Source organism: Undibacterium sp. JH2W (assembly GCF_049340425.1).
Taxonomy (GTDB): Bacteria; Pseudomonadota; Gammaproteobacteria; order Burkholderiales; family Burkholderiaceae_D; genus Undibacterium.
The window spans coordinates 56,492-113,780 of the sequence record NZ_JBMPOT010000011.1 but is presented as its reverse complement, the minus strand read 5'-3'; the positions used below and the strand labels follow the sequence as shown (position 1 = coordinate 113,780).

General features: G+C 51.4%; 51 protein-coding genes (2 of these 51 cut by a window edge). 24 read left to right on the top strand and 27 right to left on the bottom strand.

What is annotated here, in order from left to right; genetic code table 11:
- On the top strand, positions 1-522 hold the end of the coding sequence (locus ACO0LC_RS17850) for an O-acetylhomoserine aminocarboxypropyltransferase/cysteine synthase family protein (protein WP_423005490.1). 750 nt of this gene lie to the left of the window's left edge; only the last 522 of its 1,272 coding nucleotides appear in the window; the start codon falls outside the window, past its left edge; the stop codon is at positions 520-522.
- A gap of 248 nt (positions 523-770) precedes the next feature.
- Here ACO0LC_RS17850 and ACO0LC_RS17845 read toward each other — a convergent pair whose 3' ends face one another.
- The 3 genes from ACO0LC_RS17845 to ACO0LC_RS17835 form a co-directional block, all read right to left on the bottom strand.
- On the bottom strand, positions 771-1,877 hold the full coding sequence (locus ACO0LC_RS17845) for an ATP-binding protein (RefSeq protein WP_423005488.1): 1,107 nt from the start codon (positions 1,875-1,877) through the stop codon (positions 771-773).
- Positions 1,878-1,969: 92 nt separating this feature from the next.
- Positions 1,970-2,299 (bottom strand): hypothetical protein, encoded by a 330-nt coding sequence (locus ACO0LC_RS17840; RefSeq protein WP_423005486.1) that lies wholly within the window; start codon positions 2,297-2,299, stop codon positions 1,970-1,972.
- Between the two features lie 33 nt (positions 2,300-2,332).
- Positions 2,333-3,094, bottom strand: a complete 762-nt coding sequence (locus tag ACO0LC_RS17835) for a PDC sensor domain-containing protein (protein ID WP_423005484.1) — start codon at positions 3,092-3,094, stop codon at positions 2,333-2,335.
- A gap of 246 nt (positions 3,095-3,340) precedes the next feature.
- Here ACO0LC_RS17835 and ACO0LC_RS17830 point away from each other — a divergent pair, with 246 nt between their 5' ends.
- From ACO0LC_RS17830 to ACO0LC_RS17815, 4 genes are all read left to right on the top strand, one after another.
- Positions 3,341-3,817 (top strand): rhodanese-like domain-containing protein, encoded by a 477-nt coding sequence (locus tag ACO0LC_RS17830; protein WP_423005482.1) that lies wholly within the window; start codon positions 3,341-3,343, stop codon positions 3,815-3,817.
- A 31-nt stretch (positions 3,818-3,848) separates the two neighbouring features.
- Positions 3,849-4,805 (top strand): serine O-acetyltransferase EpsC, encoded by a 957-nt coding sequence (gene epsC / locus ACO0LC_RS17825; protein ID WP_423005480.1) that lies wholly within the window; start codon positions 3,849-3,851, stop codon positions 4,803-4,805.
- A 109-nt stretch (positions 4,806-4,914) separates the two neighbouring features.
- Positions 4,915-5,856 (top strand): family 2A encapsulin nanocompartment shell protein, encoded by a 942-nt coding sequence (locus ACO0LC_RS17820; protein WP_423005478.1) that lies wholly within the window; start codon positions 4,915-4,917, stop codon positions 5,854-5,856.
- On the top strand, positions 5,831-7,645 hold the full coding sequence (locus ACO0LC_RS17815) for a family 2A encapsulin nanocompartment cargo protein cysteine desulfurase (RefSeq protein ID WP_423005476.1): 1,815 nt from the start codon (positions 5,831-5,833) through the stop codon (positions 7,643-7,645). Before ACO0LC_RS17820 ends, ACO0LC_RS17815 begins: the two co-directional genes overlap by 26 nt.
- 88 nt (positions 7,646-7,733) lie before the next feature.
- Here the strand turns inward: ACO0LC_RS17815 and ACO0LC_RS17810 are convergent, their stop codons facing one another.
- Complete coding sequence (locus ACO0LC_RS17810; protein WP_423005474.1) at positions 7,734-8,315, bottom strand: TetR/AcrR family transcriptional regulator; 582 nt, start codon at positions 8,313-8,315, stop codon at positions 7,734-7,736.
- 134 nt (positions 8,316-8,449) lie between these two features.
- Here ACO0LC_RS17810 and ACO0LC_RS17805 point away from each other — a divergent pair, with 134 nt between their 5' ends.
- The 3 genes from ACO0LC_RS17805 to ACO0LC_RS17795 are packed head-to-tail and all read left to right on the top strand — an operon-like array spanning position 8,450 to position 11,688.
- Positions 8,450-9,301: an alpha/beta fold hydrolase gene (locus ACO0LC_RS17805; protein ID WP_423005472.1), complete on the top strand. Its 852-nt coding sequence runs from the start codon at positions 8,450-8,452 to the stop codon at positions 9,299-9,301.
- Positions 9,298-10,695: an MFS transporter gene (locus tag ACO0LC_RS17800; protein ID WP_423005470.1), complete on the top strand. Its 1,398-nt coding sequence runs from the start codon at positions 9,298-9,300 to the stop codon at positions 10,693-10,695. The genes ACO0LC_RS17805 and ACO0LC_RS17800 overlap by 4 nt, the downstream gene beginning before the upstream one ends.
- Before the next feature lie 60 nt (positions 10,696-10,755).
- Complete coding sequence (locus ACO0LC_RS17795; protein WP_423005468.1) at positions 10,756-11,688, top strand: LysR substrate-binding domain-containing protein; 933 nt, start codon at positions 10,756-10,758, stop codon at positions 11,686-11,688.
- A gap of 9 nt (positions 11,689-11,697) precedes the next feature.
- Here the strand turns inward: ACO0LC_RS17795 and ACO0LC_RS17790 are convergent, their stop codons facing one another.
- The 6 genes from ACO0LC_RS17790 to ACO0LC_RS17765 form a co-directional block, all read right to left on the bottom strand.
- Positions 11,698-12,318 (bottom strand): 2-hydroxychromene-2-carboxylate isomerase, encoded by a 621-nt coding sequence (locus ACO0LC_RS17790; protein WP_423005466.1) that lies wholly within the window; start codon positions 12,316-12,318, stop codon positions 11,698-11,700.
- Positions 12,319-12,331: 13 nt separating this feature from the next.
- Complete coding sequence (locus ACO0LC_RS17785; RefSeq protein ID WP_423005464.1) at positions 12,332-13,213, bottom strand: CmcJ/NvfI family oxidoreductase; 882 nt, start codon at positions 13,211-13,213, stop codon at positions 12,332-12,334.
- 153 nt (positions 13,214-13,366) lie between these two features.
- Complete coding sequence (locus ACO0LC_RS17780) at positions 13,367-13,960, bottom strand: DUF4291 domain-containing protein (RefSeq protein ID WP_423005462.1); 594 nt, start codon at positions 13,958-13,960, stop codon at positions 13,367-13,369.
- A gap of 2 nt (positions 13,961-13,962) precedes the next feature.
- Positions 13,963-14,517, bottom strand: coding sequence for an NADAR family protein (locus ACO0LC_RS17775; RefSeq protein ID WP_423005460.1), 555 nt, complete (start codon positions 14,515-14,517; stop codon positions 13,963-13,965).
- A complete protein-coding gene (locus ACO0LC_RS17770) occupies positions 14,514-15,056 on the bottom strand; it encodes a protein-tyrosine phosphatase family protein (protein ID WP_423005458.1) in 543 nt (180 codons plus the stop codon). Before ACO0LC_RS17770 ends, ACO0LC_RS17775 begins: the two co-directional genes overlap by 4 nt.
- Positions 15,046-15,606, bottom strand: coding sequence for an RNA 2'-phosphotransferase (locus ACO0LC_RS17765; RefSeq protein WP_423005456.1), 561 nt, complete (start codon positions 15,604-15,606; stop codon positions 15,046-15,048). Before ACO0LC_RS17765 ends, ACO0LC_RS17770 begins: the two co-directional genes overlap by 11 nt.
- A 437-nt stretch (positions 15,607-16,043) precedes the next feature.
- Here ACO0LC_RS17765 and ACO0LC_RS17760 point away from each other — a divergent pair, with 437 nt between their 5' ends.
- From ACO0LC_RS17760 to ACO0LC_RS17745, 4 genes are all read left to right on the top strand, one after another.
- Positions 16,044-16,907, top strand: a complete 864-nt coding sequence (locus tag ACO0LC_RS17760) for a cysteine hydrolase (RefSeq protein WP_423005454.1) — start codon at positions 16,044-16,046, stop codon at positions 16,905-16,907.
- A gap of 173 nt (positions 16,908-17,080) precedes the next feature.
- Complete coding sequence (gene pncB, locus ACO0LC_RS17755) at positions 17,081-18,271, top strand: nicotinate phosphoribosyltransferase (protein ID WP_423005452.1); 1,191 nt, start codon at positions 17,081-17,083, stop codon at positions 18,269-18,271.
- 26 nt (positions 18,272-18,297) lie between these two features.
- Entirely contained in the window at positions 18,298-20,001 is a 1,704-nt protein-coding gene (locus ACO0LC_RS17750; RefSeq protein WP_423005450.1) for an NAD+ synthase, read from the top strand.
- 33 nt (positions 20,002-20,034) lie between these two features.
- Positions 20,035-21,069, top strand: coding sequence for a bifunctional nicotinamide-nucleotide adenylyltransferase/Nudix hydroxylase (locus ACO0LC_RS17745; protein WP_423005448.1), 1,035 nt, complete (start codon positions 20,035-20,037; stop codon positions 21,067-21,069).
- Between the two features lie 36 nt (positions 21,070-21,105).
- Here ACO0LC_RS17745 and ACO0LC_RS17740 read toward each other — a convergent pair whose 3' ends face one another.
- Both ACO0LC_RS17740 and garD read right to left on the bottom strand, forming a co-directional pair.
- Positions 21,106-21,927, bottom strand: coding sequence for an NAD-dependent epimerase/dehydratase family protein (locus tag ACO0LC_RS17740; RefSeq protein ID WP_423005446.1), 822 nt, complete (start codon positions 21,925-21,927; stop codon positions 21,106-21,108).
- A gap of 79 nt (positions 21,928-22,006) precedes the next feature.
- Entirely contained in the window at positions 22,007-23,572 is a 1,566-nt protein-coding gene (gene garD / locus ACO0LC_RS17735; protein WP_423005444.1) for a galactarate dehydratase, read from the bottom strand.
- Between the two features lie 399 nt (positions 23,573-23,971).
- Between garD and ACO0LC_RS17730 the strand changes: the two genes are divergently transcribed.
- The 6 genes from ACO0LC_RS17730 to ACO0LC_RS17705 all read left to right on the top strand — a co-directional run bounded on the left by ACO0LC_RS17730 (position 23,972) and on the right by ACO0LC_RS17705 (position 35,078).
- On the top strand, positions 23,972-24,673 hold the full coding sequence (locus ACO0LC_RS17730; protein ID WP_423005442.1) for a FadR/GntR family transcriptional regulator: 702 nt from the start codon (positions 23,972-23,974) through the stop codon (positions 24,671-24,673).
- A gap of 233 nt (positions 24,674-24,906) precedes the next feature.
- On the top strand, positions 24,907-27,600 hold the full coding sequence (locus ACO0LC_RS17725; RefSeq protein WP_423005440.1) for a TonB-dependent receptor plug domain-containing protein: 2,694 nt from the start codon (positions 24,907-24,909) through the stop codon (positions 27,598-27,600).
- An 83-nt stretch (positions 27,601-27,683) separates the two neighbouring features.
- Positions 27,684-29,570 (top strand): glycosyl hydrolase family 28 protein, encoded by a 1,887-nt coding sequence (locus tag ACO0LC_RS17720; protein WP_423005738.1) that lies wholly within the window; start codon positions 27,684-27,686, stop codon positions 29,568-29,570.
- A 64-nt stretch (positions 29,571-29,634) separates the two neighbouring features.
- Positions 29,635-30,450 carry a rhamnogalacturonan acetylesterase gene (locus ACO0LC_RS17715; RefSeq protein WP_423005438.1) on the top strand — a complete coding sequence of 272 codons (816 nt, stop codon included), beginning with the start codon at positions 29,635-29,637 and terminating at the stop codon, positions 30,448-30,450.
- A complete protein-coding gene (locus tag ACO0LC_RS17710) occupies positions 30,450-33,176 on the top strand; it encodes a pectinesterase family protein (RefSeq protein WP_423005436.1) in 2,727 nt (908 codons plus the stop codon). The genes ACO0LC_RS17715 and ACO0LC_RS17710 overlap by 1 nt, the downstream gene beginning before the upstream one ends.
- 33 nt (positions 33,177-33,209) lie before the next feature.
- Complete coding sequence (locus tag ACO0LC_RS17705) at positions 33,210-35,078, top strand: glycoside hydrolase family 28 protein (protein ID WP_423005434.1); 1,869 nt, start codon at positions 33,210-33,212, stop codon at positions 35,076-35,078.
- Between the two features lie 73 nt (positions 35,079-35,151).
- Here the strand turns inward: ACO0LC_RS17705 and ACO0LC_RS17700 are convergent, their stop codons facing one another.
- From ACO0LC_RS17700 to ACO0LC_RS17675, 6 genes are all read right to left on the bottom strand, one after another.
- The gene (locus ACO0LC_RS17700; protein ID WP_423005432.1) at positions 35,152-36,054 is read right to left on the bottom strand and encodes an SMP-30/gluconolactonase/LRE family protein; all 903 of its coding nucleotides are present in this window, start codon (positions 36,052-36,054) and stop codon (positions 35,152-35,154) included.
- Between the two features lies 1 nt (position 36,055).
- Positions 36,056-37,426: an MFS transporter gene (locus ACO0LC_RS17695; RefSeq protein ID WP_423005430.1), complete on the bottom strand. Its 1,371-nt coding sequence runs from the start codon at positions 37,424-37,426 to the stop codon at positions 36,056-36,058.
- Between the two features lie 102 nt (positions 37,427-37,528).
- The gene (locus ACO0LC_RS17690; protein ID WP_423005428.1) at positions 37,529-39,106 is read right to left on the bottom strand and encodes an aldehyde dehydrogenase (NADP(+)); all 1,578 of its coding nucleotides are present in this window, start codon (positions 39,104-39,106) and stop codon (positions 37,529-37,531) included.
- A 24-nt stretch (positions 39,107-39,130) separates the two neighbouring features.
- A complete protein-coding gene (gene kdgD / locus ACO0LC_RS17685; RefSeq protein WP_423005426.1) occupies positions 39,131-40,042 on the bottom strand; it encodes a 5-dehydro-4-deoxyglucarate dehydratase in 912 nt (303 codons plus the stop codon).
- A gap of 362 nt (positions 40,043-40,404) precedes the next feature.
- Positions 40,405-41,169, bottom strand: a complete 765-nt coding sequence (locus ACO0LC_RS17680; protein WP_423005424.1) for a FadR/GntR family transcriptional regulator — start codon at positions 41,167-41,169, stop codon at positions 40,405-40,407.
- Between the two features lie 83 nt (positions 41,170-41,252).
- The gene (locus ACO0LC_RS17675; protein ID WP_423005422.1) at positions 41,253-42,554 is read right to left on the bottom strand and encodes a TolB family protein; all 1,302 of its coding nucleotides are present in this window, start codon (positions 42,552-42,554) and stop codon (positions 41,253-41,255) included.
- A gap of 214 nt (positions 42,555-42,768) precedes the next feature.
- Between ACO0LC_RS17675 and ACO0LC_RS17670 the strand changes: the two genes are divergently transcribed.
- Both ACO0LC_RS17670 and ACO0LC_RS17665 read left to right on the top strand, forming a co-directional pair.
- A complete protein-coding gene (locus ACO0LC_RS17670; RefSeq protein ID WP_423005420.1) occupies positions 42,769-43,347 on the top strand; it encodes a hypothetical protein in 579 nt (192 codons plus the stop codon).
- Positions 43,348-43,407: 60 nt separating this feature from the next.
- Complete coding sequence (locus ACO0LC_RS17665; protein ID WP_423005418.1) at positions 43,408-44,418, top strand: DUF2804 domain-containing protein; 1,011 nt, start codon at positions 43,408-43,410, stop codon at positions 44,416-44,418.
- Positions 44,419-44,429: 11 nt separating this feature from the next.
- Here the strand turns inward: ACO0LC_RS17665 and ACO0LC_RS17660 are convergent, their stop codons facing one another.
- On the bottom strand, positions 44,430-45,866 hold the full coding sequence (locus ACO0LC_RS17660; RefSeq protein ID WP_423005416.1) for a trypsin-like peptidase domain-containing protein: 1,437 nt from the start codon (positions 45,864-45,866) through the stop codon (positions 44,430-44,432).
- A 371-nt stretch (positions 45,867-46,237) separates the two neighbouring features.
- On the opposite strand from ACO0LC_RS17660, the gene ACO0LC_RS17655 reads away from it, so the two are divergent.
- Complete coding sequence (locus ACO0LC_RS17655) at positions 46,238-46,762, top strand: YHS domain-containing (seleno)protein (RefSeq protein ID WP_423005414.1); 525 nt, start codon at positions 46,238-46,240, stop codon at positions 46,760-46,762.
- Between the two features lie 71 nt (positions 46,763-46,833).
- On the opposite strand, the gene ACO0LC_RS17650 is transcribed toward ACO0LC_RS17655, so the two are convergent.
- Positions 46,834-48,078 (bottom strand): nitronate monooxygenase, encoded by a 1,245-nt coding sequence (locus tag ACO0LC_RS17650; RefSeq protein WP_423005412.1) that lies wholly within the window; start codon positions 48,076-48,078, stop codon positions 46,834-46,836.
- 170 nt (positions 48,079-48,248) lie between these two features.
- Complete coding sequence (gene rlmF, locus ACO0LC_RS17645) at positions 48,249-49,241, bottom strand: 23S rRNA (adenine(1618)-N(6))-methyltransferase RlmF (RefSeq protein WP_423005410.1); 993 nt, start codon at positions 49,239-49,241, stop codon at positions 48,249-48,251.
- 361 nt (positions 49,242-49,602) lie between these two features.
- Here rlmF and ACO0LC_RS17640 point away from each other — a divergent pair, with 361 nt between their 5' ends.
- Both ACO0LC_RS17640 and ACO0LC_RS17635 read left to right on the top strand, forming a co-directional pair.
- Complete coding sequence (locus ACO0LC_RS17640; RefSeq protein ID WP_423005408.1) at positions 49,603-50,175, top strand: DUF3455 domain-containing protein; 573 nt, start codon at positions 49,603-49,605, stop codon at positions 50,173-50,175.
- A gap of 79 nt (positions 50,176-50,254) precedes the next feature.
- Entirely contained in the window at positions 50,255-50,713 is a 459-nt protein-coding gene (locus tag ACO0LC_RS17635; RefSeq protein ID WP_423005406.1) for an Lrp/AsnC family transcriptional regulator, read from the top strand.
- On the opposite strand, the gene ACO0LC_RS17630 is transcribed toward ACO0LC_RS17635, so the two are convergent.
- The 5 genes from ACO0LC_RS17630 to ACO0LC_RS17610 all read right to left on the bottom strand — a co-directional run bounded on the left by ACO0LC_RS17630 (position 50,710) and on the right by ACO0LC_RS17610 (position 55,286).
- Positions 50,710-51,114: a carboxymuconolactone decarboxylase family protein gene (locus tag ACO0LC_RS17630; protein WP_423005404.1), complete on the bottom strand. Its 405-nt coding sequence runs from the start codon at positions 51,112-51,114 to the stop codon at positions 50,710-50,712. The genes ACO0LC_RS17635 and ACO0LC_RS17630 overlap by 4 nt on opposite strands.
- A 2-nt stretch (positions 51,115-51,116) precedes the next feature.
- Positions 51,117-51,512, bottom strand: coding sequence for a MerR family transcriptional regulator (locus ACO0LC_RS17625; protein WP_423005402.1), 396 nt, complete (start codon positions 51,510-51,512; stop codon positions 51,117-51,119).
- Positions 51,513-51,574: 62 nt separating this feature from the next.
- Positions 51,575-52,966: an ABC transporter substrate-binding protein gene (locus ACO0LC_RS17620; RefSeq protein WP_423005400.1), complete on the bottom strand. Its 1,392-nt coding sequence runs from the start codon at positions 52,964-52,966 to the stop codon at positions 51,575-51,577.
- Positions 52,967-53,064: 98 nt separating this feature from the next.
- Entirely contained in the window at positions 53,065-53,760 is a 696-nt protein-coding gene (locus ACO0LC_RS17615; RefSeq protein WP_423005398.1) for a response regulator, read from the bottom strand.
- A gap of 8 nt (positions 53,761-53,768) precedes the next feature.
- A complete protein-coding gene (locus ACO0LC_RS17610) occupies positions 53,769-55,286 on the bottom strand; it encodes an ATP-binding protein (protein WP_423005396.1) in 1,518 nt (505 codons plus the stop codon).
- Between the two features lie 261 nt (positions 55,287-55,547).
- Here ACO0LC_RS17610 and ACO0LC_RS17605 point away from each other — a divergent pair, with 261 nt between their 5' ends.
- The gene (locus tag ACO0LC_RS17605) at positions 55,548-57,143 is read left to right on the top strand and encodes a cytochrome C (protein ID WP_423005394.1); all 1,596 of its coding nucleotides are present in this window, start codon (positions 55,548-55,550) and stop codon (positions 57,141-57,143) included.
- Between the two features lie 62 nt (positions 57,144-57,205).
- Here ACO0LC_RS17605 and ACO0LC_RS17600 read toward each other — a convergent pair whose 3' ends face one another.
- Positions 57,206-57,289 carry the 3' portion of a thymidine kinase gene (locus ACO0LC_RS17600; protein WP_423005392.1) on the bottom strand. Its footprint extends 468 nt past the window's final position, so the window shows 84 of its 552 coding nt (coding positions 469-552); its start codon lies beyond the right edge, outside the window; the stop codon is at positions 57,206-57,208.

Below are 57,289 nucleotides of genomic sequence, written 5' to 3'. Positions count from 1 at the left end.
TTGGGTGCTGCAGCCTACATAGGCCGCGCCCGCGTCGTGCCATTACGTAATACGGGTGCTGCCTTGTCGCCCTTCAACGCCTTCCTGATACTACAGGGCATAGAAACCCTGGCTTTGCGTCTGGACAGGATCACTGACAACACCATCAAGATTGCCCATTACCTGGATAAGCACACTAAAGTGAAATGGGTAAATTACGCTGGCTTACCTGAACACAAAGACCATGCACTGGCGCAGAAATACCTGGGCGGCAAGCCTTCTGGTATCCTGACCTTTGGCCTCGAAGGCGGGCGTGAAGCTGGCGGCCGCTTCCAGGATGCCTTGCAGTTATTCACCCGTTTGGTGAATATAGGTGATGCCAAGTCCCTGGCTTGCCATCCAGCCAGCACCACGCACAGGCAATTGAATCCTGATGAACTGGCGAAAGCTGGCGTCACTGAAGACACTGTGCGTTTGTCGATAGGTATAGAACATGTCGATGACTTGATTGCTGATCTGGAGCAGGCACTGGCAGCCGCTTAGGCTTACAAGCTGTTGCCAATTCGGTCGACGGTGTTGTACATGCCAGACGCCTTAATTTTGCAACAGCATGACCCGCTAAAACGATAGAAAAATCAGACGTGGTTTGTGTCTGGCAGGGTGCGCCATGCGCTCCGTTTCTTGATGTATGTATCTCTGAGTGAGGCCTTAACTTTCTTGAGATTTTTGAAAAAAGCGATGCGCGCGGCGCACCCTGCATACTGACTTTCACGATAGCCTCTAAGTTTGCCTCAGCTGGCTTCAATCAGGCTGGCAGGATACAAGGTATTGGCTACTGCCAGCGGCAATTCAAAAAAGAACTGGCTGCCTACATCAAGCGTTGAGGTGAAGCCTATACTGCCATCCATTTTTTCCATGATGGTTTTGCAGATATTCAAGCCCAAGCCGGTGCCGCCTTTTTTGCGGGTGTTGGAACCATCAACCTGGCTGAATTTCTGGAAAATCTTGCTATGGAAATTAGGTGGTATGCCACAACCATGGTCGGTGACGATGACTTTCAGTCTTTGTTTTTCCAGGTTCAATTCCACCGTGACTTCGACTTCCCCTCCCTTGTACGAAAACTTGATGGCATTTGATAACAAGTTGGCGAGCACCTGGGCAAGCCGCTGGCGGTCTACATTTACGGGCAAATCCGCATACTTTTCCTGGCAAATCATGGTGACGCCATATTGATCTGCATAGGCCTTGTTGGTATTGATGGCATCCTGCATCAAGGGGCCGATAGGGCTGATCTGGAAATTGAATTCCATTTTTCCTGATGCGATTTTTCCCAGATCGAGTATGTCGTTGATGAGGTGTAGCAAGCGGTCCCCATTGCGCATGGCGACGGTAATTAATTCCTGTGCCTTATCAGGAACCTGACCCGCCACGCCTGCGGCGACCAGGCGCAGGGCCCCGTTGATTGACGTTAATGGCGTACGCAATTCATGGCTGACCATGGAAACAAATTCATTCATCATCATTTCTACACGCTTGCGGTCAGCAATATCAAAACTCATGGCGTAGAAGCCATCGACTTCACCTGCATCATTGTAGGCAGGCACATACACAGACTGATAATAGTAGTCGCGTTTGTTGAGATTGCCTTCGCCTTCAAAACTGACCCTTTCACCCGCCAGCACAGCCTGTACATGCGGAGCATGGGCTTTGCAGAAATCATCACCAACGACTTCGCGCATGGTCCTGCCCAGCAGGTGATGGGGTTTGACGCCGAATTCTGTCGTTACGAAAGCATTCACGAACAGGTAACGCTCCTGCCTGTCCATGAAAGCGATAATGCAGGGAAGATTATCGGCTATCGCCTGCAAACGGCTTTGCACACTACGTTGTTCTTGCAAGGCATTTTCCAGCTGGCTGGCTTTTAACTCAATTTCACGCGTACGCTCAATGACCGTTGCTTCCAGATCCTGATTGCTGCGCTCGATTTTTGTCAGGTATTGCTCTTCTTTTTCAGTATCCCGGCTATCGTAGTGGATAACAGGTGAGCTTCATGGAAGCCCTCGACGACAGGGAAGACGGGTTTTGCCGTGTTGGCATCACGGGTTTGCGTACGCTGCTCCATGAAAGAACTCAGCTTGATCAATGAAGAAGACAGGCGGCGCGCCAGCAGCGATGCCAGTAGGGCAATACCAATCCCAGTACCGCCGGATATCATGATTTCACGCTGCAGATTGTGCAGGGCTGCCATGGCAACATCCTTGGGCTGGCGTACCAGTATGCTCCATTGCAAGGAAGGATAATTTCGTGCCTGACCTGTCATGGTATAAGCAGTCAGGTATTTCTGCCCATCATCTCATAGCTCTTCGGTGACACCACTCTTGCCGTTTCGAGAAAGTTGAAGGCTGCTGGCCGTTATTTTTGTTTCTTCCATTTTCAGTGGCCCCAGCAAGACCGTGCCATCTTCACGCGCCACCAGGACTTCTGCTGCATATTGCTTGTCGGCCGGTGCCAGTATGTTTTGCACCAGATTGTGTGTCCAGTTCCAGCTCAGGTGCACACCCAGTACACCACGCAGGCTGTCGTCCGAACTATAGACAGGAATCGATACATCCACAAAGCGCCAGGGGTCTATGCTATACGGCGGCAGCTTTTGCAATAGCAAGGCTGGGTGATAGTCCCCTGCATACAAGGATTTCTTGCCGTTGATGAACCAGGTACGCTGGCTGACGTCCTGCCCTTCCAGCATGTCCTTGGTGGATGCCAGTACCTTGCCATCGGGGGCAGCCAGGCCTATCCAGGCATAGTCTGAGAAATTGTGCTGCAGGTGATCAAGGATGCGGCGCACATCGGCCGGGTCTTTGCCATCCCTGACTTCATCGAGTTGTGACAGCAGTTGTACATCGCTGACCGATTTTTGCATGACCTGGTCGAGTGCATCACGCATTTGCCATGCCACTTGCTGCTGCCTTTGCCCCGCTTCTTTTTGCGCATAATTTTTGGCGAAATGATCAACCAGTAACAGGGCCGACAGAACTGTACATAGAACTACTGCACTGACCCCCAGGGTGAGCAGGGTCGCGAGCCTGGGATACGAAGTAGATTTAACGTTAGCCATGGTAGCGATAAAGTGGTGGAGTTCTTTAAACTTGCATGTCTTAAGCTGGTCGTGACTTTGTCATAATAATACGCCTAACAGGCTGCAATACGGTGTTTTGCGCACTGCAACAAGTTTTGCATTGTGGCGACAATCACAGCATATTTGAAATCTGGATAATTAACTTCATTTTTATTCGTTTTCTGCCTTAGGTAATTTCTGTACATTCAATCTCTGTGACGAAAAACATCAATACAGAGAACGTGTATGACAGCTTCCCCACTTATCGAGAACCACACTGAACCACTGATATTGACTGCTGCTCGCCAGCGCGCCAAAGACGCTGGTTTGCCATTTGCTGGCAGCGTTTCCCCGACGGACGCCTGGGAATTGCTGCAGCAAGGCCTGGCGGTGATTGTTGATGTACGTAGTAATGAAGAGCGCAAATTCGTTGGCCATCTGCCAGACAGCGTGCATGTGCCCTGGGCGACAGGCACTGCCCTGACGCGCAACCCCCGCTTTGTCAAAGAGCTGGAAGGCAAACTCAAGGACAAGCAGGCCGTGGTCTTGCTGCTGTGTCGCAGCGGCAAGCGTTCTGCACTGGCAGCCGAAGCCGCCAGCCAGGCTGGTTTGCCAAATGTCTTCAATATAGAACAGGGTTTTGAAGGTGACTTGGATGAATCGCAGCAACGTGGGCATAGCGGCGGCTGGCGTTTCCACAAGCTGCCCTGGGTACAAGATTGAAGTAATTGAAGCGTTGAAAAGGCAGAGCATCATGGGACAAGCATTGCAACAGACTAAAGAGATACGCGCCTCGCTATTCGGCATAGAGCAGGTTGTCAGCGAACTGGCAGTAGTGCGCCATGCCTGGCGGCGTCGCCAGCAAAGATCAGCAGAACCTGGCGGACGGGAATTGCCATCGCGCGATGCATTGGCAAAAATCCTCAATGACCTGCGTGGCGCACTCTTCCCCATGCGCCTGGGGCCGCCTGAATTGCGGCAAGAGAGTGAAGATTTTTATGTAGGCCATACCCTTGATACTGTCCTGCATTCTTTGTTGAGCCAGGTCAGGCTGGAACTTAGCTATGCCTCACGCTATCACGAAGAAGAAGGCCTGCATATCGATGACCGTGCCCTGACGATAGTGCGTGAATTTTCCCGCGCCCTGCCCGGCATACGCTCATTGCTGGACAGTGATGTCATCTCAGCCTATCAGGGTGACCCTGCAGCGCGCACGGTAGATGAAGTCTTGCTGTGCTACCCCGGCATACTGGCGATGATACATCACCGTATTGCCCATCAACTGTACCAGCTAGGCGTGCCACTGCTGGCGCGCATCGTAGCCGAGATTGCCCATGGCCAGACCGGTATAGATATCCACCCTGGTGCCAGCATAGGTGCGGGCTTTTTCATCGATCATGGCACCGGTGTGGTGATAGGTGAAACTGCCGTCATAGGCCAGCGTGTGCGTATTTACCAGGCCGTTACGCTGGGGGCAAAACGCTTCCCCAGCGATGATGATGGCAAGTTGCAAAAAGGTTTACCGCGTCACCCCATCGTTGAAGATGATGTGGTGATTTATGCCGGTGCTACGGTACTGGGTCGCGTCACCATAGGCCGCGGTGCCATTGTCGGTGGCAATGTCTGGGTGACCAGCGATGTGGCGGCAGGCAGCCATGTCAGTCAGGCCAGCTTGCGGCACGAACAGCAAAATCCCGTTTCTTTGGTTTGAATAAGTGAGCTTCAGATAAACAGCCGTGAACTACATAACACGGTTGCTTATCCCCGCACGCCTGTTCATGTTTATTTTTTCGATACACTGACTTTAATGGAGTAGAGTAATGACAGATGTAAGCAATGAAGTAGCTGCGGGTAATTTCGCCCTCAGCGACAATGCCGCCAGGCAGTTAGCAAACGCGACCAAGACCGTTCCACAGTTATCCACCATCTCGCCACGCTGGCTGGTGCATCTGTTGCAATGGTTGCCGGTAGAGGCAGGTATCTACCGTCTCAACAAGGTAAAAAATCCCAAGGATGTGCGGGTAGCCTGCTCCCAGCGTGATGAATCTGAATTGCCGCAAACCTTTGTTGATTATGACGAACAGCCACGCGAGTATTTCCTCAATGCGGTCGCCACCGTGCTGGACGTACATACGCGTATCTCTGATTTGTACAGCAGCCCGCATGATCAGATCAAGGAACAATTGCGTCTGACCGTAGAAACCATCAAGGAAAGGCAGGAAAGCGAACTCATCAATAATCCTGACTATGGTCTGCTGGCCAATGTGCATGACGATCAGCGCATCTCCACCCTGACCGGTGCACCTACACCGGATGACCTTGACGATTTGCTGACCAAGGTCTGGAAAGAGCCTGGCTTCTTCCTCGCTCACCCGCTGGCGATTGCCGCTTTTGGCCGTGAATGCACGCGCCGTGGTGTGCCACCACCGACAGTCAGCCTGTTCGGTTCGCAATTCCTGACCTGGCGCGGCGTGCCACTGGTGCCGTCTGACAAATTACCTATCGAAGATGGAAAAACAAAAATCATCCTGTTGCGTGTTGGTGAAAAACGCCAGGGTGTGGTTGGCTTGTTCCAGCCTGGCCTGGCTGGCGAACAAAGCCCTGGTTTGTCGGTGCGCTTCATGGGCATCAACCGCAATGCGATTGCCTCTTATCTCATCTCCCTGTACTGCTCGTTGGCAGTATTGACAGATGATGCAGTGGCTGTTCTCGATGACGTAGAGATAGGTAAATATCATGACTATCCTGACACCTATAAATAATACTGGCGCGGCGAATTCGGGTTTGCCAGATGAAGCCGTGCTGAACCAGATGGCAGCAGAATTTTTTGCACTGGTGCCAGGTGCGGCGCAAGCAGCGGCGCAATTCTTGCCGGGCTTTAGCAAGGGCAATACGCCTGAAGCACCACCGTCGGCGCATACGCCTGTGCACGATAGCAGCTCGGTACAAAGCCAGCCTTTTGTCTCTGCCAGTGGCGTGCCACAAAATGCTGGTAGCAGCATAGCGCCATCTCGCCCGCAAGCAGGTGGTGCCAGTTCCAGCACACCCTATTATTTTGTCGGGCAAGAGCACGGTTATCCAATTGCTGACAATAATCTGGACAATCTTGCTGCCCAGGGCACAGGCAAGCAGGCTGGGGCGAGTGCTTTCAATGTGCCTGGACAGGAGCAATTGCAACGCATACTGGGCGAGCTGTATCCAGCTACGTCGGCCACGTCTGCACCTGCACAGCAAGCCGGTGGCAGTGCTACACAGCCCGCGTATTATTTCCAGCAAGGCGAGCAAGACTACTGGGATCAGGCACCAAGGGCAGCGAATCCATCACTGGCGGCACCCTTTGACATCAATGCCGTGCGCAGGGATTTCCCTATCCTGGCTGAGCGTGTCAATGGCAAGCAACTGGTGTGGTTTGATAATGCAGCCACCACGCACAAGCCAAAGTCGGTGATAGATCGTATCAGTTATTTTTATGAGCATGAAAACTCAAATATACATAGAGCGGCGCATGAACTGGCGGCACGTGCCAGCGATGCTTATGAGTCTGCCCGCAAAAAGGTAGCCAGGTTTCTGGGTGCTGCCACTGAACAGGAAATCATCTTTGTACGTGGCGCGACTGAAGGTATCAATCTGATCGCGCAAACCTTTGGCAAGAAGTTCATAGCTGCGGGTGATGAGATCATCGTTTCTGAGCTGGAGCATCATGCCAATATCGTACCCTGGCAACAACTGGCGGCTGAGAAGGGCGCGGTCATACGCGTCATTCCTGTGGATGACAGTGGCCAGGTCTTGCTTGATGAGTACCGCAAACTCCTGAACAGCAAGACCCGTCTGGTGGCAGTAACCCAAGTATCCAATGCCCTGGGTACTATCGCACCTGTGCACGAGATCACGGCCCTGGCCCATGCCGCTGGTGCCCGCGTGCTGATAGACGGGGCGCAAGCCGTGTCCCATCTGCGCGTGAATGTGCAGGCGCTGGATGCCGACTTTTATGTCTTCTCTGGCCACAAGATATTTGGCCCGACTGGCATAGGTGTGGTGTATGGCAAGAAGGCCTTGCTGGAACAACTGCCACCCTGGCAGGGCGGTGGCAATATGATTGCAGATGTGACTTTCGAGCATACCCGTTATCAGCCAGCACCGGCACGCTTTGAAGCTGGCACTGGCAATATCGCTGATGCCGTCGGCTTGGGAGCCGCGCTTGATTATGTCGAGCGCATAGGCCTGGAAAATATCGCCCTGTATGAACATGCCTTGCTGGAATATGCAACGCATGGTCTGAAAAGCATACCTGGCGTGCGCCTGGTCGGTACCGCGCATCAAAAAGCCAGTGTCGCGTCTTTTGTGCTGGCAGGGTATGAAACGGCAGAAGTAGGCAAGGCGCTCAATGAAGAGGGAATCGCAGTACGTTCCGGCCATCATTGCGCCCAACCCATCTTGCGTCGCTTTGGTCTGGAGGCAACGGTACGGCCTTCGTTTGCTTTCTACAATACTTGTGAAGAGATAGATCGCTTGCTGGCTGTGGTACGCAGGCTGGCGAATAATCGTAAGTGAAATTCGTAAATAAAATTCGCAAATGAAGTAAATCGTTTTAAGGCACCACCTGTCCCTTGAAGAAGGGGCAGGCTTTTTTATTTCTTTGTTATTTCTGTACCGCTTTCAATATAAACTCACTAGTGTCACGCAATGCCGCCCTGGATTTCGCCGGGCTATCCATCATGCGCGATAACAGTAATCCACCTATCAATGAAGACAAGACGCCATGGGCGGTAGTGGCATCATCTTTTGCCCCGGATCGTTGCAACTGTCTGGTGATCAATATCAGTAATTCATCTACACCTTGCGCCATCACTTCTTTGCTCGCCGCCTCGCCGCGTGCTGCTTCTGCCCCCAGTGCCGCAATCGCACAACCATGTCCTGGATGTTCACTGTGCGCCAGGCTCAGATAGGTATGCACCAGGCTGGCGATGGCTTCCTCGTTGCTGACCAGTTCTGTCTTGCGTAGCAGTTCTGTCCGAGTGGTTTCCAGTGCGGTATTGCAGGCTTCGGCTATCAGGGCTTCCTTGGATTCAAAGTGCTTGTAAAAACCACCATGCGTGAGCCCGGCTTCTTTCATCAGGTCGGCCACGCCTATGCCATTGATGCCATGTTCCCGATACAGGCGGGCAGCGGTTTCTACGATGCGCTCGCGGGTTTGCGCAGCTTGTTCGCGGGTAGTTCTCATTATTTTTTCCTCAAAAATCTAGGGGCCAAGATTTTCTTTTTATGACTGTTTTGGCCAAGTTTGACATGAATCTCTATTTTAGATGATAATCAACATCTATTGGATTATAATCGTCATCTAATTTGGAGGGCAGCATGAATACACCAGGCAAAGAAGTCATTGATCCCATCATGAACATGATCCTGCAGGCATTTACCCAGCCGCAAAGGCAGCAAGAAACTGAGGATGATAAAAAGGCATTGATAAAAGCGCGACCAGTCAGTATTCCTTATGCCGGTCTGAAATTGCGTGCCTGGACCTGGGGGCAGGGGCCGCAAGTCTTGCTCCTGCATGGTTGGGAAAGCCGGGCCAGCCATATGGCTGGCTTTGTCGCCCCTTTGCTGCAAGCCGGTTTTGGCGTGACTGCGCTGGATGCACCGGCTCACGGTGCATCGCCAGGTGAAACGAGCAATGTGCTTGATTATGGCAAGGCCGTCGTTGCGCTTGCCCAGCATATCGGGCCGCTGACAGCCACTATCTCCCATTCCGTAGGTTCAGCCGCCAGCCTGTATGCCTTTGCGCAAGGTGTGCAAGTCAAGGCCAGTGTCCATCTGTGCGGTCCGGCTTCGTTGACACGGGTATTCCAGCACGCCGCCAGGGCAGGTGGCCTGGATGAGGCAGCGACAATACAGCTGGAAGAGATGCTGGCAAGCAGCATAGGCGCACCGCTGTCTTCCATGGATCTGTCTCAACTGCAGCACGGCATGCGCCACCCGGCCCTGATCATGCATGATCCTGAAGATAAAGAAATGCCCTATTCCGAAAGCCAGGCACTGGCTGCTGCCTGGCCGCAAGCCAGCCTGGTGGCTTGCGCTGGAACTGGACACAGACGCATCTTGCGCACGCCAGAGATTTATGCAGCGGCAGTGAGCTTCATTATTAAAAACATCGTCGCTGCGATTGTTGGAAAAGTTCAAGACACCGAAGATGCCGGAGAAAAATCATGAAAAACCTCAGCCCCTGGCCTACTTTCGCCCTGGCCAGCGTTGCCGTATTTTTGGTATCGCTCGATGCCACCATAGGCTTCGCCGTCTTCCCCGCGCTGCGCCATGCCTTCCCGGATGTTCGACCCAGTGAGTTGTCCTGGGTGCTCAATGCTTACACCATCGTATATGCCGCGTTGCTGGTGCCTGCCGGTCGGCTGGCAGATTTATTGGGGCGCAAGCGCCTGTTTATACTCGGCGTGGGTATATTTACCCTGGCATCCGGTTTGTGCGGCGTGGCTGGCAGTACGGGCATGTTGATCTTCTTCCGTGTCTTGCAAGCTATTGGTGCCGCCTTGCTGACACCGACTTCACTGGCACTGGTATTGCAGGCTTTTCCTATCGAGAAGCGTGCCATCGCCGTCAGCCTGTGGGGCGCGGTTGCTGCACTGGCGGCGGCGGTTGGGCCTAGCGTGGGTGCGCTCATTATCGAGAGCATCAACTGGCAATGGGCATTTTTGATCAATGTCCCCATAGGTATTGTCGCCATGATCAGAGCCGCGCTAAGCCTGTCAGAATCGCGCAACCTGGAAACCGGTCACCGCTTTGACTGGCCAGGCGTATTCTTGCTGATCGCAGGCAGTGGCTTGCTGATACTGGGCATAGTCCAGTCCGATAGCTGGGGTTGGCTGGCACCCGCGACTCTTGCCACCATCAGCGCTGGTGTGGCAATACTTCTTGTCTTTATCTTTTGGGCCAAAGGCAAGCCACATGCGGCAGTCGATTTGAGCTTGTTCGAGGACAGGAATTATCGCTTTGTGAATGCTGCCACCCTGGTATTTGGTGCAGCGTTTACTGCCATGTTCCTAAGCTTCTTTTTGTTCATGACCGCGATCTGGCATTACGGCCTGACCAAGGCGGGATTTGGCATTACTCCGGGGCCTTTGATGGTCATGCCGGTAGCGATTATCTCAGGCCGTTACGTCGCACGCTATGGGCACAAACCCTTGCTGGTGGCAGGTGGTTTGATCTATGCCTTGAGCGGCTTATGGTTTTACCTGAACACCAGCCCGACTGCTGATTATCTTACAGTATGGCTACCCGGCATGCTGCTCAGTGGCATAGGGGTAGGCCTGGTGTTGCCATCGCTTTCAGGCGCAGCCGTTGCGCGCCTGCCTGCAAAACGCTTTGGTGTGGGGAGTGCGGTCAACCAGGCAGTACGCCAGTTTGGCTCTGCCCTGGGCGTGGCTTTCACCGTGACCATACTGGGTGGACAGGTGCAGAATCTGCAGCAATTCCGCTATGTCTATCTCTTCCTGATCGCTGGTGGCGTATTGACTGCATTATTGAGTCTGTTCATTCGGACGCAGCCCTTGTCGATTCAGGAAGGTCGCATCAAGGTGGCAACAGCAGCTTGATCTTAAGACCATACTGCAATAAAGTCGCTATTTAATTCACTACTGACATGCACGATGGGAATGTCATTACCACTTTCCAGACTGGCCTTTCTTGACCAGCTCAGGGGCTTTGTTGCAGTAGGCCGCCACATGAGCATCACACTGGCGGCGGATGAACTGTGCCTGAGTCAGTCTGCGGTCAGTCGCCAGATACAGGCACTGGAACAGCAGCTAGGCATAGCCTTGCTGGTACGCGGCTATCGCAGTATTGCTTTCACCGCAGAAGGTGAACGCCTGTTCCGCAGCGCTGACGCTGCCTTGCAGCAGTTACAGGATATCGCTGGTGATATTCTTGTGCAATCGCAGGCCAAACCAGTCAGGCCAGTCACCATCAGCGCCAGCATAGGCTTGACGGGTTTGTGGTTATTGCCCAGGTTGAATGCATTTCAAAAACTGTTCCCATCTATTGATGTGCGCATTTCAGCCAATAATAAAATCATAGACCAGAATAAGGATGGCATAGACTTGGCGCTACGTTATACCAACGCCCAGTCCGTACCTGCAGATGCGATACGCCTGTTCGATGAAACCATCGTTCCCGTAGCGCATCCATCGCTGGGCATGAAGTACAAAAAGAACGGCAAGCTGGCATTGCAATGGCCGCTGCTGGAATTTGAAGAATCAAAAAAAGACTGGCTCTCGTGGTACGACTGGCTTAGCAAAGAGGATATGCAGGCAGCCAGGGCGCGCGGCATCCTGCATTTCAATCAATATGATCAACTGATACAGGCAGCAGTTGCTGGCCAGGGCATAGCACTGGGGCGGCTAGAATTGATACAGGACTTCATCGCCGATGGCAGGCTGATGACATTGACACCCGGCAAGCGCCAGGGTGAACATGGCTTTGCTTACTGGCTGCTGGTCTCGGATGCCGGGCTCAGTGCGGATGCACTGCAGGTTAAAGACTGGTTACTCAGCGAGGCCAGCAAGACCAAGGCTCAGGCATCAGGATGAGTCAATAAGTCATTGCAATAGATCATTGCAAAAACGCAGTGCATCATCGAGCCTGTCATTACCCCAGAACATCTGCTCTCCTACAAAGAAAGTCGGTGCGCCAAATATGCCCTTGCTCATGGCCAGCTCAGTTTGCGTGCGCAGCTTCATTTTGTTTTCATCACTGAGCGCCTGTGCGATAACTTCTGCCGCTGGCAGGCCCATGTCATTCAGCACCGCAGTCACTACTTCCTTGTCATCAATATCGCGATCATGTGCAAAATTCATTTGCATGATGCGACGGCAATATTCTGCCATCCAGCTTTGTTCTGCAGCCAACACCGCGACTCTTAATGGCAAGATGGCGGAACGCGGAAAATTGCCAGGTTTTTTCCAGGGCAAGCCATATTTTCGGCATTGTCTTTCCATATCCAGCCAGACATATGCGCCCTTGGATTCTTGTAATACAAAAGGTGAAGTGTTCCACCCAAAAGCCTGGAAGATGGGGCCAAGCAAGAACGGCTGCCAGCGTACCCTGACGCCGGCCTTGGCCGCATCCTGCTCTATGCGCATGACACTCAGGTAACTGTAATTGCTGCCAAACTCAAACCAAAAATCAATGACAGGCATGGTGGTAATAGGAGTATCCATCTTGATTTCCTTTTTAAAATACCACCAGGCAGCGTAGTTCTATACTTTCTCTTGGCGGCGCATCAGCCGGTGCATGTGGATGATCAAATGCAGCATGTGGCGTAAAGCGCGAGACACCACTGAACTGGCTATCATACTGCTTGAAAATCAGTGCCTCATGCGGCTGCATTTCAGCGAAGTAAGACCAGCGATGCCTGGGTGAAAACCTGGACAGATAAATTTCTCCTGTGCGATGAGGATATTTGACATCGCAAGTCAGCAAATGCGATTGCCGGACAGTGCGCGCATCACACACTGCCAGTGGCGTATCCAGCACGGTATTGTGGGTGGGGCGCCAGATGTTGATGATGCAATAGCGCCGTATCTGTGCCATCACTTCCATGTTCCTGATCACTAGAGCCAAACGCTTTTGTCCGGATTGCTCGGTGTAGTCATTATGGATGCGACCATTGGCTGCTGCCAGGCCATTCTCGGCACGCTTGCCAAAGGATAAAGTGGTTTGCCTGGGTTCACGTCGCCTGACGAGATGATCAAAGACGTAGGCCTGTCTGCCACCCGTGACTGCCAGCGCCAGTTCACGCGCTTCCTGATAGTAGTCTGACCTGACTTCTTCATGATCCATGAAGTTCTTGACGGACGTAGGCGCATCCCACAATTCAAAGCCCTCGTGCTCCAGCGCGGGTTCTTGTTCAGCCTGGCGTGCGTCATGTATCGCAACTTCACGCAAATCGTAAGTGGCGTTTTCCCAGGGTATGCCTGGCGGTGGTTCAAAGGTATAGCTGACAGGTCGCTGCTGGCCAGGTAAAACATAGCTCATGGGAACCAGCACATAGCTGCTGCCCTGCATAGCGATTGCCAGTGAGAATCCGCGCTGACGCTCAGTAAATAAATCCATATTACCTCCGGCATATTACGACGTAGCCAAGCTTCCGGATGGTAAGTGCAGGGCTGTCGTCTATGGGTATTTAAACGGATGCTGAGATGGTATTCAAACGACATTTTTGCATGATTCGCATGCACAGCGTGCATGTGAAATGTGTCTGGCGTATTAAATACAGGAACGATAAATGGATTCGCTAGGTGTCAACAATTGCTCTTGCCGATCTATATGTGGAAACTGCTGTAATACAAACGGTGTGACATCCATAATTTCAAGGATTTCTCCTTTTCCATAACGGGCAAGCATTTCGCCACGCAAGCCTAATTGCAAGGCACGCCGTGAAACGCAGTTGCCAGCAGGGTCATGATCGGGGTCCCATTGCAAACGCACGTCTGAGGTTTCTATCGCCTGCTTCCATGCGTCTTTTGTGAGAAATTCTGAGGTTGCAAAAGATGATGGAATGGCCTGCGATAAAATTTCATCAAAAAAGCTGCGCCGGATGCGTATAGCCAGTACACGTTCTTGCCCAGGTTTTTGCGCCCAGCCAGAGCGAAACATCATCCATAAAAAATTTGGCTTGATCCAGCTCATACGCGTATAGCTGAATGCTCCACCAAAATATTGGTGCTTAACTGCAAAGTCGGCGATGGCATCAGAATATGCCTGATAGACGATAATGCCATCCTCATCAAATTGCGCCATGATGTGCTTGCCATTGTCTGGCCATTGCTCTATTTGTTTTTTATAAGCTTCAAATTTCATTTTTAATATTTATGTTCAGCGCATAGTCTGCGCCTGACTTCCATCAGCGCAAAGCCCAGCAGATTCAATCCCTGCCAGAGCAGCGGCTTATTGCTGTCGGGATGATCTTGCGCCAGACCTATGCCCCAGATTTTGTCCAGTGGGCTGGCTTCGACTATGATCTTGTCTGCGGTACTCAACAGATATTGCTTTAGTTTTTGGTTTTGTGAAAACTTCGCATAATTGCCATTGACCACAATCTGGTAGCGATGTTCTAGCCATGCTGATTCATCATAATTTTTCACCTTCCTGCCCAGGCGCTTCACCATGTCAGGATTGCTGGTGACCAGTATTTCCTTAAGCACGATAGTGTCATCAAATAGCCTGGCCTTGCCAGCCATCATATAATGTTCAGCCGTGGGGTAGGTGATGCCATCGATCTCAAACGGCGCAACAAACCATTGACTGAAGCAAGCCTTGTCTGGCTGTAAACCGCGTTGTTTATGACCCCAGAAATGCAGGTAGTCAAACTGCTTTCCTTCGCTCACATGCTGCAATAATTCTTCCAGCGTATTCATGTTTTTCCTAAACTATCTACAGGCCAGGCCAATATCCAGGCATGCTGTTCTGTGGTTTGCGGTGTTTCAGGCCAGTAGCGCTTCTTTTCCATTTGCTGCCATAATTGCGCCAGTTCCTGCAAGCCTGCTTTTGAGTCCTGATGCTGTTCTGTCAGGTAGCAGCCTATGACAGTGCCGGTGCGGCCTATACCGCCAAAACAATGCACATACACTGTATGTTGCTTTGCCAGCGCTTCACGCAATGAATGCAAGATATCCTGCATAAGCTTTGTTGAAGACGGAGTGCTGCGATCTGGTATGGCAAAGCGATGATGCTGGACTTGCATACCTCGTTCAGCAGCCAGCTTCATCAGCAAAGCTGCATAGGGATGCAATTCATCTTGTTCTGTCAGGTCGATGAAATAATCGACACCACAGTCAAGATATTGCTCCAGCTTGATAGCCGCAGTTTCATCATCCAAAGCACCAGGATATTCACCCGCCAGTAACTGTCCTGGCTTTACCCAGTAAGTATTATGATGTGGTCGTTTACTTGTCATCACTCATCCTGATCAAATATTTAGCTGGTACATTGTCACATAGCCATACGCCATTCGCTGAGACAAAAAACTGGAAGCCATCCGCATGCATTTGCTGCGCCATGACTTGTAAGATCACTGGTGCACCATGCCTTGCACCTACAGTACGTGCAGTTGCTATGGTAGTCGACAAATGCACATGATGACGTGAGCCTGGGCGTAGCCCTTCTTTCATGATGGATGCGATGAAACGGCTGGCTGTACCATGATACAAAACATCAGGCGGCACGGTCACCGGCAAGGCCAGATCGACCTTGACTGAATGCCCCTGATTGGCACGGATACTCAAACCATCTTCACTGATGGCGAAGCGCTGCTTGTCAGAAGTGCGTACTGCCTCATGCAAGTCGTCCAATTTGAAACGCTTGCCATGCTTGGCCGCCTGGCTCATCAAGTTATTTATTTCTGTCCAGCCTTGTTCATCCAGTGTAATGCCTATGGAATCAGGTTGGTGGCGCAATACATAGCTGAGGAATTTGCTGAAGTTTTTTTGAGATTGAGTTATTTCCATTTTATTTTTCTTGTTATGAGTTACCTGTATTTCAGGATTAATTGCACTATAAACCAAGTTAGTTATTTAAATCAACTAAGATAGTTTCAAAAATTAACTAAGATGATGATCTTGTTGTTTTCTTGCAAGGATACGAGAAAATTAATCGCAAAAACTCTTGTGTTATCAGTGCGGAAATTAAATGTAGTGGGTGATGGGTGCAGTAGCAGGCTATCAGTCTTCGAATTTGCAACGAATTGTAATTGCCGAGCCAAGAAGTCGGAGTGAAGGAGTAGCCAGGGATTTATGCTAAGTTATTGAAAATAAATAACTTATTTTTAAATTTAACGTATGTTGTCTGGCTCGCTAGCAGAAAAAACAGAATATATTTTAACTTAGTTGCAAAAAATAACTAAGTAGCCTAGAATAGAATCAGCTTCAAAAGAAAAGGAAATATCATGAAACGTAATTTGCAAGTCCTCATTATTGATCCGCAAAATGATTTCTGTGATTTGCCGCCTGCTTATCTGGCGCGAGATGTGCATACTGCTGAGGTATTGTCGCCATCCCTGCCTGTGCCTGGTGCTCATGCTGATATGCTGCGCGTGGCTGAGCTGATTAATAAAGGTGCAGATGGCATCAGTGGCATCAGCATCACCCTGGATGCGCATCATCGCTATGATATCGCTCATCCTACTTTCTGGAAGACAGGGGAGGGCGCGACAGTCACTCCTTTCACCAGCATATCTGCTACTGCGGTACGCGCTGGTGAATATCTGCCGCGCCAGCCTGAGGCTTTGCCGCGTGCCCTGGCTTATCTGGATGCGCTGGAAGCAGAGGGACGTTATCAACTCATGATATGGCCGGTCCATTGCGAAATTGGCTCCTGGGGGCAAAATGTGCATGCCGATGTGCGTGCAGCCTATAATGCCTGGGAAGAAAAACAGCTCGGCGTGGTCAACAAGATCAACAAGGGTTCCAATCCCTGGACTGAGCATTATTCAGCCGTGAAAGCAGAAGTGCCAGATGACAGTGACCCGGATACACAATTGAACCAGCAATTGATTACAGAACTGAGCAAGGCTGACCGTGTGTATATTACTGGCGAAGCAGGCAGCCATTGCGTCAAGGCGACTACTGAGCATCTGGTAGAAAATCTTGCCGCGACCGATTTACATAAGCTGGTATTGGTGACTGATTGCATGAGTGCAGTCACTGGCTTTGATGCGCAGTTTGAACGCTTTGTACGCGATATGGCTGCCAGGGGTGTACAGATTGCTAAGATGGCAGATGTCTTGCCTGAGTTGTTGGCGAATGTGTAGAGGCTGCAAAAAGATAAATGTGTAGGGTGCGCCGCGCGCACCGTCCCTTTTTCAAAAAACGAGAGTTGAGATTTGCTTGTGGATACGGCAAACAATGGTGCGCATGGCGCACCCTACTTGCTGGTCATGCTTCATCTTGCAGCAGTCTTTAAGTGATACTGGAAAAGAAAAATATGAAACCCGTAGTTCAAAGTTTGCTGGAAACTGATTTATACAAATTCACCATGTGGCAAGCCCTGCTACATAGCCATCCGAATGCCCAGACTGAATATGCTTTCGTTTGCCGCAATACCACGGCTTATCCACTGGCAGAATTGAAGGCTGATGTAGAGCGTGAAATCGATCACTTATGCGCGTTGAATTTTACTGAAGATGAGCTCGATTACCTGCGCTCATTGCGCTTTATAAAAAGCGACTTCACTGACTTTTTAACTGTCTTTCATTTTCAGCGTAAATTCATCAAGATCAGCACCGATGGCGATCATTTGCAGATCGTTGCAACAGGGCCGCAAGTGCATGTCATGGGCTATGAAATTTTTGTGCTGCATATCGTCAATGAATTATATTTCCGTCGCTTGCAAACAGCAGATACCCTGGATGAAGGCAGACGCAGACTGGCCACCAAGATAGAGCAAATCCGTGAGTTTGGAAAAGAAGCACCAAAAGCGCATCCTTTTGAATTCTTTGACTTTGGTTTGCGCAGGCGGTTTTCTGGTGAATGGCATGATGAAGTGGTTGCTACACTGGCGCGTGAAGTGCCACAATTCTTCAAGGGGACATCGAATGTCTATCTGGCCAGGAAACACAAGCTGGTGCCTATAGGGACGATGGCCCATGAATATCTGCAGTCTTATCAATCCTTTGGTGTGCGCCTGCGTGATTTCCAAAAGGCGGCTCTAGAAGACTGGGTGCAGGAATACCGTGGTGATCTGGGGACTGCTTTGACTGATGTGGTCGGCATGGATGCCTTCTTGTCTGACTTTGACCTCTACTTTGCCAAACTGTTTGATGGCTTGCGCCATGATTCTGGCGACCCGGTCATCTGGGGCGAGAAGGCTTTGGCACATTACGCCAAACTGCGCATAGATACCCATACCAAACGCCTGGTGTTTTCTGATGGACTGGATCTGGAAACGGCCTTCAGCCTGTACCGCCATTTTGCGGACCGCACCATGACCGGCTTTGGCATAGGCACCAACCTGACGAATGACACTGGCATCAAGGCTTTGAATATCGTCATGAAACTCAAGTCTTGCAATGGCCAGCCAGTTGCCAAATTATCTGACTCTGCAGGCAAGACCTTGTGTACCGATGAAACCTTTCTCGCCTATATGCGCCAGGTTTTTAATCATCCGCTCATGTAAACCAAGTTGAACTCAGGACTTTCATCATGTTGAAAATGGCAGTTGCGCAATTAAATTATATGGTGGGTGATTTTGTTGGCAATTGTGCCGCCATCATCAGTCATATGCAAAAAGCTGCGGCGGAAAATGCCGATGTCGCTGTATTCAGCGAACTCTGTGTCTGTGGCTATTACCCCGGCGATTTGCTCGAGGACAGCGCTTTCCTGACCAAGGCAGAACAGGCCCTGGCCAATATCATGCAGGCTTCCAGGGATTACCCCAATCTCGTCAGTGTGATAGGGACCGTGCGTCCAAACAAGGGCCAGGGCAAGGCTTTGCATAATGCCTTGCTGGCGATACGCAATGGCGAGATCGTTGCTGAATACTATAAGCAATTGTTGCCCACTTATGGCATCTTCGATGAGCGCCGTCATTTTGAACCCGGCAAGGAAGTTGCCAGCACACTCGATGTGGCCGGGCACAAGCTGGGCTTCATGGTGTGTGAAGATGGCTGGAATGATGAAGAACATGATTATCAGGTCAATCCCTTCAATGCCCTGACTGCCGCCAAGGTTGATTTGATCATCAGCATCAATGCCAGCCCATCGGACATAGGCAAGCGTCAGCAAAGACATGCAATGTTTGCCAAGGCCGCAGCCCATCATCAATTGCCCCTGCTGTATGTAAACCAGGTGGGTGGCCAGGATCAACTGGTGTTTGATGGTGCTTCATTTGCGGTCACACCTGATCATGGCGTGACGTTTGAAGCGGCGCGCTTTGAAGAAGATTTTCAGTTACTGGGATTTGCAAATACGCAGTTCTCTGCAATAGATGGTACTGCACTGAGCAAGCCGGATAGCACAGGCTTATCCGTGCCAGAATTCACCCGTCGCCAGATCGTGCTGGGACTGCAAGACTATGCGCGCCGTTGCGGTTTCAAACAAGTGGTGGTTGGTTCGTCTGGCGGTATAGATTCGGCACTGACGATTGCCCTGGCAGTGCAGGCACTGGGTGCAGAAAATGTTATAGCCATCACTATGCCATCGGCGTATTCAAGCACAGGTTCAGTCTCCGACTCGGCCAAGCTATGCGACAACCTGCAAGTCAAACTGTACACGCATCCCATACTGAGTCTGGTAGAGCAATATGCCAAAGGCTTTGAAACGGCATTTGCCTCCCCCTTGCGTGGCCTGACGCAAGAGAATTTGCAGGCACGCATACGCGGCACCATACTCATGGAATACTCTAATGCCTTTGGCGCACTTTTGCTGACGACTGGTAACAAGAGTGAAATATCGGTGGGTTACTGTACCCTGTATGGTGACACCAATGGTGGCCTGGGTTTGATAGGTGATTTGTATAAGACAGAAGTCTATGCCTTGTCGCAGCATGTCAATAATATAGCCGGGCGTGAAATTATCCCGCAAGATGTCTTGACCAAGCCGCCATCAGCCGAGCTGGCACCAGACCAGCTTGATACCGACAGCCTGCCACCGTATGATGAGCTCGATGAAATGCTGAAATGGCATATAGAAGGCAAGCGTCTGCCTGTACATGAATTTACTAAAGCACAGGCTTTTGTAGAACAATTGCAAAAGACAGAAGCTGGTCAGAAAAGCCTGAGCTGCATCATAGGCATGGTGGCGCGTAATGAATACAAGCGTCGCCAGGCGCCACCCATCATCCGTGTGCGCGCACGTGCATTTGGTAGTGGACGGCAGATGCCGATTGCGGCAAAGTACAGCAATTAAGATTAATCACAGTATTATTTTATGAAGTCATCCATGCAAATCGACGTTGCAGTACTGATAGGACGCTTTCAACCTTTTCATAATGGCCATGCCACGCTCTTGCAACTGGCACTGGAAACTGCCGAAGAAGTGGTCATCATACTGGGTTCTTCTTTCCATGCGCGCAGTACCAAGAACCCTTTTACCTGGCAAGAGCGGGCAGACATGATCAATGCCACTCTGTCGCCGACTGACCGTGACCGGGTTTCGTATATCGCCGTGCGTGATTACTACGATGATGCACGCTGGGCGACCGCCGTGCGTGGCAAAGTAGAAAGACATTTTCCTTATGCAAAGCGAATAGCCCTGATAGGTCATTTCAAGGATGCCTCCAGTTATTACCTGAACCGTTTCCCGCAGTGGCAATTGGTAGCGGCGGAGCAATTGCTGGCGATCGATGCCACTGTCATACGTCGGGTATTGTTTGAAGCCGAGGACATGCGTGTCTCACTCGATGTGATCGCGCATTACCTGCCGCTGAGTATACGGCAATACCTGAAAGCCTGGGGTATCTTGCCGCACTATGCCGTGCTGGTGAAAGAACATGCACAATTGCTGGCCTATCATGAGTCATGGAAGCCAGCACCCTATGCACCGATGTTCGTGACCCTGGATGCCGTGGTCAAGGCAGCAGGCCATATCTTGCTGGTGCAACGCGGTGGTTTTCCAGGTAAGGGTTTGTGGGCCTTGCCAGGTGGTTTCCTGGATCAAAATGAACGCTTGTTCCAGGGGGCGATACGTGAATTGTTTGAAGAAACCAATTTGGCCGTGCTGGCATCGACTCTTGAGCATTCACTGGTCGATGTGAAAGTGTTTGACCACCCTGGCCGCAGCCTGCGTGGCCGCACGATTACCCACGCCCATTTCTTTGACTTGCAGACCGAGCACTTGCCTGACATACGCGCTGCCGATGATGCAGCGCAGGCAGCCTGGGTCAGCATAGAAAAACTCGAAGGCATGGAAGAAATGTTCTTCGATGATCACTTCCATATCCTCGATCAATTCCTCAATTTGACTGAGGGTGAATAAAGCCAGGTGGGCAGGCGTGAACCTGCCCCTTCTGTTTTATTTGTATTGCGGGCCGGTCAGTAAAAATCCCCCACCCTGATAGATAGTCGTGATGTCATCCTGCTCAGGATATTCACCGCTGTCAGGAAATAAATGGGCAAAAGCCGTAGAGCTATCCTTGGCTTGAAAGCCCAGATGAGCTGCCTTTTTATTGTCCCACCATTTACCCGGATTGTCGGATACCCCAAAACTGATGGTATGACCTACGCGCGGAGCAAAGACCGAGCAGCGCAATAATTCAAACAAATCGTCATAGCTGAAATAAGTCACCATCATGCGGCGCGTCGTTGGCACCGGGAAGGATGAGCCTATGCGTATGCATACCGTCTCTATGCCAAAGCGGTCATAGTAATAACGCGACAGTGATTCACCAAAGCATTTGCTGATGCCATACATGCCGTCAGGGCGGGTGGGCATGTCGGCATCAATGTAGTCGGTAGTGCGGTAGTAGCCGACTGCGTGATTGGAGCTGGCAAAGATTACGCGCTTCACATTATGCTTGTGCACGGCTTCGTAGATATTATAAGTACCCTGGATATTGGCATGCATGATGGCTTCAAAATTGGCTTCGGTAGAAATACCACCAAAATGCAGCACCACATCCACGCCCTCCATCAGTGCCAGGACGGCAGCTTTATCGGCCAGATCACATTGCACGATTTCTTCGCCTTCACCTGCGGCTCCAAGGTCGGCGATGTCACTGAGACGAACGATATTGGCCCATGCCTTGATGCGTTCACGCAAGACCTTGCCCAGACCACCGGCAGCGCCGGTCAGCAAGATACGATTAAAAGGTTTTTCTGTGATAGTGCTATTCATGGGCTTCTCTCTTTTCGATTGAATTCTTGGGCTGCATATTGCCTGACTGATTGTCTGGCTTAATGTATGACTTCGGTCATCAGGTAATCGGTGCCGGATTAAACAAGACCAGGGCATTATGCAATTTCCAGTGCTCGGCCCAGGTTTCCTTGCCGCTGGCGACATCCAGCAGCATCTGGAATAATTCCCAACCCACGTCAGCAATTGTGGCTTCGCCGCTGGCGATTTTGCCAGCATTGATATCCATCAGGTCATGCCAGCGTCTGGCCAGGTCATTCCTGGTGGCGACCTTGATGACGGGGACTGCGGCCAGGCCATAGGGTGTACCGCGCCCGGTGGTGAAGACATGGAGGTTCATACCCGCTGCCAGTTGTAAAGTACCGCAGACAAAATCGCTGGCAGGTGTGGCTGCGTAGATCAAGCCTTTTTGCGTGAGCTTGTCTCCGGGCGACAAGACACCAGAAATCGTGGAAGTGCCGGATTTGACGATGGAACCCATGGCTTTTTCCACGATATTCGATAATCCACCTTTTTTATTGCCCGGCGTGGTATTTGCGCTACGGTCTACGCCACCGCGTTTCAGATAATCATCATACCAGGCCATTTCCCTGATCATGGCGGCGGCCACTTCTGCATTGGCGGCGCGTGAGGTTAGTTGGTCTATGCCATCGCGTACTTCGGTCACTTCAGAAAACATCACGGTTGCACCAGCACGCACCAATAAATCTGTGGCAAAGCCGACTGCCGGATTGGCGGTTACTCCTGAAAAAGCATCGCTGCCACCGCATTGCACGCCCACCACCAGTGCGGATGCCGGGCAGGGTACACGACGGCGTTTATCCAGTTCTGCCAATTGCTTTTCAGCAGTGCTCATGATGGAAGCGATCATGGAGTTGAAGCCCACATGTGCCTGATCCTGCAGGCATACCAGCGCAGGTTCGCCACTGCCTTCATCACCGCTTTTAATCGGGATACTGCCCTTGGGGAATAAGCGTGTCGGCTGCAGTTTTTCACAACCCAGGCTGACTACCATAGCTTGACCACCAAAGTTGGGGTTCAGGCTGATATTGCGCAAGGTGCGTATGGGGATATTCGCATTCGGCGCATCGATGGCAACGCCGCAACCATAGCTGTGTTCCAGGCCAAGCACATCATCAACATGCGGGTATTTGGGCAAGAGTTCTTCCTTGATGCGTTGCACCGCATGTTCAACCACGCCAGATACACATTGCACCGTCGTGGTGATCGCCAGGATATTGCGCGTACCGACACTGCCATTGGCATTCCTGTAACCCATGAAAGTGTAATCCTCCAGAGGCGTGGTGTCGGGCGCCGATACGGTGGCGATGGGCAAGTCCAGCAACTCACGAGCGGCGGGCATGCGTATCAGGGATTCTTCCACCCAGCTGCCCTGAGGGATAGCCCGGACTGCGTAACCTATCGTGACGTTGTAGCGGGTAATCGCTGCATCTTCAGCAATGTCCTGTAATGCCAGCTTGTGCCCTTGCGGGACATGCTCCAGCAAGGCCAGGCCACAGGGAAAGACTGTGGCTGCTGGCAAGCCGCCATCATTGGCAACAATGGCAACGTTGTCATTGTCATGCATGCGTATATATAGCGGCCAACTGTTGCTGGATATCGTCATTTTCTTTTCCCCCATCTCTGCTACATGTGGCTGTCCGGGTATAAGACAGGCACATCAGCTGAATTATTTTTGTTGAAAAATCTGATTTTCACAAAATTGGCCTTACCAAAATTCAATTGACATGAGTCTTTGGACGGAGAGCCGCTTTAAGACTGTTACATCACGGCATTGCCATGTGAAAATCACTTTTATCTATGAAAATTCTGATTTTTACGCTCAGATTTCTCTTTTTTTACAGGAGGGAAGACAGAGTCCGCTATAATCCCTCAGGTAACATTTGTGGCGAGTATGCCACCAAATAAAAAATCTGGCTAGTCCACATTGCATATTTGGTCTGACCACATTAGAATGGCCTGACCGAATTGCTTTTATCAAGCTTTTCTATGAGTAGCAAACACCATGATGAAAAAAAATAGTGCGCAGAACGAAGTGTCGTCTCATGAGCCCAGGTTGTACCGCCTGGTAGCAGACAGGATACAAGCCTTGATCGCGGAAGAGAATATTGCTGCCGGAGAACGCCTGCCGTCCGAGCGTGATCTGGCAAGCAAGCTCAGTGTAAGCCGTGCCTCTTTGCGCGAGGCTCTGATTGCCCTGGAGCTGGGCGGCGTGATTGAAGTGCGAGGCGGTTCTGGTGTGTATGTCAGTGAGCAGCCAGAAGAACAGGCGGCTGTACCAGAAAGCGGGCCAGGCCCGTTTGAAGTCTTGTCAGCGCGGCGCTTGATTGAGGCTGAAGTGGCAGCAATTGCCGCCAGGGTGGCAACCGATTCTGCGATAGATGAAATCTTGAAGGCAGTACTGGAAATGGAAAAGCATCATGCCAATTATTCCAGCAATGAAAATGCTGACAGGAATTTTCATTTATCCATTGCCAGGGCCACGGGAAATAGTGCCCTGGTGGGCACGGTGGAATATTTGTGGAACCAGCGTGGCCGCTTGTGGCATAAATTGAAGGAGCATTTCCAGACTGAAGAATTACGCCAGCAAACACTGACGGATCACCGCAACATACTGGAGGCAATTGCTTCCCATGATCCGGCTGCAGCAAGAAAGGCCATGCGCGCCCATCTTGAAAGAGTGACCAGGACTTTCTCACGCGGATAAGCGGGTAAATGGATAAGTCGAAAAGCAAAGAAAACATTTGCGACTGTATCCTCGGGACATGACAACAAGCCCGAAAATCGAATTTCTATCTTGACCGGCTGTGACCCCGGTGGGGCTTCGTGCGCTCATCTTCGTCGCAGTGGCACAGAGTACGCGAGGTGCTCCAACTAGTGACCCATGCTCACAGAAGCATGGGCACGAGAATTCCATGAAAAACAGGAGGAGACTGAATAATGAAAGACGATAAGAAATTCCAAAGGCCAGTGTTTGTATTGTCATCCATCGCGCTGGCAGTATTGACCATGGTCAATCAGGCGCAGGCGCAAGAACCGCAAAGGGTGGAGGTCACTGGTTCATCCATCAAGCGACTGGCCAGCGAAGCATCCCTGCCAGTCACCATGGTGAGCAGCGAAGAGCTGGAAAAGCGCGGCATGACTACACTGGCAGATTTGATGATGTCCTTGCCAGAGTCGGCCTCATTGGCACCCTCCAATGCCGGTTCCGGTACCAATATCAATTTGCGCGGCCTGGGCGTTAACCGCACCCTGGTATTGATCAATGGCCGTCGCTTAGCCAATGAAGCAATTGCTGACGGTTATGCCAATCTGGACGTGATACCCATGAGCGCGATAGCCAGGGTAGAAATCCTGCGTGACGGTGCATCTTCTATCTATGGTTCTGATGCCATAGGCGGTGTCGTCAACTTTATCACCAAGCGCACGGTAGTTGGCAATTCCATTTCTGCGCAATTTGTCAAGCCGCAAAAAACTGGTGGTGGCGATGAACAAAGATTGAGTGCCACAGTGGGCGTAGGTGATCTGGAAAAAGATGGCTGGAATTTATATGCTACGGTAGACGCGCACCGTCGCAGCCGTTTGCTGGGATCAGACAGGGCTGAACTCAGTACGCCAGAATTATTGACTAGCATAGGCCGTGCACCTGCACTGGGTAGTGGTGGCTATGCCATGCCAGCCAATTTCACCACGGCCACCAATAAAAACGCCGCCAACCCCTACTATGCAACAGGATGCCAGGGGCCCTACAGCATACAAGGCGCGAAAAACACTTGTATCCTGAATGCCAGTTATTATGGTACAGCGTTATATGGCAATGAGCAGGTAACTTTCTATGCCAAGGGCAGCAAGAAATTCAGTGATGATCATTTGCTGACCATCGATTACATGCGTGGCCAGGAATACATACTGGGCACCAAAAACCCGACCACCAGCCTGGCAGCCAATGGCGTCACTGCCTTGTTGCCAGCTACCAGTAAATGGTATCCCGGTGGCAGTGGTGGCGTGCCTGCCGTTGCAGGTTTGAAAGGCGAGCCACTGACGGTGACCTGGAGCGTCGCCGACCTCGCCGAGGCGACCACCAAAGACGTGCAAGTCAACCAGCGCATCAGCGTCAATGATGAAGGCCGCGTCGCCAACTGGGATTACAAGCTGGGTTTTGTCTATGGCAATAGCCAGCGCGATAATTATTATGATACGGGTTATGTCAACGGCCCTGGCTTGCTGGCGGGCATAGCCAATGGCACACTGAATCCTTTCGGCTTGCAAGATGCCAATGGCAAAGCTTACTTGAAAAGCATAGGTGTTGATGGGGCTTTGAACCGTCATTCCATCAGCACTTTCACCGGTGTGGATTTCACTGCCTCTACCGAGTTGAGCAAACTCGCGGGCGGCCCGCTGACACTGGCACTGGGCACGGATTTCCATCGCGATACCACAGAAGATACCAAGACTGATATCACATCGCTGGTGACTTATGCCGCTTCTGGGCCATCGCATGGACAGGGTGCACGCAATGTCGCTGCTGCCTATGCAGAAATGGAAATTCCGGTGACCAAGGAATTGAATTTCAACCTGGCGGTACGTGACGATCACTTCAGTGATTTTGGCAATACCATTAATCCCAAGGCCAGTTTCCGTTATCAACCGATGAAGTCGCTGATGTTTCGCGGCTCGGCCAATACCGGCTTCCGTGCCCCGACTTTGTTTGACCGCTATGGTTACCGTGTGCCGGGCGCGAACACCACGACCGCGGCAAAATGGGATGATCCGGTACAGTGCCCGGGCGGCACGCCAGGTGTGGCAGGCACAGGCAAGGCCTTGCCCGGTCTGGTGGCTTCTGCCGTATGTAATGTCGCCTTGCCACGCCAGACCGGTAGCAATGCCGACCTGGTGCCCGAGACTTCACGCGGTTTCACTCTGGGCATCGTCACCGAACCTGTGCAAAACCTGACGGTCTCGGCAGATTACTGGCATATAGAAATGAAGGACATGCTGGCCAATTTGCCCGAGCAAGTTTATTTCCTGAACCCGACCAAGTATGCTGACCTGTTCGTGCGCAATCCTGATGGCTCGCTGGCTTATATCAAGAATATCACGATGAACCTGGGCGGCCAAAAAGCCTCAGGTATCGACGTCATGCTGGCCTATGCCATTCCCAAGACATCGCTGGGTAATTTCAAGTTTGAATTGAATGGTACCTACTTGACGCAATTCGATAATCAACTGGAAAAAGACAGCGCCTATGTGTCGAATATAGGTCGCTTTGGTGTCGCCAGCAATGGTACTACCAGCAGCTTCCCCATTATCACTTTCCGCTGGAAACATACGCTGACGATGTCCTGGACCCAGGGGAACTGGACTTCACAACTGACGCAAAACTATAACACTGGTTACCACGACCAAAACCTGGTCGCGGCGGAATACTTCCGGGATATCGAGCCATACTCGGTCTGGAATCTGACTGCCAGTTATCGTGGCTTCAAGAACCTGACCCTGTCAGCCGGCATCACCAATTTGCTGGATGCCAAACCACCAGTGACCAATCACAGCGGCTACACATTTGGCTACTTGAGCAGTGCTGCCAGCCCTATAGGCCGCGCTTTCAATGCACGTCTGACCTATAACTTCTAAAAAAGTAATCCCCCATGTGGGTGCCAGTACATGGGGGACGTGGAGCCATGATGCAAAACAGCAATCTGAAAAACAGTTTGAGTATGAATATGAGTGTAAGTATGTGTGCGAATATGAAACGCCGCAGTTTCTTGCAGGCCGCATCTGCCAGCGGCCTCTTGCTGGGTAGTGGCATGACAGCAAGCGCTTTTGCCGCTGCTGGCAAACAGGATCCCTGGAAACAGGCACAGGACATCATCAATCGCTTTGCCAAGCCTCTACAGTTCCGTAAGGAAGATTTTGTCATCACCAGTTTTGGTGCAGAGACTTGCCAGGTCGTGCCTGCGGTGGCCTGGGTTTCCTTCGTTGAAAAAGCCAATCTGTCTACCCCGGCCAAGGGGAGCAAAGATTGCTATCCGGCGATTGCCGAAGCCATTGCAACTTGCCATAAGGCAGGTGGTGGCCGGGTCGTTATCCCGGCTGGCAATTGGTATTGCGCCGGACCTATAGTCTTGCTGTCGAATGTCAATGTGCACTTGCTGGCTGGTGCCCATGTCTACTTCAGCAATAATCCGGCTGACTATGCAAAATACGGCACATTCAATTGCGGCAAGAATGGCAATTTATCGATGACGCGCTGGGAAGGCAATGATTGCCTGAATTTTTCGTCCATGGTCTATGCTTTTGGACAAAACAATATTGCCCTGACGGGCGAAGACTGGACTGCCATCCTGGATGGCCAGGCTGGTGTTGATTTCCCGGAGAGTCCTTATTGCTGGTGGTCCTGGAAGGGTAGGGAAAAACCAAATACCAGTGGCGATATTGCGGCTGGTAATGGCGGTGACTATGTGAAGCATGTCAAAGGCGAGACCGAGGTTTCCTTGAATCCGCTCAACCCCATGTCCTTGTCAGAAGTTGCGCCGCATTTAAGTGTGCAAGAAGCCAGCTTCATACAAGGCGAGGGCGATAAATGGCGGTGTGATTCAAACTATCTGCGGGCGCTGGCCGAGGCTCGCGTGCCAGCAGACAAGCGTGTGTTTGGCATGGGGCATTTCTTGCGGCCACATATGGTGCAATTCATCAGTTGCACGAATGTGCTGTTCCAGGGCTATCAAGTCACTAACACACCGTTCTGGCAGCATAATCCAGTGAATTGCCGCAATGTCCATGTGAAGAATATTTATGCCAATAGCATAGGCCCCAACAGCGATGGCTTTGATCCTGAATCCTGCGATCATGTCTTGATAGAAGACTCTACTTTTGATACCGGTGATGATTGTATCGCAGTTGATTCTGGCAAGGGGCCGGATATACAGTATGGCCCATCACAGAATATCGTGATCCAGAATTGCAAGATGCATAGCGGCCATGGTGCCATGACTTTTGGCAGCATCATGTCTGGCGGCATACAAAATGTATTTGCACAAAACCTGGTGTTTGAAAACAGCCATTGGCAAACTGATCCCTTGAATATCGCCATCAGGCTCAAAGCCAATATGAGCCGCGGTGGCTTCTTGCGTAATCTGCATATGCGCAATATCACCGTGCCCAATGGCATACGCACGACACCAGCGTTTTATGCGACCTTGCCAGGCTCCGTCATCCCGAACAAGTCAGTGGCGACATCGGCTGGTGGCATCATCACCATAGATTGTGGCTACGACCCCATCAATGACAATGTGCGCACACGCCCACCGGTGGTGTCCGACATCCATATCTCGAATGTCAAAGTGGCCAATGTAGCTACTAAAGATGGCAAGTTCTCTTGCTATCAGGCGATAGTCATATTGGGACCAGTGGCAAGCGACTATAACGGCACAGCTAAACCGGCACCGCATATTGTTCCTGTCACTAATGTCACGATCACGGATTGCGATCTGGGCACGCCAGCCAATGCTGCCAACCCGCTGTATCTGTATAACGTCAAGGGCTTGATGCTGAAGAATGTCAGGATAGGCGATACCGTGCATAACAAGACCTTGTCTGCCTAGACTTGAGGAAAATCAAGGGGTCTGCTTGCAGGCCCCGTTTTACAGCAAAGATCAAAAATATCCCATGGAACCATATTTTCGCTCTGTCGCCTTGACTGCGATCAGTGTCATGCTGGTCTGCTCTTGCAGCCAGCCTAAGCAAGTTGAATCTCCGTCTGGCAAGGCAGTCCGCATCATCCTGGTGGGTGACTCTACCATGGCGACAAAAAGTGGCTATGGTGATGCCTTGTGTGCGCGCTTCAAGCCTGAGCTGACTTGCCTTAACCTGGCCAAAGGTGGCCGCAGCTCTGGCAGCTATCGTGCCGAAGGTTCGTGGGAAGTAGTACAAAAACTCATGACAAGCAATGCACAGTTCAGCCAGACTCTGGTACTGATACAGTTCGGCCACAATGACCAGCCAGGCAAGCCAGGGCGCTCTACCGATCTGGCGACAGAATTTCCTGTCAATATGGCAGGCTATGTCAATGATGTGCAAACAGCCGGCGCGCAAGCCGTGCTGGTGACGCCCTTGACCAGACGCAGCTTCAAGGGTACGCAATTGCAAAATGATTTGCGGCCATGGGCAAATGCCAGCATGAAAGTGGCTGCCGACAAACATGTACCCATGATAGATTTGAATGCCATCAGTTATAGCTCAGTACAGGCGATGGGCGAGGCTGAAGCCGATACGCTGGCAATGGCACCACCGCCACCACCTGCGGCATTGCCAGCAGAGACGGGTGACCTGGCAAAGACTGAAAGAGCCGGTGCTGCGAAATCTGCATTTGACCGTACCCACCTGGGCAGCAAAGGTGCAGCACATTTCTCTGCCATGGTGCTCAAGGAATTGCTGTTGGTAGAGCCCAATTTGCAAGCACATGTGAATGCAGGGAACAGATGATGAGCAAGCGAAAAAAATCTTCTGCATTAGCTGTCGTCGTCGCTGCACTGGCTTCATCAGGTCTGTTATTTGCCGACTCAGTGCTTGCACAAGATAGCCGTCTGGTAAACGAACCTCAGACACCAGCAATCTGTAGTGTGCTGTCAGCACAACTGGAAAGTGGCAAGCAAAATGCAGTATCTGGCCGCGCGCCGGATACACAAAGCCTGCAAGCCGCAATAGACACCTGCCGCCCCGGACAGGCAGTGCGCCTGAGCAGCCGTAATGGCAAGGTCGCCTTTCTGTCTGGTGCTTTGCAATTGCGCAGTGGCGTTTCCTTATTGCTTGATGCCGGTGTGACTTTATATGCATCTACTCATCCCCTCGACTATGACCGCGGCACGGGCACTTGCGGTATCAATGATGACAAGGGAAAAGGTTGCAGACCCTTTATCAACGTTGAGCGTGCCAAAGGCAGCGGCATTTATGGTGAGGGTGTGATTGATGGCCAGGGGAGCGAACGTATCGCCGGCAAGGAAGAAAGCTGGTGGCAGATCGCCCGGCGTGCGCAAAAAGAAAACAAGCGCCAGAATGTGCACAGACTCATAGAAGTCACGCAGTCGAATGATTTTGTCCTGCACAATATCACTTTGCGCAATTCAGCAAATTTTCATGTCACACTGAACCAGGTTGATGGCTTTACCGCCTGGGGCGTGCGCATTGATACGCCCGCCAATGCCAGGAATACCGATGGCATAGATCCTATTTCTTCACGCAATATCACGATTGCCAATAGTTATATCCGTACAGGTGACGACAATGTCGCCATCAAGGCGGGTAACAACGGCCCTAGTGAAAATATCACCATCAGCAATAATCATTTTTATTCCGGCCATGGCATGTCTATAGGCAGTGAAACCAATGGTGGTATCAGCAATGTGCTGGTCGAAAACCTCAGTATGGATGGTACGACTTCAGGCTTGCGTATCAAGAGCGATGTCTCGCGTGGTGGCGTGGTGCAAAACATCAGCTACCGCAATGTCTGCATACGCAATGTCAAGGCACCGATAGACTTTGATACCCATTATGGCAAAACTGCCACGGGTAATCTGGTGCCACAATACCGCAATATCAGTCTTGAGCATGTACAGTCTTTAACACCAGGCAAGATCATCCTGCAAGGCTATGATGCAGAACATGTCATTGCACTTAAGATGAAGGATGTCAGCGTAGCAGATAAGAGCAGCAGTCAGTTTGAACATGTGCAACTGGAAGGTCGTGATAAAGTAGTCTTCAATGCAGTGGCTGCCAATCCTGGACAGTGCGAAAAAGCATTTGCTGCGTATCCAGAACCAGGTAGTGCAACTGATAATAGCAAGCGTCCGCAACTTGATGCGCAGGCTGCCAAGAATTTTTCCTATAGCGAAGTCTTGAAATATGCAGGCTTGCCGGGCAAGGAGCAGCTTGCGCCCTGGGACCCGCTGTCTGCCCCCATTGCAGCCGACCCGCAACTGCTACCTGACTATGTCGTTGATGCCAACGCCACACCAGATGGCGTCAGGGTATTCAGGCAAGTGCAGGCCGCAGTTAATCAGGCTGTTGGCGATATTGAAAAGCCGAAAGCAGGTAAGCAGCGTATTCACATCTACATCAAACCTGGTACTTACCGTGAACTGGTGTATGTGCCTGATACGACTATTCCCATCACCTTGTATGGCAGTGATGCCGCTAAGACGCGCATCAGTGCCAGGCTCGATGCGGCAACGACAGGCAGTACTTACAGCACGCAATTTTCTGCACAGTTTGCAGGTGTACACAGTAACATCGCCGCCATGTACAACAGTATCAAAGACCGGCCTGCACTAGGTACTTTTGGTACTGCCGTATTGTGGGTCAAGAGCCCCGGCTTCCAAGCAAAAAATCTGACGATAGAAAATTCCTATAACAAGGACCAGGGCAATGCCCGCGCAGATTGTCAGCCGGGTAATTGTCCTGATGAAAACGGTATTTATGCGCGCAGCCAGATGGTGCATCACCAGGCGCTGGCCGTCATGCTGGATGGTGCAGACAAGACGCATTTTGATGGTGTGCGTATGCTGGGCTTTCAAGATACCCTGTATATGAAATCAGGCAAGGATGGCCAGACTGCCAGGCAGTTTTTCCAGCGTTCCTACATAGAAGGAGATGTGGATTTTATTTTTGGCGATGCCACCGCCTACTTTTCTGAAACTGAAATCAAATCCCTGGGTGACCGCAATTCTTCTTATGTCGCTGCCCCCAACACCAATGTAAAGTCGCGCTATGGTTTTGTGTTTGATCATTGCCGCTTCACCCATGACGGCAGCAGCAATGCTCTCGCAGGTAAATTCAGCCTGGCCCGTCAGTGGTTCCATAACGAGCGCTGCACACCGTATGCGCCTGTACCAATTGCTGGATATGACTGCCAGCTCGGTGAGGTGGACGTCTTCAATTCACCGACAGGCACCATCAGGCAGCAGACGCTGGAAACGGTGGGCAAGATGGTCGTCATGAATTCTGTCATCGGTGCACATATCAATAAAAAACAGCCCTGGTCAGACTGGAACAAGAAGGGCACTTTACCTTACCGCCCTGTGCAATTTACCAGTGATGATTACTGGGTGAATTTGCTGGCTGCAAAAATCGATCCTATAAAACAGATGGGATATGACGGGCCTTTTTCACCCGTACGCATCTTTCTGGCCGAATTTAATAATACTGAAGAGTGACCCGGTAACTGGTAACAGCACAAGAGAGACAAGATGAAACACGAAAAAAGTATATTGGCAAACCAGACGACGCGCCGCAACTTTATCAAGACCATATCTCTGGCTGCAGGCAGCAGTTTACCCGTAAGCCGTGCGTTTGCCGCGACCATGATAGAAGACCCCTGGCAAAAAGCCCAGGACATCGTCGATCGACTTGCCAAGCCCTTGAAATTCCGCGCTGCTGATTACCGCATCACTGACTTTGGCGCTGTCACTTGTGAATTAAAAAAAGTCAAAGCCTGGATCTCTTTTGAAGAGCAGGATAATTTATCTACGCCTGTCGCTAATGCCAAGGATATATATCCCGCGATTGCACAGGCGATCAAGACCTGTAATGAAGCAGGTGGTGGCCGTGTGATCATCCCTGCCGGGAACTGGTATTGCGCAGGCCCCATTGTCTTGCTGTCGAATGTGAATGTACATCTGCAAAAAGGCGCACACATCTATTTCAGCAATAATCCTCAAGACTATGCCAGATATGGCAATTTCGATTGCGGACCAAATGGCAAGCTGGTCATATCGCGCTGGCAGAGTAATGACTGCCTGAATTTCTCACCCATGGTATATGCCTATGGTCAGGACAATATCGCCCTGACTGGCGATGACTGGAGCAGTATACTCGACGGCCAGGGCGGCGTACCCTTTGATGATAACGGTGATTGCTGGTGGACCTGGAAGGGCAGGCAAAAAACCATCAATTCTGTGGGGCAAAATACTACGCCCAATTACAAGCTAGGCAAGCGTTCAGAAAATACCGCGAATGACTTGAACGCGACCAGCCTGGAAAAAATCGCACCGCAACTCGATGAAAAGCAGAGGCTGCGCATACAGGGCGATAACGATAAATGGCGTGCAGATGCGAATTATCTGCCATCCTTGTCTGAGGCGGGCGTGCCCGTGGGCAAGCGTATCTTTGGCATGGGACATAATCTGCGGCCACCCATGATACAGTTCATCAGTTGCACGAATGTGCTGATGCAAGGCTACCAGGTCAACCATACCCCATTCTGGCAACACCACCCTGTGCATTGCCGCAATGTGGTGATACGCAATGTCCTGGCGAAAAGTCATGGCCCGAACAGCGATGGCTTTGACCCTGAGGCTTGCGACCATGTACTGGTCGAGTCCTGCACCTTTGATTCAGGCGATGATTGTATCGCCATCAAGGCAGGCAAGAATCTGGATACCCAGTATGGACCGTCACAAAATATCGTCATCCAGAATTGCACTATGCAAAGTGGCCATGGCGCGGTGACACTGGGTAGTGAAATGGCGGGTGGCATACAGAATGTGTATGCGCAAAATCTCTTGTTCGAGAATATCAACTGGGCCAGCAATCCACTGAACACCGCGATACGCCTGAAGACGAATATGAACCGCGGCGGTTACCTCAAAAATTTCTTTGTACGCAATATCAATATACCGAATGGTGTACAGACCAGCCCGTCTTTTTATACCTCCCTGCCTGGCTCGCCGATTCAGTCCAAGACCGTGGCGACCGCTGCTGGCGCTGTGATTACTTTTGATTGCGATTATGCTCCTGTCAGTGACAATGTCAGGACCAGGCCGCCAGTGGTGACAAACGTGCATATCTCGGATGTCAAAGTGGGTAATGTCACGACAAAAAATGGCAAGTTCTCCTGTTTTCAGGCCATTGTCATCCTCGGCCCTGTCGCATCAGACTATAACGGCGGCGATAAGAATCCCATGATCTTCCCTGTCACCAATGTGAGCATCAGCGATTGCCAGTTTGGTATGCCAGTGAATGCTGCCAGCCCGCTGTATCTGTACAACGTCAAGGGCCTGGAGTTAAAGAATGTGCAGATAGGTGACAAGCTGCATAACTCCCAGCTCTCGGTATAAAAAAATGCGCATAAGAGGCTAGCTCTTATGCGCCTAAGTACCACTGCGCGTAATCTGATATCCAGCCACTCTCTTAAGCGGCAAATCTTGTCTCTGCCGCACCAGCTACTCCCGGCCTGACCAGCACCAGGCTGCCTGCCCATAAATCATGTTCTGCCTTGCCTGCACCTATGGAACTGACCAGTAAGGTACTCATGTCCGGCCCTCCAAAAGTGCACATGGCGGGTTTGTTCATGGGCAGGGCTATTGTCCTGTCGAGCTTGCCAGCGGGCGTGAAGCGCAGCAGACAGGCACCATCGTTGCCACATATCCAGTAACAGCCATCGATATCCATGGCGGCACCATCAGGGCGGCCAGCCATGGGCTTCATGTCGGCAAAGACGCGCTGCTTATGTGGCATGCCTGCTTCTACATCGTAATCAAATGCCCAGATAGTCTGGCAGGCAGGATGAGAATCCGACAAATACATGGTCTTGCCATCGGGTGACCAGGCCAGGCCATTTTGGGTCAACAGATGACTGACCACAGGCGCCGACAAACCTTGCTCCTGAGTATAACGATACAGCTTGCCGATCGCTTTTGCAGCAGCCATGTCCATGAACATGGTGCCACTCCAGAAACGCCCCTGGCGGTCGCAGCGCCCATCATTGAAGCGCATACCGCTGCCGGGTTCGGCCAGCTCTGCAGGCGCCGCCAAACGGGTTTGCAGGGCACGCGGCCCTTCGCCCAGGTGCAGGTTGAAAATGCCGCTCTCCATGCCAGCGATAAAATCACCATCCTGTTTCAGGGCGATGCAGGCGACCATTTCCGTGCTCAGCCAGGATGTCAACTGACCATTCCTGGCATCGAGTTTCCAGATGGTTTTTGCTGGTATGTCGACCCAATACCAGGCCGCCTGTTCTGCATGCCACAAAGGGCTTTCACCGACGATGCAGTTGACTGCTGGTATCGACTCTATATGAGAAAATTCAGTCATGTTACAAGTCAGTAATTTCTTTATGGGTCGGCACCAGGGTCTTCATCATCGCCCATGCCAGCAGGTAGGCTACCGCGCAGAAAGTAAACATGATGGTGTAGCCAGTTTGTATATGACCCAGTTGGCCATAATAGTCAAACAGCCAGCCGCCCGTTTTGGAAACAAGTACGCCACCGATACCACCCGCCATGCCACCGATGCCGACGATGGATGCTACCGATTTTTTCGGGAACATATCAGAGACGGTAGTGAAGATATTGGCAGACCAGGCCTGGTGGGCAGAAGTGCCTATACCGATCAGTAATACCGGTACCCAAAAGCCGAGATGACCAAATGGTTGTGCCAGCAAGACCACCAGAGGAAACAGGGCAATCACCAGCATGGCTTTCATGCGGCCATTGTAAGCACTGTCGCCACGGCGCATGAAATAACTGGGGAAATAACCGCCGCCTATACTGCCTATCATGGTCATGCTGTACAAGACTGCCAGTGGCAAGACGATTTCTGTTTTTTGCATCTTGTACTGTGCTTCCAGATACTTTGGCAGCCAGAACAGGAAGAACCACCACACACCGTCAGTCATGAATTTGCCGATGACAAAGGCCCAGGTTTGTTTATAAGACAGCAGTTTGAACCAGGATACTTTTTTACCTACATCACTAGGAGCACTTGCCTCTGTTGCTTGCGCATCACCATTGTTGATGTAAGCGAGCTCAGCTGCCGACAGGTATTTTTGCTGCTCAGGTTTGTCATAGAATAGCTGCCAGAATATCATCCAGATAAAACCTATCGCACCGATGATGATGAAGGCTGCCTGCCAACCCCACAGTTCCGCAATCAGCGGCACAGTCAAAGGTGCCAGGATCGCGCCGATGTTGGCACCGGAGTTAAAAATGCCAGTGGCGAAAGAACGTTCATGTTTGGGAAAATATTCTGCCGTGGCCTTGATCGCCGCCGGGAAGTTGCCAGCCTCACCTATCGCCAGTACTGCACGCGAAATCATGAAACCTGCGACTGAGACTGGAATTGCTGCGATGCCCAGCGCTGTCAGGGCATTCACCATGCCCTCACCCAGCATGATGGAATAAGCATGCATGACTGCACCTATCGACCATACTGCAATCGCGATCAGATAAGCTTTCTTGGTACCTATCTTATCGATGAAGCGACCAGCCAGCAGCATGGAAATGGCATACACAAACTGAAAGGCCGCCGTGATATTGGCATAGTCGGTATTGGTCCAGCCAAATTCTTTGGACAGGTCTGGTGACAATAGACTGAGTACCTGCCTGTCTAGGTAGTTAACGGTAGTGGCAAAAAATAGCAGGGCACATATGGTCCACCGGTATTTTCCTATGCTTTGCTGGCTCATGCGAGCGTCTCCATTTTATTCATTATTATTGGCATGCCTGCACATCTTCGTGTGCTTGGTGCATTGCTTATCATTCAACAGCCAGGGCTGTTCAGTTTCATGCTAGGCGAGCGTCAATTTCCCATCCATCATACGTGCAAGTTGCAGGGGATTGCTATCTTGCAGCGCCGTTGGCAATAAATTCGCCGGGAAGCCTTGATAGCAAACCGGGCGCAAGAAGCGCTCAATCGCAGCAGCGCCAACTGAAGTGCTGCGGCTATCCGAGGTTGCCGGGAAAGGTCCGCCATGCACCATGGCATGCGCCACTTCCACACCGGTAGGAAAGCCATTGAACAAGATGCGTCCGGCTTTTCTTTCGAGTACGGGCAACAGCTTTCTGGCCTGGGTATGATCTTCAGCGACGGCATGTACGGTTGCTGTCAATTGCCCTTCGAGATATGAGGCGACGGCGACCACTTCATCAAAATCCTTGCACAGGATAGCAATGGAAGAAGGTCCGAAAATTTCTTCCTGCAAGGCTGGGGTATTCAGGAAAGTCGTGCCCGAACATACAGACAGCATCGCTTGTGCTGCACATGGGGACTGGGCCTGTTGGCCTTTGGCGACAAGTTGCAATTGCGCGATGTCAGCCAGATGCGTGGTGCCTTTGACATAGGCCTGGTGTATGCCAGGTGTCAGCATGGTCGCGGCATGTTTATCTTCCAATGCCCTGGCGGCATCTTGCAGGAACTGTCGTGCTGTTGCACTTTCTATGGCAATCACCAGCCCAGGGTTGGTGCAGAACTGACCCGCACCCAATGCCAGGGAATCGACAAAATTCTTCGCCAGTGTCGTAGTTTGTTCGGCCAGAGCATGATCCAGCAAGAAGACCGGATTGATGCTGCTCATCTCTGCATACACCGGAATAGGCTCTTTACGCTGGCTGGCAGTTTTCACCAGAGCCAGACCGCCGGAGCGTGAACCCGTGAAGCCCACTGCCTTGATGCCAGGGTGAGCCACCAGTTGCTGGCCAACCTGACTGCCAGCGCCTACCAGCATGGAGAACACGCCTTCATGCAAGGCACAATCAGCCACTGCTCTTTGTATGACACGCCCCACCAGCTCTGCTGTGCCAAGATGCGCATTGTGTGCCTTGACGATGACAGGACAGCCAGCAGCCAGGGCAGATGCGGTATCGCCACCCGCTACTGAAAACGCCAGCGGGAAATTACTGGCGCCAAACACGGCAACTGGGCCCAGGGCAATTTTTTGTAAGCGTAAATCCGGGCGTGGTGCTGCGCGTTCTGGCAAGGCACTATCTATGGTTGCGTCCAGCCAGTGTCCATCACGTACCACCTTGGCAAACAGGCGCAATTGATTGACGGTACGGCCACGTTCACCTTCCAGGCGGGCGATGGGCAAGCCGGTTTCTTGTGCTGCACGTTCTAACAATGCCGGGCCCAGATCCATGATGCCTGTGGCTATGTTTTCCAGAAAGCGCGCCCTTTGCTCCAGGCTGGTGTTGCGGTAGCTGTCAAACGCCTGTTCAGCCAGCAGGCAGGCTTGCTCAACTTCATCTTTCGTGGCGTAGCCAAAGACAGGCTCGATTTCCTGATTGGTGGATGGGTCTATGGCTTTGACATTACCTGCCAAACCAAAAACCGCTTTTTTACCGATCAGCATTTGCCCGGTGATTTGCATACTGTGCTCCCTTTGCTTTTGAATTTATTGCGGGCCTTGTGCCAGGATGAGTTTATGCAGCATGGCATCTTCCTCCTCTGTCAGGTCGGTCAGTGGTGCGCGTACCGGGCCTGCACTATGGCCAACCAGACGCGCGCCTGCTTTGACGATACTCACTGCATAACCGGCTTTGCGGTTACGGATTTCCAGGTAAGGCAGGAAGAACTGGTCCAGCAGGCGATTCGACGTGGCATGATCGTCCGCTGCAATGGCATGGTAAAAATCCATCGCCAGTTTGGGCATGAAGTTGAATACGGCAGAAGAATACACCGGTGTGCCCAGTGCCTTGTAAGCCGCTGCATAAACTTCTGCAGTAGGCAAGCCACCGAGGTAACTGAAACGATCACCCATACGGCGCCAGATCGATACCATCAATTCGATATCGCCTATGCCATCCTTGAAGCCGATCAGGTTGGGGCAACGCGCTGCCAGTTTTTCCAGGGAGTCAGCGGTCAGGCGGCAATTGCCACGGTTATACACAACCACGCCAAATTTAACGGAAGCGCAGACTTCTTCTACATGGCGGATCAGGCCATCCTGGCTGGCTTCGGTCAGGTAATGTGGCAGCAGCAAAATGCCGTGTGCTCCCAGGCGTTCTGCTTCCTGTGCATAGGCAATCGCCTGGCGGGTAGGGCCACCTGCACCGGCCAGGATAGGTACTTTGCCACGGCAAGTGTCTACCGCAGTCTTGATGATGTCGGCATATTCACTCCCAGTCAGCGAGAAGAATTCACCCGTGCCACCTGCCGCAAACAAGGCACTGGCACCGTAGGGGGCCAGCCATTCAAGACGCTCTGCATAAGTCTTGGCATTGAAGTCGCCAGCCGCGTCAAAGTCAGTCAGAGGGAAAGACAGTAAGCCAGAGGACAGGATTTGTTTCAGTTCTTGAGGATGCATGGGGGCTCCGGAAATGGCAACCTGGATGGCGTCTGGACCAGGTTCTATAGTTTTTAAAAAGTGAGTGTTTGAGTCATTGCTTAATTAAGTCATACGTCATCGTACAACTTAAAATAAGAGATCGCAAGCAGACTTTTTAAAAATGTGAGCGTGTTGTGCTAGCGCAAGAGGTTTGACACTGGTCCTGGCTAGGCTACAGCCCGGCTTTTGTCAGGTCTGTATTTCGCAGGCTGTGCCATGCCCAGCATCTCCTGGAATTTCTGACCATGAGGGGGAGGTGATAGGTGCAGCCTGCTAATTTAACCAGGTCGCACTCTGTACTACGAGCAGCTTTGCATCAACCTGAGATGGGCAGGCGGATGCTAATCCGGTGTTGCTTCTATGCGTTGCTGTGCCTGGCGCAATCTCTCTCGGCTATTGCTGAGGTGGGTACGCATGGCTGCCCTGGCGGCTTCCTGGTCTTTGCGCAAGATGGCGAGATAGATGTCTTCATGCTCGCGATTGACTCTATCCAGGTAATTGCTACTGGCATTGCTGCTGCCATCCAGGGCCAGCATGGCAGATTTAAGTCTGGCGCGCGGGATGATGGTGGTGCCCAGATTGCTGAGAATATCGACAAAATAACGGTTGCCGGTGGCTTGCGCGATGAGCAGGTGGAAGCGTACATCGGCATTCACCGAGGCATTTTCTTCGGTTTTATTGCTGAGTATCTCTTCCAGCACCTTGCCCAGGGCTGCCGCCTGTTCTTCTGTGCGACGGGCTGCGGCCAGCCAGGCTGCCTCGGTTTCCAGACTGATCCTGAGTTCCAGTATATCCAGCACATCCCTGACGGTGACTATGGCTTCGCGCAGCATGCCAGTCGTGGCCTGGCTGGGTTCCAATATGAAAGTACCTATGCCATGGCGGGTTTGCACCAGCCCGGCGGCTTGCAGATGTGAAATGGCTTCCCGCACCACGGTACGGCTGACATCATACAAAGCCATGATGGCGGATTCAGTAGGCAGCTTGTCACCCGGCTTCAATACCCCACTCTTGATATTATTGCTAATACTTTCGACTACCTCCTGGGACAGGCTTTTGTGCCGTCTTTTGGCGGGGAGGGTGTTGGCGTAGTCTGGAGTGTCCATGTGGCGGCTGCTTGCTTGAGGTATGGGGAGATTTTACCCCAAGTGAGCTTATAGATGTATGATAACCTATGACTTTTATGATCTTATTGGGCAATCACATCAGCCACCAGATCACTCTTCAGGATCAGGCTGGATAATCTGCCGGTACCCAATAAAAATACACCACGGCCATTCGAATAAATAATACTGCCATCATTGCGCATGTCATAGGCGACCACATTGGTGGCCAATACAGTTTCAAGACCCTGACGATTGCGGCTGATCAATTGCCAGGATGCGGGCACCAGGGAAGGCACGCCATTGATCATGTTTTCTTTTTGCAAGGCCTTTTCAGCATCAATGCGCTTGCCTTTCAAAATGATTTCCTTGAGGTCGGCATTCATGGCAGGCCCGGACGCACTGGTCAAAGGTTTGCGGCTATACATCAAGGAGAAAAAATTCAGGTAATGAAACACTGCACGCAATAAACGGAAAGGGAAGAGTAGCGCATCTATCAGGGCATTGCGGGTTTCATACTTTGGTATCTCATAAGGCCTGCGTATGAAATGCAAATTGCCTTGCGGGCATACGCGTGGATGCAGGTAATCAAAGACGGGATCATCCAGCACCGGCGTCACCGAACCATTTTTCATATCCAGCATCTGTATGCTGGCATTGCCGTGGGCCAGTGTGATGCCGCTTTGATTACGGGCTATGCCTGTGGATTGGTAGAGTATCTGTTTCTCGGCATCGGGTATCCAGCAGGGGCTGGTATCGAGTGTATCACCGCCAGTCAATTCGCGATAATTGTCGCCCTCGCGATCCAGCATGACTAAATTGGCGATACCGGTTTTGTTCGAGGCAGATGCCAGCAAGCGGCCAGTTGCCTTGTCCAGTTGCATGTCTGTCAGTGCCAGGTTTTGCCTGTGCAGGATGCGTTTCTCTACGCCAGTTTCCAGTTCATAAGAAAACAAGCCACCCATACCTGCATCCTGCAAAAAATACAGGATGCGACCCTGCTCATCAAACTGCATGGCAGTCGTATTGATTTGCGCAGCCTCGCCATCAAAGCGGCGCATGGCTCCGGATGCCGAGATGCCAAAGCTGGTACCTTGTTTCCAGGCATTCTTCTCCTGGTGTCTTTCCATTTTATCCAGCATCTCTTGCACGTAAGGACTATGCAATTGTTTGACTTCACCATGGGCTGCGCGATAAAACAATTTGCCTTCTGAAATAAAAGCCACGGCCGTGCCTGGTGCCGCATGGTCAAGCTTGCTTTGCTGGGCCGGATCGTCGGCTGAGTTTGGTAGTGTCGTACCAGTTGCTCCTGACTTGTCTTTCTGCACAAGCTGGTTGAGCACATAGGCAATACCTAGCAAGGCGACGATGATAATGAGTAGATGCACAGCGAATATCTCCTGAATGATCTGCCCACTCGGACAGAAGTAATCACGCAAAACGACATTATGCATGCAAGTCACTGCGTGCACGCCATTTGCGCTGTTTCAGGATGTAAAACAAGACTAATGACATTTGTCACCTGCAAGTCCTGACACTCTGCTCTGATGCGATGAGCGCATTTCATTCACACTGGCTGCATACAACCAGGGAGTGTTCATCATGTCTGATCTTAATACTGTGGCATTGTCATCTTATTCCGCCCGTGCCAAGGGGGCGATGATTTTTTCCGTCTTTGGTTCTGCCTGGCTGGCATTGTGGAACCAGCGATCCTTGCAGGGGAGTTGGATGGTGTACTTGCTTATCGCCCTGGGTGGCCTTGCCCTGTTTTCCCTGGCTTGTTTGCGCAATCGCCAGTACCTGAGGTTTGCTGATGAAGACAGTCCTGCCACCAGGCAGGCAGCGCGCTGGTTTCATATCGTGAATGGCGGGCAATGGTTGCTGATACTGATATCCTCGAATGTGCTGATCAATCTGGGGCATGCAGCATGGGTCATGCCGGTCGCGATGCTGATCATAGGCTTGCATTTCCTGCCATTGGCAAGACTGTTTAAGGTGCCGGGCCATTTGTGGCTGGGCCTGCTGATCAGCCTGTTCGCCATCACTTATCCATTCTTGCTGTCTGGTGGCCCGTCTGACCCCTATGGCTGCCTGGGAATGGGCTTGTTGTTATGGGGCTATGCTTTGTTGAAGTTGCTCAGCATACCGGCGATACGTCGCCAAAACCTGAGTGCGCTTTGAAATAGACGCTCTAGGCAAGTTGCGGCAGAATCGCTGACATACAATAAATATGAAGACACCATGCCAGCCAATTTTCTGCCACCTGCCCCCACACACGTCCTGAACCCTGAAGGGCTACCCAGATTTGGCAAATATGCCGGTGCCCCCGATGTCATAGACTGGGCCAGCCTGGCCCTGCCTTATCAGCGCGGCAAGCTGTGGCAAACTTTGCACCACAAGCACTGGCATTATGTGGCACTGGCAACAGCAGAGATATTTTGCGGCATTGCCATCGTTGACGTGGGCTGGACCAATACCGCCTTTGCCTATGTGTTTGACCGGCAGGAAGGCAAACTCATCGCCAGTTATTCCCAGGATGGCTTGCCTGGTCTGACAGCAAAACTGAAGCAGCAGCCAGCAGCCGGGGCTGCGGCGCAATTCCAGTTCCTGAGTAACAAAATCCTTTTCCAGCATTTGCCCCACAGTGGGCAGTTCCAGTTGCAACTGCAATGCGGTTCTTTCAGTATCGATGCCTTGCTGGATGCCAGCCAGGCTGCGCCTTCCTTATTGGCCATAGGCGAAGTGCAGGGCGGCACCGTGCACGCGACTGTCAAGTCACCAGGCATGCCGCTGGCAGGGGAGGTGATCGTAGGTGGTCGCAGCTTCAGCTTGCAAGCAGGTATAGGCAGTTATGACCATAGCAATGGTTTCCTGGCACGCGAAACCAGTTGGCGCTGGGCTTCGGCGCATGGTATGGATGTGGGCTTCAATTTGCAGGCAGGTTATTTTGGTCAGCATGAAAATGCCCTGTGGCTGGATGGCAAGCTCATCAGCCTGGGCGCTGCTCAATTTGACTTCGATGCCAGCCAGGCCATGGCTGACTGGCATATTTTTACCGATGATGGCTTACTGGATTTGCATTTCCAGCCTGAAGGTTTTCGTGCAGAAAATAAAAACCTGCTTATCGCCAGCAGCCGCTACCTGCAACCCATAGGTCTGTTCAGCGGCTGGGTCAGAGCCTGTCTGGATGAGCCCAGGCGACAAATAGAGAAGCTGGTGGGTGTGACTGAAGATCATTTTTCCAAATGGTGAGCAAGGGTGCTTTAACGGCGGTTGCATACCAGACGGTCAGCCTTGCCACCATTGACCACCAGTTTATTACCAGTGAATTCTTCGACGACGCCAGAAACTGAATTGCCCATACTTAATGACAGGGATTTGCCGTCAAAAAGATAATTGCCAGTAAACTTCTTGCCGTTTATGGTGCCACTCATTTTGCTGTCCTTGTCAAACAGGACTTCCATGCTATAGCCAGTCAGGACGCCATAACAATTCCAGAGGCCAAGGATTTTTGTGGCCGCTTGCTGGGCTGTTGAGGCTTGTGCATTACTGTCCCGGTTACTGTCCTTATTACCGTCCCTGTTTCTTACTATGCTGTTTATGGTCATTGCGCCCACACTTTGATTGCTACCCCGGCGTGATGACATGGTGCTGATCCAGTCTACAGGAACGGCAAAGTTCAGGTTTTGCGCCTGCCCGTCCTGGACGTTGAAAGTATTGATGCCTACCAGTTTGCCCGCAGCATCAAACAAACCACCGCCGCTGGAACCATGTGAAATTGGTGCGGTAGTTTGTATGACCTTGCCCGCAGGCAGGGGGCGCAAAGCGGAAACGATGCCATCACTGATCGTCAGGTCCAGGCCCAATGGCGCGCCTATCGCGAACACTTTTTGACCTATGCGCAGACTGTCAGTACTCCCCAGGGCTACGGCGGGTGCTGTTGAGCCTGGTACGCTGAGACGACATAAATCAAATTCTTCGTCTGCCATGGTGACCGTGGCTGCCAGCACATCCTTGCCTATCTTGGCCTTGTATTGCACTCCGGCGCGCGTCACATGGCAATTCGTTATCACGACCTCAGGGGCAATCACCACACCACTCCCCAACGCGACTTGCGCACCAGTAGGTCCGTACACAGAAATCAGGGCAATACTGGGTGAGCGCAGGGCATATATTTCTTCCGCAGATTTGCCTGCATCAACATTGCTGGTGGTTGGTTCTGGCGTTGGGGCTGCAGCTACAGGGGCCGTCACTGGAGCAGGTGTATTTGCCAAAGGCGCGGGCGGCAGCTTGGCTGGCCCAGCAGGTGTCACTTCACTATAGACAGGTATTTCTGCCTGCTTGTTGCGTTCCATTTTTTGTTTCATGGACCACCACAAGCCAGCCGCTGCCAGTAATAAGGCCAGCAAGACCAAAGGAACAAATAAATTCCTTGGTTTTGCCGGGGCAGCGGGTCTCCTGGTCTGATCGCTGGTGGCTTGTGCCTGCACGGTTTCTCGTCTGGCCAGGTGAGCATCATAGCTGGCACGCTTTTGTGGATGAGACAGCAACTCATACGCTTCACGCACCAGGACTTTTTTATTTGGGTCGTGCTGTTCCACGCTTTCCAGCCCAGCCATGGCATCCTGATAAGCCACGCGTATTTGTTCCGTCGTCGCATCCGCCCGAACCGTGAGTATGTCGTAGAGAGTTTGTTTCATTACATGTCCAGAATTAAGAGCCGCTTTTATTCCTCGCAGGAACCAGCGTTTTTCTGGGGATTGTAACTGAAGACGTGACGTTCAGAAGAAAAGCTGTGTATTGGCTGGGTTGCTCGTCTTTTTATTTTGCATGAGCTTGCATCATCGAAATTGCGTGCGCGCAGCGAGTGTCTCATGGCAGGCACATCCAGGTTTGGGCTAGCAGAGCAAAACAGAGCCAGCTAAGGCATTAATTATTTCAATTATTGGAATAATGAATTCAATATTATGACTATTCTTTCTTTTGACGAATAGCCATAAACTTCTCTTCGTTCGCACCAAGCCTTCAAAGCGAAATGTAAGTCCTCATAAACCCTGAAAGGAAACTCATCATGACACGCGCATTCATTAGCCAGGCTGGCAATTCACTCACCAGTACAGTGAGCACATTAGTCAGCAAATTCAAATTCCTCGTCTTGTCGGCTGCGGCTGCTCTGAGCCTGGCCGTAGTACCCGGCATCAGTGCCGCTGACACTGTTGCCAATAGCGTCATCGGCGCACGTGGTTATGACTTGACGACTTTTTTCACTAGCGAAAAACCAGCTCACGGCACTGGCCATCATGTGGCGACTATCGATGGTGTTGACTACCTGTTCACCAGCGAAGAAAACAAAAAAACTTTCCTGGCGAATCCAGAGAAATACCTGCCAGCCTTTGGTGGCTACTGCGCTTACGGTGCATCGATAGGCAAGAAATTTGTTGCTGACCCGGATGTCTACGACATCGTCGACAACAAACTGTATTTCAACCTCGATACCAAAATACGCGCGATCTGGTCCAAAGATATTCCTGGCAATATCGATCTTGCAAAAACCAACTGGAAAACCATCGCCAACAAAAAGCCATCTGAACTCTGATTGCTTGTGCACATGAAAAACGCCGCTTTGCTGAAAGGCTAAAGCGGCGTTTTTTTATTCAGGTCAGTGATTTAAACTGGCAGGGCAATCTGGTGATCAACGCTGAATTGATAATCGCGGAACACATGTTCTGCGCTCAGCAATTCATACGTACCATCCGGCAATTTGCGGGTCGTATCTTTCAAGCGGTAAGTCATTTGCCCACAAGTCCAGCAATTGAAGTTGCGCATATGCGTGCACAGGCAAGTCTTGTCCATGACTGAGACTTTCTTGGCATCCGGATTGGCCGCTACCTCTCGGTTATAAGAAGTGATGTAAGCGCAATTACCGTTACCATCCAGCAGGTAACCATAGGATTCGCAACCAGGGCGTATGCCATCGCCTATCGCTGGCGTGTTCTTCAGCATGCGCATGGGGTAGCCGGTAGGCGAGATATTATTGACTTCGATATCGTTTTCACTGGCCTTGAAATATTCCTGCTTGACGCTGGCAGGCAAACCGCATTCATTGGTGACCGTGAAGCGTGTTGCTACCTGCACCCCGGCCGCACCGTTTTCCATGAAAGATACGGCGTCGCTGCCGGTGAAAATGCCACCCGCTGCAATTAACGGGATATCCAGGTTTTCTGTTTTCAGATACTGAGAGATTTCAGTGATGATGGTTTGCAGATCATATTCAGCCCAATCCATCCCAAAACCCAGATGGCCACCAGCCAGCGGGCCTTCTACGATGACATAGTCAGGCAAGCGGTTCAGGCGGGAATTCTTGCGTAGAAATAATTGCAGCGCACGTACTGAAGAGACGATGATGCCCAGCTTGGCATCGCGAAAGCGTGGGTGCTCAGCGATCAGGCCAAAGGAACCCAGATGCAGGCCAGCACTCATGGTGATGCCATCAATACCAGCATCGAGTGAAGATTCCAGGCGTACCTTGAGGGTTTCGCGCGGGCCGTTCATGGTCAGTTTTTCCATGCAATTGACAAAGATCATGCCCGAGCCCTGCTTGGCTTCCATGGTCTTGCCTATATGCAGGCGGGTAGCTTCGGCCAGTTGCTCCAGATTGAACTTGATGTCAGTCTTGTCGGAGTTGTTAATATTGTATTTGTAGAATTTGGTCTTTTCCTTGACGAAGCTGGTGTCAAATCGACGATCAGAGACATCCTGTACCATGGCATCAGAAATATGGCCAATACCGCCGAGACGTGCAGCAACCAGAGCCAGTTCAGCAGTGGAAATATCGACGCCCATGCCACCGATCATGATAGGAACCAGCTCATCTTTGCCCAGCTTCAGGCGGAAATCATCTACACGTTTCATTGTTATCCTTGACACATTTGCTCAAAAGTAAATCACGCGACGCACATACTATCGTTACATATTGCATATCCTGGCTGACAAGCCCGAAGACGAACGAGATTGTAAGCCAGGGCCAGCCCCTACAGTTAAGATTATATTCTGTACAGCAGGTAAATACCTGCTTGCAGGTTTCATTTCTTGCTATTTAACCAACGTAATTTGGCCCAAGCTGCTTGTTGACTTGCATTCAGGAAAGTCCAGGCGACCAAGCGGCTCTCTTTATTGCCCTGGCTCATGATAATAGTTTTCTGATCACAGACCTTGACCTGCTTCAATGCTGCATGGATCGCCGGTAAATTGGCTGACTTTGAGACCAGGCTGGAAAACCATAGAATTTTTGTGGGTATGCTGGCGCTTTCGACAATCATTTTCTTGATAAACGCCAATTCCCCGCCTGCACACCATAGTTCGGCATCCTGGCCACTAAAATTCAGGACAGGCTCAGTAGACGCTGCATTGCTGGTTTTTTTCAGGTTCTCCCATTTGCGCAGACTACCCGACCGCGCTTCCTCCGCAGAGCCATGAAAAGGTGGATTACACAGGCTGATATCAAACCATTCATCATCGGCGACTATGCCTTTGAACAGCGATTGCGGATCAGGCTGATGACGCAGTTGTATTTGCGTGCCCAGGCCGGGATTACGATCAAGTATGCCCTGTGCATTTGCCAGGGATGCCGCATTGATGTCGCTGGCACAAAATGACCAGCCATAGTCGCTGACACCCAGCAAAGGGTAGATACAACTGGCACCTGTACCAAGATCAAGGGCAAATACCTGCCTGCCTTTGGGCGCACGGTCCTGATTACTGTTCGCCAGCAAGTCTGCCAGATAATGCAGATAGTCTGCCCTGCCGGGCACTGGTGGGCAGAGATTGCCGGCTGGAATATCCCAGTCACGCACGCCATAGCTGGTTTGCAACAAAGCCTGATTCAGCAATTTGACTGCCTGTGGGTCGGCAAAATCGATGGTGGGCAGACCATCCGGATTATTCACCATGTATTGCTTCAGCCCAGGCACAGCCTGGATCAGGGCGGGCAAGTCATAACGCCCTTGATGGCGATTGCGTGGATGCAACTGGTTGATAAGCTGATTTCTTTTATCGCTCTTGTTCTTGTTGTTCATGAAAGCCTGTCCATTATTTTGCAAGACCCGCATTTGGGCTAGATGTTTGATATTGTCCCATGAAGGGGAGATGAGCTGTACTCAGTCGCATCAAGAATATTGACCTGGTGCAACTTATGCTTGAACAGACGCTGGCTATACTTTAGTAGGGGCCAGCATATCCTTGCTAAGGATGTAAAATTCCGTAAGTGTTTTATTTATCTGGAAACGCCATTGCTAGAATCTGGTCACTCAAATTCGCAACCTGCAGCAGGTAATAAGCTCATCATGCGACGTCCCATTCGAGAGTGAGCCAGGACAGATCAGCCATGCGTCTGCGGTGCTTGATGCACCTCGTACATCTAATTGAAAGGTTTAATAAATGAAGAATATCGCTCTTGTCGGCAGTCTGGCTGCTGTTTCCTTGTTGTCAGCTTGCTCAACTGCACCTGTCAATCATAGTGCTCCGGCAACTCCAGTAGCACAGCAAGTCACGGTCCCTGCCAATCTGCAGGCACCTGCTGGCGAAGTATTGGCCTTCCAGATGGCGGCAACAGGGGTACAGATTTATGACTGCAAGGCCAATAAAGACGCAGCCAAGAAATTTGAATGGGTATTCCGGGCGCCAGAAGCCGAGTTATATGCCAGCCATGACAGCAGCAATCTCAAACTGGGTAAGCACTATGCGGGCCCGACCTGGGAAGGCAATGATGGCAGCAAGGTAGTCGGCGAGGTCGTCTCCAAAAGCGACAGCCCTGACAGCAATGCCATTCCCTGGTTATTACTGAAAGCCAAATCCAATACTGGCTCGGGTACCTTCTCCAAGATCACCAGCATACAGCGCGTGGTCACAGTAGGCGGTAAAGCACCACTGACAGGCTGCTCGGATTTCCAGCTGGGTGCAGAAACACGCACCCCATATAAAGCACTTTATAATTTCTATAAGGCAAATTAATTGCCCTTAGGTATTATTAAGTATGATTAAGTATTAATATGAGTTCATAATAGCTCTCCCTCTATGAACTCATATTGCAATGATACTGGACGGTTTTGATCTCGCCATCTTGCGCTATCTGCAAAAGAATAGCCGCCATTCAGCCGAGTTGATAGGGGCTGACATAGGCTTGTCTGCCACAGCCGTGCAAAGACGCATACGCAAACTGCGGGAAGAAGGGGTGATCAGGGCCGAGGTGGCGATCGTGGCCCCGCAAGCTGTTGGTTATCCCCTGACTGTCATGGTCGAGGTCGCTTTCAAGCAAGGCCTGGGCGATGTCATCGACAGTTTCAAGCAAAATATGCAAGCTCTGGCAGAAGTACAGCAGTGCTTTTACCTTGCGGGTGAATTTGATTTCATGCTCATCGTACAAACCACAGACATGGCTGCCTATGAGCGCTTCACCCGCGCGGTACTCTTTGTCAATGAGAATATCCTCAAGTTCCGTACCACGGTCGTCATGGATACTGTCAAGCAAAGTTATTGCCTGCCGATTTAAGCGGGATTATCCAGCATAGCAAACACTTCTTTTGCCGCAAACAAGCCGTTCAAAGCTGCCGGAAAGCCAGCATACACCGCCATCTGCATGATGACTTCAGTGATTTCCTCGCGCGTGCAACCGACATTCAAAGCAGCTTGTAGATGAACCTTCAACTGGGGCGTGGCATTGCCCAATGCAGTCAATGCCGCCACAACCGCGATTTCACGCGATTTCAAATCCAGTTGCGGGCGCGAATAGATGTCCCCGAAAGGAAACTCTATCAGGTAGCGGGCAAAGTCAGGGGCTATATCAGCCAGGGCTTCCACTACTTTTTCACCTGCCTCGCCATCGATTTCCTTGAGTTTTGCCCAGCCGCGTTGGTAACGTTCATTGCTTGATAGATTGCTGCTTTGATTCATGATCAGACTTTCTTTTTCTTGCCAGGCTTATTACTTATCATCTTTTGATAAATCTGGATCTTGTCATCCAGTGCGCTGGCATTTGCCACAAGCTCAGAGATAGTGGTGGCCAGACGCTGGCGATGGAGCTTCAACATCGTCAACCGTTCTTGCAAACTCATTTCCCCCTGCGCCCTGAGCTGCGCATACTCGCGTATCTCAGCCAGGGGCATGCCAGTCTGCTTCAAGCGCAGTACAAACGTCAGCCCCAATACATCCTGGGAGTTATAACGTCTGTGGCCGTTGTCTGACCGGTTTGCTGCCTGCAATACCCCCGCTTTTTCATAAAAACGCAGGGTATGGGCAGACAAACCTGTCAGGGCCGCCAGCTCGCTGATGGAAATGAATTGTTTGGTCACGGTATGATCTTAGAAGTTAGAGTGCACTCTAAGTCAAGCATACAGGAAAAATAATATCTCACTCATAAATCGAAGGGATCGCGGCAGAGTTCTTGCAGAACCAGGTCGCGATGATGAAATATCCTGTGGTGATCGCGACATACGGTAATGCAAAGATATTCCTCATGCAATGCCTGCAATGCCTGGGCATAAGCGGCAGACCTGGTGTGGGGCTGGTCCAGGCAGCGGGCAGTGGTAACTGCATCATAAAAACGCCGGTAGGCGGCACGGGCTAGTGCTTGCGGTGCTTGTTTTTCATAGACGCCAAAGTATTGATCAGCGTCGTCATAATCTTGCATCCAGCCGCGCACCACCATGTCAAATTCACCGCTGGCCACACATGCATAGACTTGTGCTGTATTCTTCGTGCGTATTAATTCGCAGTGTATGCCGCAAGTCTGCAACAATTCTATGGCGCAATCCAGGGCAGTACTTAATGGCCCGCGCCCGGCGGCATAGATGATGCGCACGGCAGTGCCAGAAAAATGCTTGCTCCAGCGCTGCTGGAATACTGCCAGACTGATCTCACACACCGCTCTTGAGGGAATGGTCAAGATGTCCGCAGGAATAAAATCAGTATGATAAAGCGCCCCCAGTTTTTTCCTGGCTTGCTGCTGCAATAGCGCATGAAAATCCCTGCGCATATTCAGCTGCTTGAACACTCCTGCTGCATTCAAAATCAGCATGCCGGACCAGCGGTCACGTAGAGGTGTGCTGTGCATGCCCTGCATGTTATCCAGTTTTAATTGATGATGACGTTCCAGCAGGGCTGCATGCGCCGTGCCTGACTGCAAGGCCAGTGCTACCGCATCAAATTCATCATGGATTTGTATGCAGATATTCTCGGGCAGTTGACGCGGGCCTGCATAGTGCGGATTGCGATGCAAGCGTATTTCTGTCTGACTTGCAGAGCTGGCCTGCATGGGGCCGGAACCCATGATGTCATCTTCAGCTGTCTGCAGGCAAATACCCATGGCAGGGTGGGCGAGAATTTCCAGCAAGGAGCAATAGGGCTGCTGCAATTGTATGAACAGGCGGCTTTGTTCATCATCGGCATACAGGCCAGCCGGTATCTCGCCTTCAGCACAGGCAGCAGCCCCGAGTATCAATTCACGCGAGATTTCAGCAAAGATGGATGTTGATGCAGGCCAGACATGGCGTGCCAGGCTGCGTACCGCATGGCTGGCCTTGACTGTCTGACCATCTGCAAAGCGGGCGGGGGTGAGAGCAAATGACCAGAGTCGATAATCATCAGAATGTGTCCAGCTGCTGGCCAGATCAGCAACAGGGATGTCGCCTGAGCGATTGATGCGTAACAAGGTCTGGTAAAGCAGTGAGCTGAGCGGGTGACATACCGAGCCGGTCTTGAGCGGGTCTGGATGGAAAAGATGTTTTAAGGTGGCGATCTGCATCATCATTGAAAAGGGAATTCGTCAAAACTCTATTTTCCATTTTCATTCATGCAGGCAAACGGCCAAATTCATGAAAAAAAGCCGCCGCACAGCAAATTTGGCTATCCATGTGGCAGCTCAAAGCGATAGCCTACGCCATATACGGAATGCAGGCATTCATTGTCAGGTAGTTTGCTCTGTATTTTTTTGCGTATGTTCTTGATATGGGTATCAACCGTCCTGTCATTGATGTCGCGCTGGTCTTCATGGGCAAAGTCCAGCAATTGCTGGCGTGAATATACCCGCTCGGGGTGGTTGACGAATTCTGCCAGCAAGCGATATTCCACCGGCGTCAAATTCAGGGGTTGGGCATCCACCAGTATGCGCAATTGCTGTTTGTCTATGGTGAAGCGTGATGGTGCCATTGCTGGCGACTTATCATGAGCAGTCATGCTGCGGCGCAAATGCACCTTGACTCTCGCCACCACTTCACGCGGGCTGAAGGGTTTGCAGACATAGTCATCTGCCCCGGTTTCCAGGCCCAGCAATCTGTCGACTTCTTCTACCCTGGCGGTCAGCATGATGATGGGAACCTGGCTGAACTTGCGCACCTCCCTGCAGATGCTGATACCGTCTAGCTCAGGCAACATCAGGTCCAGCAAGATCAGCTCAGGCGGCGATTGCCGTATTTGTTCCAGGGCCAGTCTGCCATTGATTTCATGACTGACCTGGTAAGAGGCTGCCAGCAAATAATCCTTGAGCAAGGCAGCAATCTTCACATCATCTTCAACGATGAAGATACGGGCAGTAGTATCCATGCCTGATCCTAAGGAGTTTTAATATTGGGTAATTGTATAAGTATTTTTACGCCACCCAATTGTGAGGCTGTTGCGCTGATACGTCCACCATGGGCTTCCACAATGACTTTACAGATGGACAGGCCCAGGCCACTGCCACCACTGGCGCGGCTGCGGGCGTTGTCGGCGCGGTACAGTCGATCAAACAGCAAGGCATGTTTGCCGTCGGCGACACCGGGGGCACTGTCTTCCAGGCTCAGCTCCAGCAGCGCGCCATTACGCTGCAGGCTGCATACAATCCGGCCGCCGCTATCGGTATAGCGTATACAGTTTTCCAGTAAATTACCCAGAACCTGGGTAAGACGCCCACCGTCGGCCTTGATCCAGGCGGGCATATCACCTAGCTGACTTTCCAGGTGCAAACCAGCTTGCTCTATGCGCAAGGCAAAGCGTTGCAAGAGGTCTGCCAGCAAGGGGCGCAAATCCATGGCGACAAATTGATAATGCAAATCACCGCTATCGGCCAGTGTCAACTGGCGTATGTCGTCGACCAGTTTATTCAGGTGGCGCACTTCTGCATGCAGGGATTCCAATGCTGCCGGTGTGATATGGCGCACGCCATCTATCAAAGCTTCTATCTCACCCTGGATGACGGTCAGCGGTGTGCGCAATTCATGCGAGATATCGGCCAGCATCTTGCTTCTTTGTGTTTCATTTCTTTCCAGGTTTTGCGCCATGCTATTGATGTCACGCGCCAAGTCACCGAGTTCATCCTGGCTGATGATTTCTGCCCTGGCATCGAGCTGCCCCTTGGAGATTTTTGCCGTGACCTGGTGCAAGGATTTCAAGGGACGCAATAAATGCCTGGCCAGCCAGAGTGAAAACACCAGGGCAACCAGGATCAGGGCCAGTGCCAGCCACAGGGTATGGCGTACCTGTACGCTGACAAAATCGACAGCACTGGCATTTGAAATTTGCCGTAAGGGGGCCAGGCGGATAGTACCTATCCTTTCATTATCCAGCATGATGGCCTGTATGCTGCCACTTGGCGCATCACCCGGGCCTATCAGTGCCGTGCCATGCTTGTCTATCAGTGACAACCTTTGGCCAAAGCCCATGGGATCTATAGGTGGCCTTTGTTCAGGCGGAGCATCGCGTGGTGGTCGGTCTTGTGCACGAGGAGGTGGCGGAGGTGGGCGTTGATCTTCATGATCCCCCCTATCGCCAGCCCCGGCTTCACGTTGCCGTCTGCGCGGCGGTGGTGCAGGCGCATCTTCATTTTCAGGACGTGGTTGATTGCGTATCTGGTCCAGCAAGTCACGCATGGGACGGCGGTTTGCCTGGAAACGGTCAAAATTGCCGTTTTGACGATAATCTTCTGCCAGCAATTTGCTGAGCCTGACCAGGTCTTGCCTTTCCAGATCGCTCAGATAAGCAATAAAGCCACTTTTCAGGTTCTGACTGGTAACCCAGGCCAGCGTGCCTATGCTGATGATGACGATGGCAGTAATAGCCAGGGCAAGCTTGCGGGCGATGGTCAGGCGCATACTTTTTCAGGGCTCCAGCGAAAAATAATAATAGTAATAATTTGCCATAGTGCCAGCCAATTATGGAGGAATCGTGAAGTAAACACGATGGTCTGCCTGCAATTATTTTTCTGCCATTCCTTTTTAGTTGAATTCAAAAAAATCCTGATTCTTCATTTTTTCTTCACATTCGGCAGACATCCTGTACCCAGTCTCAGATCCCGGGCATGAGTATGCAGGGCTACTTGAGTAGCAAAAAATTTAACTACCAGGGGACTTCAAATGAAAGCACTATTGAAATCACAAACCAGCTACCGCAGGGCACAGTTATCTATCGCCATCCTCATGGCATTCAGCCTGGCGGCTTGCGGTGGTGATGCCGGAACGGCAGCTACCAGCAATACAGGCAATGTACAGGCACCGCCAGTCAGTACATCTGCCAGCATCGTGACATCTGCACCACCACCAGCGGCACCGCTGACTGATATACCTACACTGGTGCCGATCGCCAATGGCGAAGGAGCTGCCTTGACAGTTTCTACGACGGGCACAATAGACAAGAACAATGCCTTTTTCAAAGCCTTTGGCAATGGCCGCAGCTGCGCCAGTTGCCATCAGGAAGGTCAGGGCTGGAGTGTGCGTCCGGATAATTTGCAAGACAGGTTCACCCAGAGCAATGGCAATGACCCCATCTTCCGTTTGAATGATGGTGCAAACTCACCCAATGCCCAGGTCGACACTATCGATCAAAAGCGTCTGGCGTATAACCTCTTGCTGAGTAAAGGGCTCATCAGGGTGGGACTGGCTGTGCCTGCCGATGCCGAGTTTACTCTGGTCAAGGCCGATGATCCTTACGGTTATGCCAGCGCCAAGGAATTGTCTCTGTTCCGCCGTCCGCTGCCAACCACGAATTTGAAATTTCTGAGCACTGTGATGTGGGATGGTCGTGAAACTTTCACCGATGCCAAGTCCAATCTTTGCATACGTAATACCCGCCCGCTGCAATGTTTCTCGACTACTGATTTCGATTTACTGCATCAGTCGAATAGTGCTGTAACTGGTCATGCACAAGCGGCACAAGGCTTGACAGCGGCAGAGCAACGCAGCATCGTGGATTTTGAAAAAACCTTATTTACCGCACAAATCACTAGCCTGGCAGTGGGTAATCTGACCGATGCCGGAGCCAAAGGTGGCCCTGCCGAGTTGGCGAGGAATAATTTTTATTTCGGCATCAATGACCTTGAGGCTGGCGACTACATAACAGGCGCGCCGTTTGACCGCAATGTCATGAACATGTACACCAGTTGGCGCGGCCTTGACCGGCCTGCGCCACCCAATCCACCGGCACAAGGGCGTCCGCCACAGCCATCGCAACCACCTCAAGCACCAACGGCAATCAATCTTGCCCGGGCATCCATCGCCAGGGGAGAGCAGATATTTAATAACAAGCCCTTCAATATTACCCGCGTTGCCGGCTTCAATGATGAATTACGCCTGCCCTTGCAGCGTGCCACTTGCGCCAGTTGCCATAGCGTAGGCAATGTTGGTACGCATTCCGTGCCTCGCCTGTTCAACACTGGCGTGGCAGATGCCAGCTTGCGGACGCCCGATCTGCCTTTATACACGCTGAAAAACAAACTGACTGGAGAAGTGGTGCAAACTACGGACCCTGGCAGTGCCATGGCGACAGGAAAATGGAAAGACATAGGCCGCTTCAAAGTACCTAGCCTGCGTTCCATAGAAGCGCGTTCACCTTACTTCCATAATGGCGGCATGGTGGAGCTGACTGATGTTGTGAAGTTCTATGACAAGCGTTTCAATATAGGTTTTACTCCACAAGAGATTGTTGATTTGACGGAGTTTTTGAAGGTACTGTAATGCTAATTTAGTGGTGGTTTAGCGACATAGTAAAAGAGCAGGCTCAGGGGCCTGCTCTTGTTTTAGTTTGAGTAGAAACAGCGTCCACACACATGCTGGTAACGCTCATTGCCACCTATATCAATTTGCTCGCCAGATTTCATGCG

What these genes read in the sequence shown, in the direction of transcription:
- ACO0LC_RS17775 (WP_423005460.1), bottom strand. Translation starts at nt 14,517, where the DNA reads ATGAATACGCTGGAAGAATTATTGCAGCATGTGAGCGAAGGAAAGCAG.
- ACO0LC_RS17835 (WP_423005484.1), bottom strand. Translation starts at nt 3,094, where the DNA reads ATGGCTAACGTTAAATCTACTTCGTATCCCAGGCTCGCGACCCTGCTC.
- ACO0LC_RS17640 (WP_423005408.1), top strand. Translation starts at nt 49,603, where the DNA reads ATGAAGAATATCGCTCTTGTCGGCAGTCTGGCTGCTGTTTCCTTGTTG.
- ACO0LC_RS17670 (WP_423005420.1), top strand. Translation starts at nt 42,769, where the DNA reads ATGTCTGATCTTAATACTGTGGCATTGTCATCTTATTCCGCCCGTGCC.
- ACO0LC_RS17750 (WP_423005450.1), top strand. Translation starts at nt 18,298, where the DNA reads ATGTTGAAAATGGCAGTTGCGCAATTAAATTATATGGTGGGTGATTTT.
- ACO0LC_RS17780 (WP_423005462.1), bottom strand. Translation starts at nt 13,960, where the DNA reads ATGAAATTTGAAGCTTATAAAAAACAAATAGAGCAATGGCCAGACAAT.
- pncB (WP_423005452.1), top strand. Translation starts at nt 17,081, where the DNA reads ATGAAACCCGTAGTTCAAAGTTTGCTGGAAACTGATTTATACAAATTC.
- ACO0LC_RS17710 (WP_423005436.1), top strand. Translation starts at nt 30,450, where the DNA reads ATGAGCAAGCGAAAAAAATCTTCTGCATTAGCTGTCGTCGTCGCTGCA.
- ACO0LC_RS17620 (WP_423005400.1), bottom strand. Translation starts at nt 52,966, where the DNA reads ATGATGCAGATCGCCACCTTAAAACATCTTTTCCATCCAGACCCGCTC.
- ACO0LC_RS17830 (WP_423005482.1), top strand. Translation starts at nt 3,341, where the DNA reads ATGACAGCTTCCCCACTTATCGAGAACCACACTGAACCACTGATATTG.
- garD (WP_423005444.1), bottom strand. Translation starts at nt 23,572, where the DNA reads ATGACGATATCCAGCAACAGTTGGCCGCTATATATACGCATGCATGAC.
- ACO0LC_RS17695 (WP_423005430.1), bottom strand. Translation starts at nt 37,426, where the DNA reads ATGAGCCAGCAAAGCATAGGAAAATACCGGTGGACCATATGTGCCCTG.
- ACO0LC_RS17700 (WP_423005432.1), bottom strand. Translation starts at nt 36,054, where the DNA reads ATGACTGAATTTTCTCATATAGAGTCGATACCAGCAGTCAACTGCATC.
- ACO0LC_RS17815 (WP_423005476.1), top strand. Translation starts at nt 5,831, where the DNA reads ATGACTATCCTGACACCTATAAATAATACTGGCGCGGCGAATTCGGGT.
- ACO0LC_RS17690 (WP_423005428.1), bottom strand. Translation starts at nt 39,106, where the DNA reads ATGCAAATCACCGGGCAAATGCTGATCGGTAAAAAAGCGGTTTTTGGT.
- ACO0LC_RS17650 (WP_423005412.1), bottom strand. Translation starts at nt 48,078, where the DNA reads ATGAAACGTGTAGATGATTTCCGCCTGAAGCTGGGCAAAGATGAGCTG.
- ACO0LC_RS17705 (WP_423005434.1), top strand. Translation starts at nt 33,210, where the DNA reads ATGAAACACGAAAAAAGTATATTGGCAAACCAGACGACGCGCCGCAAC.
- ACO0LC_RS17655 (WP_423005414.1), top strand. Translation starts at nt 46,238, where the DNA reads ATGACACGCGCATTCATTAGCCAGGCTGGCAATTCACTCACCAGTACA.
- ACO0LC_RS17605 (WP_423005394.1), top strand. Translation starts at nt 55,548, where the DNA reads ATGAAAGCACTATTGAAATCACAAACCAGCTACCGCAGGGCACAGTTA.
- ACO0LC_RS17795 (WP_423005468.1), top strand. Translation starts at nt 10,756, where the DNA reads ATGTCATTACCACTTTCCAGACTGGCCTTTCTTGACCAGCTCAGGGGC.
- ACO0LC_RS17615 (WP_423005398.1), bottom strand. Translation starts at nt 53,760, where the DNA reads ATGGATACTACTGCCCGTATCTTCATCGTTGAAGATGATGTGAAGATT.
- ACO0LC_RS17805 (WP_423005472.1), top strand. Translation starts at nt 8,450, where the DNA reads ATGAATACACCAGGCAAAGAAGTCATTGATCCCATCATGAACATGATC.
- rlmF (WP_423005410.1), bottom strand. Translation starts at nt 49,241, where the DNA reads ATGAACAACAAGAACAAGAGCGATAAAAGAAATCAGCTTATCAACCAG.
- ACO0LC_RS17635 (WP_423005406.1), top strand. Translation starts at nt 50,255, where the DNA reads ATGATACTGGACGGTTTTGATCTCGCCATCTTGCGCTATCTGCAAAAG.
- ACO0LC_RS17810 (WP_423005474.1), bottom strand. Translation starts at nt 8,315, where the DNA reads ATGAGAACTACCCGCGAACAAGCTGCGCAAACCCGCGAGCGCATCGTA.
- ACO0LC_RS17840 (WP_423005486.1), bottom strand. Translation starts at nt 2,299, where the DNA reads ATGACAGGTCAGGCACGAAATTATCCTTCCTTGCAATGGAGCATACTG.
- ACO0LC_RS17790 (WP_423005466.1), bottom strand. Translation starts at nt 12,318, where the DNA reads ATGGATACTCCTATTACCACCATGCCTGTCATTGATTTTTGGTTTGAG.
- ACO0LC_RS17715 (WP_423005438.1), top strand. Translation starts at nt 29,635, where the DNA reads ATGGAACCATATTTTCGCTCTGTCGCCTTGACTGCGATCAGTGTCATG.
- ACO0LC_RS17770 (WP_423005458.1), bottom strand. Translation starts at nt 15,056, where the DNA reads ATGACAAGTAAACGACCACATCATAATACTTACTGGGTAAAGCCAGGA.
- ACO0LC_RS17740 (WP_423005446.1), bottom strand. Translation starts at nt 21,927, where the DNA reads ATGAATAGCACTATCACAGAAAAACCTTTTAATCGTATCTTGCTGACC.
- ACO0LC_RS17725 (WP_423005440.1), top strand. Translation starts at nt 24,907, where the DNA reads ATGAAAGACGATAAGAAATTCCAAAGGCCAGTGTTTGTATTGTCATCC.
- ACO0LC_RS17765 (WP_423005456.1), bottom strand. Translation starts at nt 15,606, where the DNA reads ATGGAAATAACTCAATCTCAAAAAAACTTCAGCAAATTCCTCAGCTAT.
- ACO0LC_RS17660 (WP_423005416.1), bottom strand. Translation starts at nt 45,866, where the DNA reads ATGAAACAAACTCTCTACGACATACTCACGGTTCGGGCGGATGCGACG.
- ACO0LC_RS17760 (WP_423005454.1), top strand. Translation starts at nt 16,044, where the DNA reads ATGAAACGTAATTTGCAAGTCCTCATTATTGATCCGCAAAATGATTTC.
- ACO0LC_RS17800 (WP_423005470.1), top strand. Translation starts at nt 9,298, where the DNA reads ATGAAAAACCTCAGCCCCTGGCCTACTTTCGCCCTGGCCAGCGTTGCC.
- epsC (WP_423005480.1), top strand. Translation starts at nt 3,849, where the DNA reads ATGGGACAAGCATTGCAACAGACTAAAGAGATACGCGCCTCGCTATTC.
- ACO0LC_RS17630 (WP_423005404.1), bottom strand. Translation starts at nt 51,114, where the DNA reads ATGAATCAAAGCAGCAATCTATCAAGCAATGAACGTTACCAACGCGGC.
- ACO0LC_RS17680 (WP_423005424.1), bottom strand. Translation starts at nt 41,169, where the DNA reads ATGGACACTCCAGACTACGCCAACACCCTCCCCGCCAAAAGACGGCAC.
- ACO0LC_RS17610 (WP_423005396.1), bottom strand. Translation starts at nt 55,286, where the DNA reads ATGCGCCTGACCATCGCCCGCAAGCTTGCCCTGGCTATTACTGCCATC.
- ACO0LC_RS17785 (WP_423005464.1), bottom strand. Translation starts at nt 13,213, where the DNA reads ATGGATTTATTTACTGAGCGTCAGCGCGGATTCTCACTGGCAATCGCT.
- ACO0LC_RS17665 (WP_423005418.1), top strand. Translation starts at nt 43,408, where the DNA reads ATGCCAGCCAATTTTCTGCCACCTGCCCCCACACACGTCCTGAACCCT.
- ACO0LC_RS17820 (WP_423005478.1), top strand. Translation starts at nt 4,915, where the DNA reads ATGACAGATGTAAGCAATGAAGTAGCTGCGGGTAATTTCGCCCTCAGC.
- ACO0LC_RS17720 (WP_423005738.1), top strand. Translation starts at nt 27,684, where the DNA reads ATGAATATGAGTGTAAGTATGTGTGCGAATATGAAACGCCGCAGTTTC.
- ACO0LC_RS17730 (WP_423005442.1), top strand. Translation starts at nt 23,972, where the DNA reads ATGATGAAAAAAAATAGTGCGCAGAACGAAGTGTCGTCTCATGAGCCC.
- kdgD (WP_423005426.1), bottom strand. Translation starts at nt 40,042, where the DNA reads ATGCATCCTCAAGAACTGAAACAAATCCTGTCCTCTGGCTTACTGTCT.
- ACO0LC_RS17745 (WP_423005448.1), top strand. Translation starts at nt 20,035, where the DNA reads ATGCAAATCGACGTTGCAGTACTGATAGGACGCTTTCAACCTTTTCAT.